This window comes from Deltaproteobacteria bacterium, from assembly GCA_026129095.1.
Lineage (GTDB): Bacteria > JAGRBM01 > JAGRBM01 > JAGRBM01 > JAHCIT01 > JAHCIT01.
The window spans coordinates 115,344-171,704 of sequence record JAHCIT010000002.1; the positions used below are offsets into that span (position 1 = coordinate 115,344).

59 protein-coding genes (2 of these 59 running past the window's edge) are annotated in these 56,361 nt (G+C 61.9%); 17 read left to right on the forward strand and 42 right to left on the reverse strand.

The annotated features are described in order from the left end of the window. The 3 genes from KIT79_02950 to KIT79_02960 all read left to right on the forward strand — a co-directional run. On the forward strand, positions 1-355 hold the final stretch of the coding sequence (locus KIT79_02950) for a 4Fe-4S dicluster domain-containing protein (protein ID MCW5828252.1). It extends 1,916 nt beyond the left edge of the window; the window shows 355 of its 2,271 coding nt (coding positions 1,917-2,271); its start codon lies off the left edge, out of view; its stop codon occupies positions 353-355. A gap of 95 nt (positions 356-450) precedes the next feature. Next, positions 451-1,803 (forward strand): acetyl-CoA carboxylase biotin carboxylase subunit, encoded by a 1,353-nt coding sequence (locus KIT79_02955; protein ID MCW5828253.1) that lies wholly within the window; start codon positions 451-453, stop codon positions 1,801-1,803. Positions 1,804-1,815: 12 nt separating this feature from the next. Then, the gene (locus KIT79_02960; GenBank protein MCW5828254.1) at positions 1,816-2,592 is read left to right on the forward strand and encodes an enoyl-CoA hydratase/isomerase family protein; all 777 of its coding nucleotides are present in this window, start codon (positions 1,816-1,818) and stop codon (positions 2,590-2,592) included. Here the strand turns inward: KIT79_02960 and meaB are convergent, their stop codons facing one another. Next, positions 2,593-3,537: a methylmalonyl Co-A mutase-associated GTPase MeaB gene (gene meaB / locus KIT79_02965; protein ID MCW5828255.1), complete on the reverse strand. Its 945-nt coding sequence runs from the start codon at positions 3,535-3,537 to the stop codon at positions 2,593-2,595. It abuts the gene before it with no gap. Positions 3,538-3,677: 140 nt separating this feature from the next. Between meaB and KIT79_02970 the strand changes: the two genes are divergently transcribed. Both KIT79_02970 and KIT79_02975 read left to right on the forward strand, forming a co-directional pair. After that, positions 3,678-6,209: a helicase gene (locus KIT79_02970; protein MCW5828256.1), complete on the forward strand. Its 2,532-nt coding sequence runs from the start codon at positions 3,678-3,680 to the stop codon at positions 6,207-6,209. Positions 6,210-6,223: 14 nt separating this feature from the next. Continuing rightward, positions 6,224-6,535: a DUF503 domain-containing protein gene (locus KIT79_02975; GenBank protein MCW5828257.1), complete on the forward strand. Its 312-nt coding sequence runs from the start codon at positions 6,224-6,226 to the stop codon at positions 6,533-6,535. A 2-nt stretch (positions 6,536-6,537) separates the two neighbouring features. Here the strand turns inward: KIT79_02975 and KIT79_02980 are convergent, their stop codons facing one another. The 8 genes from KIT79_02980 to KIT79_03015 form a co-directional block, all read right to left on the reverse strand. Then, positions 6,538-7,107: an isochorismatase family protein gene (locus KIT79_02980; GenBank protein ID MCW5828258.1), complete on the reverse strand. Its 570-nt coding sequence runs from the start codon at positions 7,105-7,107 to the stop codon at positions 6,538-6,540. 29 nt (positions 7,108-7,136) lie between these two features. Beyond that, entirely contained in the window at positions 7,137-7,466 is a 330-nt protein-coding gene (locus tag KIT79_02985) for a DUF971 domain-containing protein (GenBank protein MCW5828259.1), read from the reverse strand. Between the two features lie 84 nt (positions 7,467-7,550). Then, positions 7,551-9,029, reverse strand: coding sequence for a replicative DNA helicase (dnaB, locus tag KIT79_02990; protein MCW5828260.1), 1,479 nt, complete (start codon positions 9,027-9,029; stop codon positions 7,551-7,553). 272 nt (positions 9,030-9,301) lie between these two features. Further along, positions 9,302-9,763 (reverse strand): 50S ribosomal protein L9, encoded by a 462-nt coding sequence (gene rplI / locus KIT79_02995; protein ID MCW5828261.1) that lies wholly within the window; start codon positions 9,761-9,763, stop codon positions 9,302-9,304. 122 nt (positions 9,764-9,885) lie between these two features. After that, positions 9,886-10,794: a DUF2232 domain-containing protein gene (locus KIT79_03000; GenBank protein MCW5828262.1), complete on the reverse strand. Its 909-nt coding sequence runs from the start codon at positions 10,792-10,794 to the stop codon at positions 9,886-9,888. 79 nt (positions 10,795-10,873) lie between these two features. Continuing rightward, positions 10,874-11,263, reverse strand: a complete 390-nt coding sequence (gene rpsR / locus KIT79_03005; GenBank protein MCW5828263.1) for a 30S ribosomal protein S18 — start codon at positions 11,261-11,263, stop codon at positions 10,874-10,876. 68 nt (positions 11,264-11,331) lie between these two features. Beyond that, entirely contained in the window at positions 11,332-11,808 is a 477-nt protein-coding gene (gene rpsF, locus KIT79_03010) for a 30S ribosomal protein S6 (GenBank protein MCW5828264.1), read from the reverse strand. A gap of 195 nt (positions 11,809-12,003) precedes the next feature. Further along, positions 12,004-12,402 carry a hypothetical protein gene (locus tag KIT79_03015; protein ID MCW5828265.1) on the reverse strand — a complete coding sequence of 133 codons (399 nt, stop codon included), beginning with the start codon at positions 12,400-12,402 and terminating at the stop codon, positions 12,004-12,006. A 113-nt stretch (positions 12,403-12,515) separates the two neighbouring features. On the opposite strand from KIT79_03015, the gene KIT79_03020 reads away from it, so the two are divergent. After that, a complete protein-coding gene (locus tag KIT79_03020) occupies positions 12,516-13,601 on the forward strand; it encodes an Mrp/NBP35 family ATP-binding protein (protein MCW5828266.1) in 1,086 nt (361 codons plus the stop codon). On the opposite strand, the gene uvrC is transcribed toward KIT79_03020, so the two are convergent. The 6 genes from uvrC to KIT79_03050 all read right to left on the reverse strand — a co-directional run bounded on the left by uvrC (position 13,598) and on the right by KIT79_03050 (position 19,295). Continuing rightward, positions 13,598-15,568, reverse strand: a complete 1,971-nt coding sequence (uvrC, locus tag KIT79_03025; protein ID MCW5828267.1) for an excinuclease ABC subunit UvrC — start codon at positions 15,566-15,568, stop codon at positions 13,598-13,600. The two genes, KIT79_03020 and uvrC, sit on opposite strands and share 4 nt — an antisense overlap. Positions 15,569-15,589: 21 nt before the next feature. Next, positions 15,590-16,336, reverse strand: a complete 747-nt coding sequence (locus KIT79_03030; GenBank protein ID MCW5828268.1) for a hypothetical protein — start codon at positions 16,334-16,336, stop codon at positions 15,590-15,592. 15 nt (positions 16,337-16,351) lie between these two features. Beyond that, positions 16,352-16,765, reverse strand: a complete 414-nt coding sequence (locus KIT79_03035; GenBank protein ID MCW5828269.1) for a secondary thiamine-phosphate synthase enzyme YjbQ — start codon at positions 16,763-16,765, stop codon at positions 16,352-16,354. A 2-nt stretch (positions 16,766-16,767) separates the two neighbouring features. After that, entirely contained in the window at positions 16,768-17,883 is a 1,116-nt protein-coding gene (locus tag KIT79_03040) for a GGDEF domain-containing protein (protein MCW5828270.1), read from the reverse strand. Positions 17,884-17,913: 30 nt separating this feature from the next. Then, positions 17,914-18,258 (reverse strand): DUF3467 domain-containing protein, encoded by a 345-nt coding sequence (locus KIT79_03045; protein MCW5828271.1) that lies wholly within the window; start codon positions 18,256-18,258, stop codon positions 17,914-17,916. An 86-nt stretch (positions 18,259-18,344) separates the two neighbouring features. Then, positions 18,345-19,295 carry a cation transporter gene (locus tag KIT79_03050; protein MCW5828272.1) on the reverse strand — a complete coding sequence of 317 codons (951 nt, stop codon included), beginning with the start codon at positions 19,293-19,295 and terminating at the stop codon, positions 18,345-18,347. Between the two features lie 136 nt (positions 19,296-19,431). Between KIT79_03050 and KIT79_03055 the strand changes: the two genes are divergently transcribed. Beyond that, complete coding sequence (locus tag KIT79_03055; GenBank protein ID MCW5828273.1) at positions 19,432-20,181, forward strand: YebC/PmpR family DNA-binding transcriptional regulator; 750 nt, start codon at positions 19,432-19,434, stop codon at positions 20,179-20,181. Between the two features lie 18 nt (positions 20,182-20,199). On the opposite strand, the gene leuD is transcribed toward KIT79_03055, so the two are convergent. Beyond that, entirely contained in the window at positions 20,200-20,808 is a 609-nt protein-coding gene (gene leuD / locus KIT79_03060) for a 3-isopropylmalate dehydratase small subunit (GenBank protein MCW5828274.1), read from the reverse strand. Between the two features lie 46 nt (positions 20,809-20,854). Beyond that, positions 20,855-22,264, reverse strand: a complete 1,410-nt coding sequence (gene leuC, locus KIT79_03065; GenBank protein MCW5828275.1) for a 3-isopropylmalate dehydratase large subunit — start codon at positions 22,262-22,264, stop codon at positions 20,855-20,857. 100 nt (positions 22,265-22,364) lie between these two features. Between leuC and KIT79_03070 the strand changes: the two genes are divergently transcribed. Continuing rightward, complete coding sequence (locus KIT79_03070) at positions 22,365-23,294, forward strand: LysR family transcriptional regulator (protein MCW5828276.1); 930 nt, start codon at positions 22,365-22,367, stop codon at positions 23,292-23,294. Positions 23,295-23,315: 21 nt separating this feature from the next. Next, positions 23,316-23,882: a TlpA family protein disulfide reductase gene (locus tag KIT79_03075; GenBank protein ID MCW5828277.1), complete on the forward strand. Its 567-nt coding sequence runs from the start codon at positions 23,316-23,318 to the stop codon at positions 23,880-23,882. A 7-nt stretch (positions 23,883-23,889) separates the two neighbouring features. On the opposite strand, the gene KIT79_03080 is transcribed toward KIT79_03075, so the two are convergent. Continuing rightward, positions 23,890-24,471 carry a 3'-5' exonuclease gene (locus KIT79_03080; protein ID MCW5828278.1) on the reverse strand — a complete coding sequence of 194 codons (582 nt, stop codon included), beginning with the start codon at positions 24,469-24,471 and terminating at the stop codon, positions 23,890-23,892. Between the two features lie 104 nt (positions 24,472-24,575). Between KIT79_03080 and KIT79_03085 the strand changes: the two genes are divergently transcribed. Next, positions 24,576-25,676, forward strand: a complete 1,101-nt coding sequence (locus KIT79_03085; GenBank protein ID MCW5828279.1) for an alpha/beta hydrolase — start codon at positions 24,576-24,578, stop codon at positions 25,674-25,676. 2 nt (positions 25,677-25,678) lie between these two features. Here KIT79_03085 and KIT79_03090 read toward each other — a convergent pair whose 3' ends face one another. From KIT79_03090 to KIT79_03100, 3 genes are all read right to left on the reverse strand, one after another. Further along, the gene (locus tag KIT79_03090) at positions 25,679-26,401 is read right to left on the reverse strand and encodes a hypothetical protein (protein MCW5828280.1); all 723 of its coding nucleotides are present in this window, start codon (positions 26,399-26,401) and stop codon (positions 25,679-25,681) included. Then, positions 26,398-28,614, reverse strand: a complete 2,217-nt coding sequence (locus KIT79_03095) for a hypothetical protein (GenBank protein ID MCW5828281.1) — start codon at positions 28,612-28,614, stop codon at positions 26,398-26,400. Before KIT79_03095 ends, KIT79_03090 begins: the two co-directional genes overlap by 4 nt. Positions 28,615-28,812: 198 nt before the next feature. After that, positions 28,813-29,475, reverse strand: coding sequence for a bifunctional precorrin-2 dehydrogenase/sirohydrochlorin ferrochelatase (locus tag KIT79_03100; GenBank protein ID MCW5828282.1), 663 nt, complete (start codon positions 29,473-29,475; stop codon positions 28,813-28,815). Between the two features lie 321 nt (positions 29,476-29,796). Here KIT79_03100 and KIT79_03105 point away from each other — a divergent pair, with 321 nt between their 5' ends. Next, on the forward strand, positions 29,797-30,015 hold the full coding sequence (locus KIT79_03105; GenBank protein MCW5828283.1) for a hypothetical protein: 219 nt from the start codon (positions 29,797-29,799) through the stop codon (positions 30,013-30,015). A gap of 83 nt (positions 30,016-30,098) precedes the next feature. Here the strand turns inward: KIT79_03105 and KIT79_03110 are convergent, their stop codons facing one another. Further along, a complete protein-coding gene (locus tag KIT79_03110) occupies positions 30,099-30,992 on the reverse strand; it encodes an acyltransferase family protein (GenBank protein MCW5828284.1) in 894 nt (297 codons plus the stop codon). Between the two features lie 265 nt (positions 30,993-31,257). On the opposite strand from KIT79_03110, the gene KIT79_03115 reads away from it, so the two are divergent. From KIT79_03115 to KIT79_03125, 3 genes are read left to right on the forward strand one after another with little or no spacing between them, the layout of a single operon-like run. After that, on the forward strand, positions 31,258-32,256 hold the full coding sequence (locus tag KIT79_03115) for a glutathione S-transferase family protein (protein ID MCW5828285.1): 999 nt from the start codon (positions 31,258-31,260) through the stop codon (positions 32,254-32,256). A 3-nt stretch (positions 32,257-32,259) separates the two neighbouring features. Next, entirely contained in the window at positions 32,260-32,949 is a 690-nt protein-coding gene (locus KIT79_03120; GenBank protein MCW5828286.1) for a glutathione S-transferase family protein, read from the forward strand. A gap of 42 nt (positions 32,950-32,991) precedes the next feature. Beyond that, entirely contained in the window at positions 32,992-33,606 is a 615-nt protein-coding gene (locus KIT79_03125) for a hypothetical protein (protein ID MCW5828287.1), read from the forward strand. A gap of 3 nt (positions 33,607-33,609) precedes the next feature. Here the strand turns inward: KIT79_03125 and KIT79_03130 are convergent, their stop codons facing one another. Beyond that, on the reverse strand, positions 33,610-34,029 hold the full coding sequence (locus KIT79_03130) for a hypothetical protein (protein ID MCW5828288.1): 420 nt from the start codon (positions 34,027-34,029) through the stop codon (positions 33,610-33,612). 116 nt (positions 34,030-34,145) lie between these two features. On the opposite strand from KIT79_03130, the gene KIT79_03135 reads away from it, so the two are divergent. Further along, entirely contained in the window at positions 34,146-35,039 is an 894-nt protein-coding gene (locus tag KIT79_03135) for a nitronate monooxygenase (GenBank protein MCW5828289.1), read from the forward strand. On the opposite strand, the gene KIT79_03140 is transcribed toward KIT79_03135, so the two are convergent. The 7 genes from KIT79_03140 to rlmB form a co-directional block, all read right to left on the reverse strand. Further along, positions 35,032-36,015, reverse strand: a complete 984-nt coding sequence (locus tag KIT79_03140) for an NAD-dependent epimerase/dehydratase family protein (protein MCW5828290.1) — start codon at positions 36,013-36,015, stop codon at positions 35,032-35,034. The genes KIT79_03135 and KIT79_03140 overlap by 8 nt on opposite strands. Then, on the reverse strand, positions 36,012-36,836 hold the full coding sequence (locus KIT79_03145; GenBank protein MCW5828291.1) for a CPBP family intramembrane metalloprotease: 825 nt from the start codon (positions 36,834-36,836) through the stop codon (positions 36,012-36,014). The genes KIT79_03140 and KIT79_03145 overlap by 4 nt, the downstream gene beginning before the upstream one ends. A gap of 4 nt (positions 36,837-36,840) precedes the next feature. Then, positions 36,841-37,446 carry a hypothetical protein gene (locus tag KIT79_03150; GenBank protein MCW5828292.1) on the reverse strand — a complete coding sequence of 202 codons (606 nt, stop codon included), beginning with the start codon at positions 37,444-37,446 and terminating at the stop codon, positions 36,841-36,843. Beyond that, complete coding sequence (locus KIT79_03155) at positions 37,443-38,978, reverse strand: GMC family oxidoreductase (protein ID MCW5828293.1); 1,536 nt, start codon at positions 38,976-38,978, stop codon at positions 37,443-37,445. Before KIT79_03155 ends, KIT79_03150 begins: the two co-directional genes overlap by 4 nt. A gap of 2 nt (positions 38,979-38,980) precedes the next feature. After that, positions 38,981-39,715: a hypothetical protein gene (locus KIT79_03160; GenBank protein ID MCW5828294.1), complete on the reverse strand. Its 735-nt coding sequence runs from the start codon at positions 39,713-39,715 to the stop codon at positions 38,981-38,983. Between the two features lie 64 nt (positions 39,716-39,779). Next, complete coding sequence (locus KIT79_03165; protein ID MCW5828295.1) at positions 39,780-42,164, reverse strand: YfhO family protein; 2,385 nt, start codon at positions 42,162-42,164, stop codon at positions 39,780-39,782. A gap of 6 nt (positions 42,165-42,170) precedes the next feature. Further along, positions 42,171-42,989 (reverse strand): 23S rRNA (guanosine(2251)-2'-O)-methyltransferase RlmB, encoded by an 819-nt coding sequence (rlmB, locus tag KIT79_03170; protein ID MCW5828296.1) that lies wholly within the window; start codon positions 42,987-42,989, stop codon positions 42,171-42,173. 203 nt (positions 42,990-43,192) lie between these two features. Between rlmB and KIT79_03175 the strand changes: the two genes are divergently transcribed. Together KIT79_03175 and KIT79_03180 are read left to right on the forward strand one after the other, a co-directional pair. Continuing rightward, positions 43,193-45,796 (forward strand): transglycosylase SLT domain-containing protein, encoded by a 2,604-nt coding sequence (locus KIT79_03175; protein ID MCW5828297.1) that lies wholly within the window; start codon positions 43,193-43,195, stop codon positions 45,794-45,796. A gap of 89 nt (positions 45,797-45,885) precedes the next feature. Further along, on the forward strand, positions 45,886-46,290 hold the full coding sequence (locus tag KIT79_03180) for a hypothetical protein (GenBank protein MCW5828298.1): 405 nt from the start codon (positions 45,886-45,888) through the stop codon (positions 46,288-46,290). Between the two features lie 10 nt (positions 46,291-46,300). Here KIT79_03180 and KIT79_03185 read toward each other — a convergent pair whose 3' ends face one another. The 12 genes from KIT79_03185 to prfA form a co-directional block, all read right to left on the reverse strand. Beyond that, on the reverse strand, positions 46,301-47,152 hold the full coding sequence (locus KIT79_03185; protein MCW5828299.1) for a chemotaxis protein CheX: 852 nt from the start codon (positions 47,150-47,152) through the stop codon (positions 46,301-46,303). 37 nt (positions 47,153-47,189) lie between these two features. Continuing rightward, positions 47,190-47,552, reverse strand: coding sequence for a response regulator (locus KIT79_03190; GenBank protein ID MCW5828300.1), 363 nt, complete (start codon positions 47,550-47,552; stop codon positions 47,190-47,192). Positions 47,553-47,721: 169 nt separating this feature from the next. Further along, positions 47,722-48,195, reverse strand: a complete 474-nt coding sequence (locus tag KIT79_03195) for a hypothetical protein (protein ID MCW5828301.1) — start codon at positions 48,193-48,195, stop codon at positions 47,722-47,724. Positions 48,196-48,231: 36 nt separating this feature from the next. Next, the gene (hisA, locus tag KIT79_03200; GenBank protein ID MCW5828302.1) at positions 48,232-48,945 is read right to left on the reverse strand and encodes a 1-(5-phosphoribosyl)-5-[(5-phosphoribosylamino)methylideneamino]imidazole-4-carboxamide isomerase; all 714 of its coding nucleotides are present in this window, start codon (positions 48,943-48,945) and stop codon (positions 48,232-48,234) included. A 37-nt stretch (positions 48,946-48,982) separates the two neighbouring features. Continuing rightward, entirely contained in the window at positions 48,983-49,609 is a 627-nt protein-coding gene (gene hisH, locus KIT79_03205) for an imidazole glycerol phosphate synthase subunit HisH (GenBank protein MCW5828303.1), read from the reverse strand. Between the two features lie 40 nt (positions 49,610-49,649). Next, complete coding sequence (gene hisB, locus KIT79_03210) at positions 49,650-50,297, reverse strand: imidazoleglycerol-phosphate dehydratase HisB (GenBank protein MCW5828304.1); 648 nt, start codon at positions 50,295-50,297, stop codon at positions 49,650-49,652. Between the two features lie 21 nt (positions 50,298-50,318). Beyond that, entirely contained in the window at positions 50,319-51,407 is a 1,089-nt protein-coding gene (hisC, locus tag KIT79_03215; protein MCW5828305.1) for a histidinol-phosphate transaminase, read from the reverse strand. Next, positions 51,404-52,888: a histidinol dehydrogenase gene (gene hisD, locus KIT79_03220; protein ID MCW5828306.1), complete on the reverse strand. Its 1,485-nt coding sequence runs from the start codon at positions 52,886-52,888 to the stop codon at positions 51,404-51,406. Before hisD ends, hisC begins: the two co-directional genes overlap by 4 nt. Further along, on the reverse strand, positions 52,885-53,520 hold the full coding sequence (locus KIT79_03225) for an ATP phosphoribosyltransferase (GenBank protein MCW5828307.1): 636 nt from the start codon (positions 53,518-53,520) through the stop codon (positions 52,885-52,887). Before KIT79_03225 ends, hisD begins: the two co-directional genes overlap by 4 nt. Then, positions 53,517-54,809, reverse strand: a complete 1,293-nt coding sequence (murA, locus tag KIT79_03230; GenBank protein ID MCW5828308.1) for a UDP-N-acetylglucosamine 1-carboxyvinyltransferase — start codon at positions 54,807-54,809, stop codon at positions 53,517-53,519. Before murA ends, KIT79_03225 begins: the two co-directional genes overlap by 4 nt. Next, a complete protein-coding gene (prmC, locus tag KIT79_03235; GenBank protein MCW5828309.1) occupies positions 54,802-55,704 on the reverse strand; it encodes a peptide chain release factor N(5)-glutamine methyltransferase in 903 nt (300 codons plus the stop codon). Before prmC ends, murA begins: the two co-directional genes overlap by 8 nt. Next, positions 55,701-56,361, reverse strand: the 3' portion of a protein-coding gene (prfA, locus tag KIT79_03240; GenBank protein MCW5828310.1) for a peptide chain release factor 1. It continues 437 nt past the right edge of the window; 661 of the gene's 1,098 nt are visible here — the last part of the coding sequence; its start codon lies off the right edge, out of view — the gene reads right to left on this strand; its stop codon occupies positions 55,701-55,703. Before prfA ends, prmC begins: the two co-directional genes overlap by 4 nt.

The window sequence follows — 56,361 nt, forward strand, 5'->3', positions numbered from 1 at the left end:
CGAGGAAAAAATCACCTACCACGACTCCTGCTACCTGGGCCGCCACAACGATAACTACGACCACCCCCGTTCGGTGCTGGAGGCTTCCGGTGCGGAGCTGGTGGAGATGAAGCGGTCGGGAGAGCGCGGCTTCTGCTGCGGCGCCGGCGGGGCGAACATGTGGTACGAGGTGAAGGAAGAAGAGAAGATCAACCGCATCCGCGTGAATGAAGCGGCTGAAACCGGCGCCCAAACCGCGGCGACCGCCTGCCCGTTCTGCATGGTCATGTTCCAGGACGGCATCAAGACCACCGACCGGGAAGAAAACTTCAAGCTGAAGGATATCTCGGAGATCCTGCTCGACGCCTGCAGCTGAGGGGATAGGCCCGTCTTGCCTTCCATTGGTCCCTGTGACTACACAGGAGGCATACTGAATGAACAATCATTCAGTTTCGGAAGGGGCGACGACCGATGATCCGCAAGCTGCTGGTGGCCAACCGGGGTGAAATCGCATGCCGCGTGATCCGAACGGCAAAAAAGCTCGGGATCAAGACCGTCGCAGTCCATTCGGAAGCCGACGCCAAGGCACCCCATGTGGAGATGGCTGACGAAAGCGTGCTGATCGGACCGCCCCCTCCGCCACAAAGCTACCTGAACACAGCCGCAATCCTGGAGGCCGCAAGGAGGACCGGTGCCGATGGTGTGCACCCAGGGTATGGTTTCCTCTCGGAAAACGGCGACTTTGTCCACGCCGTTCGTGGCGCCGGTCTTGTCTTCGTTGGTCCCGAAGCCGATGCCATGCACCAGATGGGAGACAAGGGCGTCGCCCGCCGGATCGTGCAGGCGGCAGGAGTGCCCACCGTGCCGGGTTCGGCCGGAATCGTCCAGACCGCTGACGATGCAAAGCTGGAAGCCGACCGGATCGGCTATCCCGTCCTGCTCAAGGCAGCGGCAGGGGGCGGCGGCATCGGCATGACGCTGGTGAAGTCAGGAGATGAAATCGTCAAGGCGTTTGAAAGCTCTTCTTCCCGCGCCCAGAAGGCATTTGGCGATGGCAGCCTCTATATCGAGAAATTCATCGAAAATCCCCACCATATCGAGGTGCAGGTTTTCGGCGATACGCATGGCAGCGTGATCCACCTCTTTGAGCGTGAATGCTCGGTCCAGCGCCGTCACCAGAAGATCATCGAGGAAACACCCGCCCCGCTGCTCATAGGCCGGAACGACGTGCTCGGGAAAATCTTTGACGCGGCGGTACTGGCGGCGAAGGCGGTCAACTACACGAATGCCGGAACCATCGAGTTCATCGCTGACGAGAAGGGCAACTTCTACTTCATTGAAATGAATACCCGACTCCAGGTCGAACACCCTGTTACCGAGGCCGTGACCGGGCTTGATCTCGTGGAGTGGCAGCTCCGCGTGGCTGTCGGAGAAAGACTCCCCCTCGCGCAGAGCGAGGTGAAACGTTCCGGCGCGGCGGTCGAATGCCGCATCTGTGCCGAAAACCCCGCGAAAAACTTTTTCCCGGCCCCCGGCAAGATCGATGAGCTGGTCTGGGGCGATGGCATGCGCGTGGATACCGGTGTCCGGGCAGGATCGGAGATCACGCCCTTCTACGATCCGATGGTCGCGAAGGTCATTGGCCACGGAGCGACACGGAGCGAGGCGATAGACCGGCTGTCCGCCGCCCTGGACAAAACGGTGATCAAACCGCTTCAGACGAACCTGAACCTCCACCGGCATGTGCTGAGGGAGGATCGGTTCCGCGCCGGGAAATACGACACCAACTATCTCGCCACCCTGGACCTGAAACAGCTCGCCTGAGAGGGATTTTTCATGCCGAACTTTACGTCGCTCCTGTATGAAGTGGACGGGCACATCTGCACGATCACGCTGAACCGCCCCGAAAAGAAGAACGCCCTGTCCCAAGCCCTTACGAACGAGATCATCTTTGCGCTGGAAACGGCCCGGGACGATTCCAGTGTCCGGGTGATCGTCCTGACCGGTTCGGGCGGCGTGTTCTGTTCAGGCGCGGATTTGGGAGGCATGGCCGATTCCCAGAAGTCTGACATCCCGCATCGCGGGTCGTTTCCCGAACTGCTGATTGCCCAGCGGACCTGCGGAAAGCCGATCATCGCCAAGGTCCGCAAATACGCCCTGGCGGGCGGGCTGGGGCTCATGATGGGCTGCCAGTTCGCACTGGCCGAGGACACCGCACAGTTCAGCACCCCGGAAATTGACCGTGGCATCTGGCCCATGATGATCATGGCCAATATCTTCCGGCATGTGCCGCGCCGCAAGGGACTCGAAATGTGTCTTTTTGGTGAACGGATAGACGCCAAACAGGCCGAGAACTGGGGTGTTATCAACAAGGCCGTGCCGGCGGACCAGCTTGATGCTGAAGTGGCGTCCTGGGCCCAGAGGCTGGCCGAGAAATCGCCCATCGCCATGAAGTTGGGGCTCAACGCCTTCTACAAGCAGGAGGCGATGGAGTTTGATGCGGCGGTAAAATATCTCTCAGGTGAACTTGCCAAGGTGATCAACACGGAGGACGCCCGCGAAGGAATCGCCGCGTTCCTCCAGAAGCGCAAGCCGAACTTCAAGGGGAAATAGCTACCGGTCCGGAAAAAGTACTTTTGCAAGCGCCGGGGAATCGGCCAGAACCTTCAGGGCCGCCTCATAGGGATTCAGCGCTCCGGCGCGCACCTCGGACGCAAGCTGGCCGAGTACCCCTCCAGCGCCCGTGGCGGCTTTCAGCCGGTTTTCCATTTCATCCCGGACAATTTCCACGAACTGGGCGAGCCGCTGCTCGGCACGCTTCTGCTCGCGGGCGGGCGTGTCGCGGGTCTTCTCCAGATGCTGCCCGAATGCACCGGCGATCTCATCCACACCCTGGTCGAGCGACGCCGCCGCGAGCAGCACCGGAACCGTCCAGTCGGGATTGTCAGACAGATGGACCATCAGTTCCAGTTCCACCTTGATCCGCTCGGCCCCGTCGCGGTCGCACTTGTTCACCACGAAGATGTCCGCGATCTCCATCAGCCCGGCCTTCATCGTCTGGATGGTGTCGCCAGCCTCGGGCACCAGAACCACGACCGTCGTGTCGGCCAGCTCCATGATATCCAGCTCCGTCTGGCCGACGCCGACGGTTTCAATCACTATCAGGCCGTAACCGGCCGCGTCGAAAACCCGCACAACGTCGCGGGTGGCCCGTGACAGCCCGCCATGCGCGCCACGGGTACCGAAACTCCGGATGAAAACACCTTCGTCCAGCGAATGGCTCTGCATCCGCACCCGGTCGCCCAGAATGGCCCCGCCCGTGAACGGGCTTGACGGGTCGATGGCGATAACGGCCACCTTTTCACCGTGGCGGCGAAAACGCGCAACCAGCCGGTCGGTAAGCGTGCTTTTGCCAGCACCGGGCGGACCGGTAATACCCAGCACTTTCGCCCCGCGGCTGCGGCGATAGATCTCCGCCAGCAGCTCGCCGGAACCCTCCGACCGGTTTTCCACCAGCGAGATCAGCCGGGCCAACGCCCGCCGGTCTCCAGCCAGCATGGGATCGAGAAGCGGATGGGCCACGAGCACTCTTTCAGCCCCGGCAGCCGTCAGGGTGCCGCATGGCGAGCCTGAACCCTAGCATACGCCACGTCCGGTCAACCTTGCCGGACCCGTTTCTCCGTGCATACTCGCCCGTAGTGTCCCCAGTTCCCGATCCACCCTGGACTCCTTCCGCACAAAAGTCGCTCCGCGCCGAGATCGCGGCCAGCGGCGGCAATGAAGTCTATTTTCTTGCCCGCATGGATGAAGCCGGCCGTATTTTCTGGGCAGAGCCGATGGCCAGAGGCGGCCCCGATTCAGTGCCGGCGCCCCAGCTCCGTCCGCAATCGGGCGAAGCCGTCGTGCACAATCATCCTGGCGGGAACCTCCAGCCATCGGAACCTGACCTTGAAATTGCATCCCAGCTGGGCGCACGGGGGGTCGGGTTTTTTATTATCGATAGCGAAGTCACCCGTATCTACCGGGTTGTGGAGCCGTTCCAGGAGGCAGACGCCCCGCCACCTGATATTGAGGCATTGCGCGGCACTTTTTCCCCGGGTGGCGGACTGGCCAGGGCATTCAGCGGTTTTGAGCCCCGCGAGGAACAGGGACGCATGGCCGAGATGCTGACGAATACCTTTGAATTGAAAGGTATCGCCGTCGTTGAGGCCGGAACCGGTGTCGGCAAGTCACTCGCCTATCTGGTCCCGGCCCTCGACTGGGCGCGCCGCCATGGGAAGCGTGTCGCCATCTCCACAGCCACGCATACGCTTCAGCAGCAGCTCGTGGAGAACGACATCCCCCTGCTGGAAAAGGCGACCGGAGCACCCGTGCGGGCGGCGACGCTGATGGGGCGGTCAAACTACGTCTGCAAGCGCAAGGCTGCAGAACTGTCCCGGCAGGAAACGCTGGAACTGGATGATGAGGCGTCCGATGCCGTCCGGGAACTGGCGCGATGGGCGTCGGCAACTCCTACCGGCGAACGGCGGGACTTCGGCTCCAGCGTCAGCGAAACGGTCTGGGAAAAAGTCGCCTCCATGACGGACCAGACGCTGCGGACGAAATGCCCTTTCTACAACGAATGCTTTTACTATCAGGCCCGGCGGAAGGCCGCTTCATCCGAGCTCCTCATTGTCAACCATCATCTCCTGCTTTCAGACCTGGCGCTCAAGACCGAGCTGGACCAGTTTTCTGATGCGGCCGTCCTCCCGCCGTTTGAGGCCGTCGTGATCGACGAGGCCCATCACCTGCCTGATACCGGAACGACGGCGGCCTCAACGACGCTTTCCGCCACGCGGATGGCCAAGGTCTGCCAGAGACTCGTCTCCTCGAAAGACCCGTTGAAAGGGCTGCTCGCGCAGTTTGAAACCCGGATAAACCGGTCCAGTGAACCCGGCGAACCGAGGGTGGCCTTGCTCAAGGCGGCCGGCGAAGTCCGCGGCCAAGTCATCCGCGTCCGCGATACCGGGCGCAAGGTGTTCGACCAGTGGTTCGACACATTCGACGGCATGCTTCCCTCCGGAGAACGCGGCGGACGGTACCGCAAGCTCCGGATCACCCGGCGTGAGCGCAGCCTCCCCAGCTACGGGGAATCGGTCGAAACCCCCGCACGGGAGCTGATGACCGAGCTGGTGCGGCTTGCCGGACTGCTGGAAGCCCTCACCCGGAGCGTGAAAGGCGACAGTCCTCTTGGCAAAGAGACGGAGGCAAATCTTGTCGAAATGCGTTCGCTGCAGGGAAGGCTGGAACTGGCCGCCGAAGACCTGGCCATACTGCTTACTGACGACGACGAATACTGCACCTGGGTAGATCTCGATGCCGACAACCACCGGGTGACACTGCATCGTGCACCAGTCGATCCTGGTCCCTTTCTGGACAAGGCCATATTCAGCCAGCCATCCGTCGAAGCAGTCGCACTGACCAGTGCTACCCTCGCCGTGGCCGGGAAATTCGCCAATTTTGAACGGCAGTCTGGGCTCATCCGGAGCAGGCAACCTGAACGACGGACCGAACTGCTGCTCACCAGTCCGTTCGATTTCGCCCGTCAGGCAATGCTGGCGACACCGGGCGACATTCCCGATCCCAAGTCGGACCTGTTCGCACTGAAACTCGCCAACTGGCTGCGGGAGCTTCTTCTCGCTTCCCGGGGTCATGCCTTTGTGCTGTTCACGTCCTACCAGCTCCTGGAGCGGACATTCCGGGAACTGGAACCGGTGCTTTCGGCGGCAGGCCTGACGGCCCTCCGGCAGGAAGCCGGCCGCAAGGGCCGGCTGGCCGATCAGTTCCGAAACTCGGCAAAACCGGTCCTTTTTGCGACGGCAAGCTTCTGGGAAGGCGTGGATATTCCCGGCGACCAGCTCCGGCACGTCATCATCACCCGGCTGCCGTTTACCGTGCCGTCGGAGCCAATTCAGGTCGCCCGCGCCGAACGGATCAGGAAGGAGGGCCGCTCGGACTTTGACGAAATGTCGGTCCCTCAGGCGGTGATCCGGTTCCGGCAGGGGTTTGGTCGCCTGATCCGCTCAAAAACCGACAGGGGCGTGGTGACGGTCCTGGACTCACGGATAGTCACCAAGCGTTTCGGAAGGGTTTTTACCGATTCGCTCCCGCCCGTCCGCCGGTCCAGCGGAAAATGGGAACAGGTGATTTCCGACGTCAGGGATTTTTTCAGGACGTTCCCGGACGAGTGACTATACTCTGCCGGATGGCCGTACAGGTTGGCATACTGACCGTCTGGCTCCGGCTGCACGGCGCCGGTTCACTCAAGGACAAGCGCAAGGTCGTGCGGTCCATCCTTGACCAGACACGGCGGGCGTTCCGCTGTTCGGCGTCAGAAACCGATCTCCACGACCATCATACACAGGCGGAGCTGACTTTCGCCGTGGTCGGCGGCGACGCGCTTGCCTTGCGGGCATTGCTCGACCGGATGCTCGAATATGTGGAGGCCCGCTGCATCCGGCATGGAGCGGAACTGACCGACCAGGCCTCCGACGTCGACCGGTGGCAGAACGCCTAGCGTCATTTCACCAGTTTCGAGACTGCCCTGAACTCGTCCGTGCCGGCCCTGCCAAGGAGCTGGAACACGGCGCTTTCGGCCGTCGTCACAACGGCTCCAGCCCGGTCGCACTGGCGCAGCCCCGTCTTCCAGTTGAGCTTGCGCCGGGAGAGACACGCATCGGCAATGACATGGACCAGATAACCCTTTTCCAGCAGTTTCAGGGCGGTCTGATAGACACAAATATGGGTCTCCATGCCTGCAAGAAGGACGGTGGGCCTCCTCAATCCTTCCAGCACATGCATGAATTCGGCATTGTCCGGGCAGGCAAACTCGGTCTTTTCAATTGCCTTGAGTGTAGGGAAGGCCTCTACCACTTCCGGAATGGTGCGGCCGAGCCCCTTGGGATACTGCTCGGTTGCCACCACTGGAATGGAAAGCACCCGGGCCGCCTCCAGCAGGATACGCACATTCTGGAGTGCCCGTTCCCGATGGGCGGTATCCATGACAGCAAACAGACGCTCCTGATAGTCAACCACCGACAGCACCGTCCGGGAGCGGTCCAGTTGCAGAGACTCAATAACACTGGGCATCGGGAAGCATTACCTCTCTCGACGGGGAATCAGTGATGATGCGGAATGCATTCGGCGCACTGGCAGTCCCGGCGGAGCGCATCCATCGTGTAAATGGCGTCGTACCCGTCCGACCAGCTCACCATCATCCGTCCGTCGGCTACCTTCACCTTGAGTGGCCACGGTTTGGCCTGACCAGCTCCGGCCAGCGGTGACTTCTGGCTCGGACGGTCAAAGGGCGGCGGCTGAAGCACCCGCAGCTGGTCATAGGTAAAGATCGAATGGTGCCCGTCGTCCCAGTGAACATCGAGCGCGTAGTTGCCAAGCCCCTGACAGGTCCTGATCTTGAACGGGTTTGAAATCTGCACCAGCTCGGCCATGGGCGCGCTCCAGTTGAGACGGCTTTACCCGCTCTCCGGCGGGGGAGAATACCCGTCGGAACCGGCGGGACAAGTCTGCGACCCTTATTCCTCGGCCGGTACCGAATCATCAGGGAAATCGCCCTTGGCGCGGTTGGTGAACTTCGTGATCTCCTTGAGGTAGGTCAGGTTCACGTCATCCGTGGGGCCGTGCCGGTTCTTGGCGACGATGATCTTGGCAAGGCCAAGCCACTTCTTCTCCTTGGCAACTTCATACGGCACAAACATTTCGGGGCGATGGATCAGCAGCACGACATCCGCATCCTGCTCGATGGCACCTGATTCGCGCAGGTCCGAAAGCTGGGGTTTCTGATCGTTTCGCTCGGTGGATTTCCGGTTCAGCTGCGAGAGCGCCACCACCGGCCACTGGAGTTCCTTGGCCAGCATCTTCAGGTCGCGGGAAATCTGGCCGACGATGTCATTGCGGCTGGCGTTCCGCGAGGTTCCCGGCGGACCATCCATGAGCTGCAGGTAATCTATCACCACCATGCCAATCTTGTGGTACCTGCCAGACTTCTCGACCTCGCGCTTGATCCGGCGGGCGCGGGCGCGGATGTCGAGCGTCGACACCCGGCCGTTGTCGTCCACCCAGACCGGAGACTGGGAAATCACATCGGCGGACGAAACCAGGCGCCGGTATTCGGTTTCATGCAGCCCTCCCCGGCGCGTCAGGTTCTTGGTTGACATCCCGGTCGAGGACGACAGCATCCGGAGCATCAGTTCGTTGGAACTCATTTCGAGCGAAAAGACGACGACAGGATGCGGCTTTATCTGCTGGTAATCCGGCCGTTCGGGGTCCAGCCCCCTGGAGGCCGCATGGGCGACCGCGTTCATCACGAATGACGTCTTGCCCGATCCGGGCCGTCCGGCAACGACAACAAAGGCTCCGGGCTGTAGGTTCGACAGGATTTCATCCAGATCGCTGAAACCCGTGGCGACTCCGGACTCTTCGTTCCGGTCCCAGCGGGCCGTGATCTCCTCGAAGAGGCCCTTGAACAGGCCTCCCACGTGCGGGACGTTTTCCTTGGTGCGCTGCTGGCGGATATGGAGGATGTTCTCCTCCGCCTCGTCAAGGAGCTGTCCGGCATCCGAGTCGGGCTGATAGGCGCGCTCCCGGATCTCGCCACTCACCTGGGCCACTGTTCGCTTGATCGAGTTATCCCGGATCAGGCTGGCGTGATAGCGGATATCGACGATCGTAACGGCCCGCTCGGCCATCGACTGGAGATGCAGCCGCCCGCCCACCTGCTGCAGGACGCCGAGCGCTTCGAGCCGGGTGGCGAGCGATACAAGGTCGATCGGGGACTTGTCCCTTTCGAGCTGCCGCATCGCCTCGAATATCTGCCGGTTGAAGGTTGAGTAGAAATCGCCGGGTTCCAGGAAATCGATCTGGTCGAGCGCGGCATTGTCGAGCAGCACCGCACCCAGCACCGCTTCCTCGGCCTCGGGATTCGCCGGGGCCTGCAACGGAGCACCCGCCTCCCGAGCACCCTGACGATTGGTAACCAGTCTCAGTTCGTCCATGACAATTCCTGCTGATCCCTGTTTGAACGGGTATCCGTCTGCTGCCCGCTGACGAGAGCCCTGCTTATACTCCAACTGTCCGGATGCGGTTGCAGACAAGGTTGTGGATGGGGTGTGAGCAAGCAGATTTTTTCACGGAATAACTCCCGGAAAACCCCACCTGCCATCAGGTTACACCAGGCATATGTCAGGGCGTGACATACGTATAACGCACATAAACGCGAAAAGGCGGCCTTATGGCCGCCTCTCCATCCGTAAATCCGGTTTCCGGCTCAGGCGTCCGGAGTTTCTTCCGGCGCCACCGTGACGAGAATTTCGACCGAAAGTTCGTGGTGGACCCTCACTGGCACCCGGAAATCGCCGAGCTGCTTGATCGGCGAGGCGACCTTGATGTCGCGGCGGTCAATGACGGCAAAGCCCTTCTTGTGAACCGCTTCGGCAATATCGGCAGCGCCGACCGAACCGAACAGCTTGCCGCCCTCGCCGGCCTTGGCGCGGATTTCGACATGCAAATCCTTGAGTTGCTTGGCGAGCAGTTCCGCCGAGGCCCGGACCTTGCGAGCCTTGTCCTCCGCGACCTTCAGTTCGTGCTTCATCTGGGCGACCTTGCCTTCGTCGGCCACCACGGCGAGACCCCGCGGTATGAGGAAGTTACGGGCATAACCCGGCCGTACATCCACGACCTTGCCGATCTGGCCCAACGTTTCGATGTTGTCTTTCAGAATCACTCGCATGAGTACTGCTCTCCACCCTAAAACCGCCCGGCTCCGCAGACAGCGGCCACCAAACGGAAGGCGGACCTTGTAGCTGCCGCCGGGTCCGGCGTCAAATCTATTGTAATATCAACTGGTTATTCTCACTCTTGGCCGGTCTTGGAACGGCCACCGGACAGCCTTTTCCGGTAGTCGGCCCACAGGTCCGTTACCCCCACTCCCAGGACCACCGGAAAGAGGGTTACCAGGACCAGCCATGACAGCCAGCCGGGAATTCGGACCGACCGGAAGAAAACGGCCACGACCACCATCCCCTGCGCGACATATAACACTGCAAATCCATAGAGAAACCCCAGTGCGACGTAATACTCCTGCCAGTAGCCGTCCAGCAGCCCCAGCACGCCGGTAACGGCGGCCAGCAGCAGTGCCGGAACCATCAGCCAATCCGGCCACCGAAAGGCGCGGAGCGTTTCCTCTGACCAGACGCCGCTGTACCGGGCGAACTGGGCCATGTAGGTAACCTGCCATGCGGCACATCCGGACATGAACAGTCCCGGCATGAGCAGCGTCCGGACATGAAGCTGGTCCCCCTGCTGAAGGCGGAACTCCCGCGCCTGGTCTTCGGTGAGAGTTCCCTGGAGCATCTGGAACCGGATTGCTTCCTCGATGGCGGACTCCAGTATCTGCCGGAGTGCCGGGTAGAATTCATCGCCCGCTTTCAGCGCAAAGGCCGCGACCAGTACACCAGCCGGCAAAATCGTAATGGCGAGTGTCCTGCATGCGAACGGGACGAGAAGCCGGCCTGTCCGGGCCTGTTCCCCCGCCATGACGCCGAAGAGGAATACGGTTCCGGCGGCCATCATGCCGCCAATTTCTCTCAGATCACCCGGAAACAGAAGGCCACCGGCCAGCCCGCTGGCGACGGCCGCTATCGACAGGAACAGGTAGCCGGCCTCACGGGGACGGCGCTGCACGCCCAGCGCACCAATCACCGGCAGCGCCACCAGCGCGATCATGTGCAGGATGAACAGCAGGAATCCGGCCGCGAACATCAAAGCCGCCTCCAAACACAAAACCGGCGGCTTTCACAATGGAAAACCGCCGGTCGCAGCGGACAAACCCGGCCAGCCGTCAGCGCCGGTTGGCCTCACCCACGGGGAGCAGTGCCATGTTCCGGCCCCGCTCGATAGCCACCTTGAGCTGCCGCTGATGCTTCGAGCAGGTGCCCGAAATGCGGCGCGGGACGATCTTTCCACGCTCACCCACGTAGTTACGCGTCGCGCGAATGTCCTTCCAGTCGATGTACCGGGTCTTGTCCACGCAGAACCGGCACACCTTCCGGCGGCCGAACCCGCGGCGGCCGCCCTTCTTTCCACCCCGTTCTCCACGGTCCCCTCGGTCTCCTCGGTCTCCTCGGTCTCCACGATCGCCGCGATCCCCACCACGATCCCCACGGGGAGCCCTCTCACCACGCGGAGCGCGTCCTTCACCATCACCCTGTTTCATCTCTTCTTCAGACATGGATCAAAACCTCATTCAGACAAAGTCCCCTTGAGTCCGGGGAGCAGATAGTTATTGTCAGACCCGGGCTATTCGGCGGCTGATACCTCGTCACCGCCATCGCTATCGGCACGTTCGGCACGTTCGTTGCGTTCGTTGCGTTCGCCACGGTCCTCCCGGTCGCCCTCATCGAACGCCTCGCGCCCGGCTGCGCGCTCCTTTTCGGCTTCAGCACGCGCCTTGGCCCTGCGCTCCAGTTCGGCGAAATCGGGCCGTTCTTCGGGCCGGATGATGATGTGCCGCCAGGCGTCGTCGGTGATCTTGAACGTGCGGTCCAGCTCGGTCACGCAGGCCGGCTCGGCTTCGAAATAGAAGACCGTGTAGTGGCCGCGCCAGTTCTTGTTGATCCGGAAGGTCAGGCGGCGGCTGCCCCAGTCCTCCGAGTGAACAATGGAACTGCCGAACTTCTTGAGGACTGATTCGATCCGCTCGCGCAAGGGAGCCCTCGCCGCCTCGTTCTGGTCGGGCGGCGAAATGAGCATGCACTCATAGATATGCTTCGCCATTCGTCTGTGTCTCCTTTCGGTCACCGTCCGGAAAAGTCTGGGCCGGACGGCGTCCCCCGGGATCGCGCCTGGGCCGCCAAATGGCGGGCGGCCACTGAAAGGCCCCGGGGGCAAGGCGGCCGGTCCATAGTTGTTCCAGCCACAAAGCGCAAGGCTGGTAAAGCAACGCTGGCGAAACCTGTTAATCCGCTGTGATTACTGGCGTTTTTCCGTTCGGCGCCCGATCTTGTAGCTGACGAGCCGGCAGCCGGGACGACCGCCCTCCATCAGATCCGGGCTGGCATAGCCGATCGTCGAATAGCGAAGCATGATGAGCCGGGCATCTTCGAGGATATCGCAGTTCTTTTCCGTAAGTTCCGGCCAGGCGGGATCGCTCGACAGGACGAATTCTGCCGTGCAGCGGTCGCCGATCAGGGCTTTTGACACCCGGCGGACCTGTCCAACCGTGCGGTTCGCCTCGCTGGTAATACGCATTTCCTTTTTCACGGCCCGGCAGGCATCGCCCTCCAGCGTCACTCTCCGCACGTATCCGGTCCGGCTGCACCCATGCACCAGTGTCATTACCGCTAACAGCAGTGGCAGTCTCCGTCCCATGACCGGGAGACAGGATACCCCTTTGCCGCCCCGGAGGGAACCGGCCATCAGGGTTGACTGACGCGCCTCCGGTGGCCAATTGAGATGCGGCCTTAAGGCCCGGAAGGAACACCATGCCCGCCGTTACCCAGGAAGCCGTCCTCAATTCGCTCAAGTCCATTATCGACCCGGATCTGGGACGGGATATCGTCTCCCTGGGTTTCGTGAAGAATATCCGGATTGATGGCAGCAATGTCGCCTTCACCATTGAGCTCACGACGCCGGCCTGTCCGGTCAAGGAAAAGTTCCGCGCGGATGCCGAGGCAGCGGTAAGAGCGATAGGCGGCATATCGAAAGTGGACGTGGAAATGACCTCGAACGTCCGTTCGTCCACATCAGCCGCCCAGCAGAATCCGGCCCCGCAGATCCGGAACATCATTGCCGTCGCGTCAGGGAAAGGCGGCGTGGGGAAATCGAGTGTGGCCGTGAACCTGGCCCTTGCCCTTTCCCAGCAGGGAGCGCGAGCGGGGCTCATGGATGCCGACTTCTATGGACCCTCCATCCCGCAGATGCTGGATGTCGGCAAGCAGGATCTGCGGCAGGTGGGCGACAAGATACTTCCCGCCCGCAAGTACGGCATCGAGATCCTTTCATTCGGATTCTTTATCGACCAGCGCGAACCGGTCATCTGGCGCGGGCCGATGCTGGACGGCGCCATCCGGCAGTTCTTCACCGACGTCCAGTGGAGCGAACTGGACTATCTCGTCGTTGACATGCCGCCGGGCACGGGCGACGTGCAGCTCTCGCTCTGCCAGCGTGTGCCGGTGACCGGAGCCGTCATGGTAACCACGCCGCAAACGGTATCCCTGAATGACGTCTACAAGGGCGTTGCCATGTTCCAGAAGGTAAACGTGCCTGTGCTCGGTGTGGTCGAGAACATGAGCTACTTCGAATGCCCGAGTTGCCATACCCACACGGAGATTTTCGACTCTGGGGGCGGGCAGAAACTCGCCGACGAAACCGGCACCCCGCTGCTCGCCCGCCTGCCAATCCTGCTGCCGATCCGGAAGGGTGGTGACAAGGGAGTGCCCGCCGTGGCCGATCCGGTTAACACGGCCGAAATCCGCGCCTTCGGAGAGCTGGCCCAGAAAGTCGCCGCACGCATCTCCACGCTCCAGGCGACCCAGGCACCGCCCAATATCCAGATCGAGATGGGCTAACGGGCTGACTGCTCTCCCGGGTGGAAATATTCATAGACGGCCCTGGCCAGGGTGGCCGGGACACCTTCAACTGCCTTCAGGTCTTCAACCGAGGCCTTCCTGATGCCGTCAATGGAGCCAAAAGCCTTAAGCAGTCTCAGCCGCCGCGAAGGGCCGACGCCGGGTATCCGGTCCAGCTCGGAACGGAACCGGAGTTTTTCACGCAGTTTGCGCTGATACTGGATTGCAAAGCGGTGCGATTCGTCCCGCAAATGAACGAGCAGCCGGTATTCGCCGGAATGGGGATCAAGCGGTCGCGGTTCCGCGTCCCCCGGCCGGAACACCCTTTCATCCGAACGATCGATGGAACGGTCAGGAGACTGGCCCGATGACAGTCTTCCTCTCTCCAGTACGCGAGACTTGGCAAGTGCCGCGAGATCCGGAGCATCCGGCCGCGAACTGATGCCAAGCGCCCCGGCCGCACGCACCAGTTCTGCGAGCTGCCCCTTGCCGCCATCGACGATCATGAGGTCGGGAAGCCTCCACTCGTCATCGGGATTTGCACCGGCACCCGGCACCCTGGCAAGACGGCGTGCCAGCACCTCGCGCATGGCACCATAGTCATCGCCGCCCTCCGCCGTGCGGATCTGGTATTTACGGTAAAGACGGCGCACGGGTTTTCCCATGTGGAACACGACCCGGCTCGCCGCCGTCGAATCGCCACCCAAATGTGAAATGTCGTAACACTCTATCCATTCGGGCAAACGGCTGAGGGCCAGAAGCTGGCGGAGCCGTTCGAGCATCTCGCGGATCTTTTCGTCCTCGGCACGGCGTCGCTCCAGCGCCTCACGGGCATTGCGGTTCGCCAGTTCGACCAGTTTCGCCCTTTCCCCCCGCTGGGGCACGATTACCTCAACCGGACCGCCGCGCTGCCGGGCAGCCACGCGGGAGATGGCATCCGCGCCTTCGACCTCGAAAGGGAGGAGTATTTCCTCCGGCGCGTAGCTTTCCGAACCGTAGTAGCGGGCCAGAAACTGCTCCAGCACCTCCTCCGGTGCAAAACCGTGCATCTCCACCGGAAGCGACCGCGTCTCCATGAGCGAACCGCCCCGCACAAACGCCATCTGGATCATGCCGCTGGGACCATCCCGGTAAAATCCGGCAACGTCCCTGTCCACCAGATCCATCGACACGACCGGGTGCTTTTCTATCGTCTCCTCGATGGAACGGATCTGGTCCCGGAGTTTCGCTGCCTTCTCGTAATCTGTCGCCTCGGCCGCCCGGTCCATCTCGGCACGCAGACCATCCAGCACGGTACGTCCCCGCCCCGAAAGAACCAGATTCACCGACTTAACCCGCCGGGCGTAGTCTTCCGGACTGATCAGCTCCACACAGGGAGCCGTGCAGCGGCCGATGTCATGCTCAATGCATGGCCGGGTGCGCCGTTCCAGTTCCGAATCGCTGCATGTCCTGAGCCCGAATGACCGCTGGAGAACGTCGAGTGCCTCGCGGGCCACTGCCGCCGATCCATAGGGCCCGAAATACTTCGCCCCGTCCCGAACCGGACGCCGCATCGGCACGGCACGAGGCCAGGGATGCTGCATATCCATCCGGATCACCAGATGGCTCTTATCGTCCTTGAGTTCGATGTTGTACCGGGGCCTGTGCTTCTTGATCAGCGTGTTTTCGAGAAAGATCGCCTCGTCCTCGGTCCGGGTTACAACGGTATCGATCCTGCGTATCTTCGGAACCAGAAACCGGACCTGGAATCGTCCGTCGTCCGACCGCTGGAAATAGGTCCGGACCCGATTCCGGAGCACCTTCGCCTTGCCGATATACAGGATCACTCCATGCTCATCACGAAACAGGTATACGCCGGGCTCCTTCGGCAGCTTGGATGCCTCGGCGAGCAGCCGGTCGCGCGCATCGGCAGAAGCATCCGGAACGGATGTGTGCGTTTCCGTCTGATCTCGATCCGAAGGGCTCACAGGGCCATCATAGCCGGGAAATCAGGCCCGGATAACGGCAAGCACATCGCCTTCTGTGCTCTCCGCAGCTCCTGACTCAACAAGCCGCCGGGCCAGCATACGGCCCGATTCTCCCGAGGCGATTACGGCGATATCCCGTGCCGGAGAGAACCGCCCAACCAGGGTGACAAACCCTTCCAGGTCCGCCTGCACGAGCACCGCTGTTTGCTTCTCGCCGATGACAAGCAGGGGATAGCGACCGATCTGCTCTTCAAGCCCCAGCAAGGTAAGCTCCTGTTCCCTCTGGAGATCAAGGACGGAGGACAGCGCCGGCCGGGCCCTCCACCATTGACGGAGGAAGCTTGCCGTTGCGGCCGAGGCAAGTCCGGCGAGCCCGTGCGGGATATAGCGGTCGAACAGCTCATCCCAGCCCATGAACAGGAGCGGCAGCGGAAAGAGCACCAGCGCGGCAATCCAGACCTGTGCGACATTCCACAGCAGCTGGAACTGCGATTCCCTCAGATCACCAGCCATTTCGGCCGTCTGCGCCAGCTGGATCCTGGTTGCCTGGAAATCCGCCTTCCACGCAGAGAGATCCGCCTCCGTCACAAGAGCGTCCAGCTCGCGCTCCAGTGCACCAACGGAAGTCGCCTCAAGTGCCCATGTGTTCCCCTTGGCAGAGATTCCCTCTCCCCGGATCCGGCGGATCAGCGTCAGGTTGCTGCCCAGTTCCACCGACCGGGCCTCGACTGCAACAGATTCATCCGCCAGTTCAATCGCTATCCGCACGCTCCGGGTTTCCCCTCACTCGCCCATGACCTTGACGATCACACGCTTTTTGCGCTGTCCATCAAACTCGGCGTAGTAAATCTGCTGCCAGGGTCCGAAATCGAGGTGGCCTTTGGTGATGGGGCATATCACCTGGTGATGGACAATCATGCTCTTGAGGTGTGCGTCAGCGTTATCCTCGCCTGTCTGGTGGTGATGGTAGTTAGGGCGGGCCGGGGCGAGCTGTTCGAGCCACGCGTCGATATCACGGATCAGGCCCGACTCGGCGTCGTTCACATACACACCGGCCGTGATGTGCATCGCTGACACCAGTACCATCCCCTCCTGGATGCCGCTTTTCGTGACGGCGGCCTGGACTTCATCGGTAATCAGCACATAGTCCCGCCGCTTTTTTGTCGTAAACCAGAGATATTCGGTATGAAATTTCATGATCAGTAACGCTCATTTTCCTCGCCGGGTTCCCGTTGCCCTGTCACCACACGGTTACGACCGGCATCCTTGGCAGCGTACATCGCCTTGTCAGCGACTTTCAGGAAAACGTCCTTGTTCTGTTCCGGGGTATACCGTTTCCGCACATGGTCGTGAAAGCTGGCCACGCCCATCGAGCAGGTGATGATGTTCGCGATCCTGAGCGGCGGGCCATAAGGTCCCTCGGATGCCAGAAACACGTTCTTCTCAATGGTTTCCCGGAGACGCTCGCAGGCGGCCACCACATCTGCCAGTTCCTGCTGCGCGAAGATCATGACAAATTCATCACCGCCGTACCGCGCCAGTACAGCCCCCGGCATGGCCAGGGTGTGCCGCATGAGGTAGCCGATCTCCTTCAGGACCATTGATCCGGCCATATGGCCATGCGTGTCGTTCACCTCCTTGAAATGGTCCAGATCCATGAATACCAGGCAGAGGGGCTGGCCCGTACTGGTGGCATCGATGATGTCGCGGGTCAGCTGGCCATGGAAAAACCGGTCATTGTAAAGACCCGTCAACGGATCCCGGTGCGCCATGTCGCGGAGTTTTTCAGCATCCAGGGCATTCATGAGCACCGATGCCATGTAGTCCGCAAAGATTGCGATGAGCTTCAGTTCCCGTTCGGTAAATGGCGCTTCTCCGGGCCGCTTCCGGAGAATCAGCGCACCACAGACGGATTTTTCTATCGCCACCGGCACACCGATCACGGCAGCCTGTGTCGCCTCATCAACACCAAGGAAGGGAACTGTCTCGAGATAAATCTTGCCGGGGATACCGGTATACGCGGGCTCGGACGATCCCGGCAGCGTAAGGTAGGCGCCGACACCAATGGATGCGATCACCACGAGATCGTTTTCACGCCGGTCCGACTGCTTGGTGATCGGATTATCCAGATAGAGGGCCGCACTCACGCAAGGAACGAATGCCACCGCCCGTGACAGGACATCCTCCAGCACCGAATCGACTGGCACTTCAGGCGGGATATCCATGGTCCGGCGGCTCCGGTCCAGAAACACCCGGAGCTTGATCCGCGGGAGCGCCCCGACCGTATAGCCGTCAGCTCTCCGAGTGATCGGCATCGCCCGCTCCCTCAGCCTTCAGAAAGAGCCTCAGTTCACCGTGCCGTCGGCCTTGACCATCGGAATCGGTGTCGTATTGAGTACATCGGCTTCAATCTTTCCGAAACGGGATTCGTAACGGGACACAGATTCGCCGAGAGCCTTCAGGAACCGCTTGGCCTGCCGTGGATTGACAATCACCCGGCTCCGGACCGTTGCCGAATTGATTCCCTCTGCGCCGGGCGCCTGCGGTTGCATGAAGCAGAAATCGAACACAAATTCGTTCTCGGCTGCGTTCACGAGTGTCAGGTTGGCATAAACGCCATTGATCAGTTCATTCGGACAGTGAATCTGCAGGCGGATTCCATCACCCTGCTTCGCCGGTGAATCAGTCATCTGGTTACCTTCCTTGGCTTCCCTCAATAGAGCCCTACCAACCTAACGAACCCCTGCACCGCCGGGCAAATAGACGCGGTCCAGGCCTATTGCCCCTCTGGTTCCACATGGACCGTCACGTCACGCACGCCGTGACAACGATCCCGAATGGAGTCCGTCACCTGATGGCTGAGTACGTGCGCCTCGGCAATCGTGAGGGCAGGAGATACCTGGATACTGAGGTCCACAAATATCTTTCCGGGGATTCCACGTGAACGGATATCGCTGCAACCGAGGATGCCCGGTACAGCAGCAGCAGCTTCATGCACCTTCTCCGGATCCAGCAGGGCCCGGTCTGCAAGATAGTCAGCATTGGTCTTGATGATCCGGATCCCCACCCAGAATATCCAGCCGGCCACAAAGAGGCCCACGGCCGGATCGGCCCATGTGATTCCGGCATAGCCAAGACCTATCGACCCGATCACCCCCAGGGTTACGGCAAGGTCACTCGCCGTGTGGGCGGAGTCCGACAGGAGAAACGGGCTCTGCAGTTCCCGGCCCCGGAGCCGCTCATACCACGCCACGAACAGGTTGACGGCGAAGGTGCCGGCCATGACCGCTATCACCGCCCCGGAGGGATCGGGCGGCTTGAGATCGCCAGTCAGGCGCCCGTAGACTTCGTAAGTGACAGAAGCGGCCGTTGCGAGAAGAAACAGCCCCACACCGGCGGATGCGACCACTTCCAGCTTCTCATGCCCGTAGGGATGCTCCTCATCCGGCGGGCGGGAGGCCAGATAGATGCTTACAAGTCCGATGATGTTGGAGAGTCCATCGGCCAGCGAGTGCAGTCCGTCCGCATAGACGGCCACGAGACCAGTCCAGTAGCCATACGCAATCTTCAGCCCTGAAACGAGGAGATTGAGTGCCAGCGTCATCCACAGCACATAAGCGACCTGCCGACGAACCCCCGCCGGACGGTCATTCGGAACCTCGCTGGGTTTCACGGAAAGCACGATAGGTATCCACCGGTAATGTCCCGGCAGGATAGAACCGGTCAAGCCCCGCGAGCCCCCGTCTTGACGCTCCGACCATGGACGCTATAAGAGGCGGGCTTGCCTTCGGGGATGCCGCACGGCAGCTCCCGGGGGCGCCCGCTGAATATACAGAAAAAGCCCGTTATATCGGGAGGTTGCCATGTCCGGTCACAATAAATGGAGCAAGATCAAGCACAAGAAAGGCGCCGCTGACGCCAAAAAGGGCAAGATCTACACAAAGCTCATCAAGGAACTCACCATCGCCGCCAAGCTCGGCGGAGGCGATCCTGATGGAAATCCGCGCCTCCGGACCGCCATCGCGGCTGCTCGTGCCGAGAACATGCCGAACGACAACGTCGACCGCGCCATCAAGAAGGGCACTGGCGAACTGGAGGGGGTCTCCTACGAGGAGTTCACCCTGGAAGGCTATGGTCCGAACGGGGTTGGCATCATGCTCGACATCCTGACCGACAACCGCAACCGCGCAGTGGCCGAAGTCCGCTCAACTCTCACGAAGAACGGCGGCAACATGGGTGCCGATGGATCAGTCTCCTGGAATTTCGAGAAAAAGGGCATGTTCATCATCGAGAAGGGCGGCCTCACCGAAGACAAGATCATGGAGGCCGCCATTGATGCCGGCCTGGAAGACATTTCCGACGACGGGGACTCTTTCACGCTGACCTGTCCGCCGGAAGCATTCGCCGACGTGAAAGACGCGCTCGACAAGCTGAACGTCAAATACATCAGCGCCGAGGTGGCTCGCGTGGGCAAGACCACCGTCGATCTCAAGGGTGGAGACGTTGGCAAGATGGTTAAGCTCCTCGAAAAGATCGAGGATATCGACGACGTCCAGAAGGTCCACCACAATGCGGACATGGACGAAGCAGAGCTGGAAAAGCTGGCGAGCTAACGTCCCCTTACTGCACGGTTACGCGAACCTGTTCACATAAGGCAGCTTCGCGGCTGTCTTGGCGGTCTCCTCTGTGCCTTCCAGCAGGAACCCGATGGGATCCCACTCGCCCCGCACCAGCGATTCGCGGGCGCCCGGCTTGATCTGGAGCGGGAACTTCTCCGCGCCGGCATGAACCTCGCCAGCCTCGAGATCAATCGTAATCCCGACACCAGGATCATTCCCGATCATCCGGCCCAGCTTCTCGATATGAGCAATATCCAGGGAAACACAAGGCATCCCGAGCGTCGTGGCATTTCCAAAGAATATCTCCGCGAAATTCGCCGCGATCACGGCCCGGAACCCGTGCTTGCGGATCGCTTGGGGAGCGTGTTCACGGGACGACCCGCATCCGAAGTTCCGGCCGGAAATGAGCACCGTCGCCCCTTCAAACCGGGCATCATTCAGCGGGTGGTCCTTCTTCCGGCCATCTTCATGATGGCGAACATCATAGAAAAGATACTGCCCGAGTCCGTCAAAGGTGACGCACTTCATGAACCGGGCCGGGATGATCCGGTCGGTATCGATGTCGTCTCCCGGCACATAAACGCCGCGCCCTGTGATTTTTGTGACCTTCTCCAGTGACATGATTTCGTGGTCCTCTTTCGTCTGCTGTTTTCCGGTCCGGCTTCGCTCAGATGCCGAACACCTCGCGCGCATCGGTGATCTGGCCCCGGATGGCGGCGGCTGCCACCATCACCGGACTCATCAGAACCGTACGGCCCGTGGGACTTCCCTGGCGACCCTTGAAGTTCCGGTTCGATGAAGACGCGCACAGTTCACGCCCGGACAGCTTGTCCGGATTCATGGCAAGACACATCGAGCAGCCGGGCTCGCGCCACTCGAAACCCGCTTCCTCAAACACCTTCGGCAACCCCTCGGCCTGTGCCGCCCGGTTCACTTCCATGGAGCCCGGCACGGCGAGCGCCCGGACACCGGGAGATACTTTCCGGCCCCTGATCAGTCTGGCCACCTCGCGAAAGTCACTGATACGGGCATTCGTGCAGCTCCCGATAAAGGCCACATTCACCTTGACGCCTTCGATCGGCTGGCCGCCCTCAAGCTGCATGTATTCCAGCGCCTCGCGGACCGAGGCCTTTTCCGCTTCGGAACCCGCCGCCTCGACGCTGGGCACTGTCTCCTTGACCGAAATTGCCTGTCCGGGATTGATGCCCCAGGTAACCGTAGGAGCAATATCAGCCGCGTTAAAGTCAACGACGTCGTCATAGGATGCGTCGCGGTCAGAGGCGAGCGACTTCCACCAGGCTACCGCCGCATCCCATGCCGCTCCGGCTGGCGCATATTTACGGCCCTTCAGGTAGTCGAACGTCTTCTGGTCGGGGTTCACGTAGCCCACCCGCGCACCGCCCTCGATCGACATGTTGCAGATCGTCATGCGCTCTTCCATCGACAGGCCATCAATGGTGGAACCGCCGTACTCGTAGGCGTAGCCAGTACCGCCGTTCACGCCCAGCTTGCGGATGATGTGGAGAATGATGTCCTTGGCATATACGCCTGGACCCAGTTTCCCGTTCACGTTGATCCGGCGGACTTTCAGCGGAGCCAAACTCAGCGTCTGTGTCGCCAGGACATCGCGGACCTGCGTCGTCCCGATGCCGAAGGCGATGGCGCCGAACGCCCCGTGCGTGGAAGTGTGCGAATCGCCGCAGGCAATGGTCATGCCCGGCTGGGTCAGCCCCAGTTCCGGGCCAATGACATGGACAATCCCCTGCTGTCCGGATGTATCGTCAAAGAATGGAATCCCGAAGTCGTCGCATGCCTGCTTCAACGCGACGATCATTCCTTCGGCCAGCGAGTCCTTGTACGGGCGGGAACGGGTATCGGTCGGAATGATGTGATCCACGGTAGCGAAGGTGCGGTCCGGCATCGCCACCTTCAGCTTGAGATCGCGCATCATCCCGAATGCCTGCGGACTTGTGACCTCATGGATCAGATGAAGTCCGATGAACAGTTGCACCTGACCGCCCGGCAGCTCGCGGACGGCGTGCGCCTCCCACACTTTCTGAAACAGGTTTCTGCCCATAACGGTCTGCTCCCTGCGCATTGCGCCTCTGGATTATGCTCATCCCTGTCATTTAATTAAAATGAAAGTTTCTCTCCATTATGTTAAGAATACCTTATATATGGACCCATCCCTCATACCGGCACTTCACGACGTTCTGGCTGTGGCCCGGCTCCGATCGGCCGGAGCGGCGGCCCGGCAGCAGCACAAGACGCCGTCTGCCATCAGCCAGCAGATACGGCGCGTGGAAACACACTTCGGCATCAGGCTCTTTGAGCGCGAAGGCCGGGGACTGAAACTTTCGCCCGCCGGGGAAAGCGCCCTGGCATCACTCACCCGGCTATTCGACGAAGCGGATGCCGCTTTCGGCGTTCTCTCCTCACTGGCCGGCACTCCAACAGTGACCGTCCGGATCGCCATCAGCGATTACCTGGGAAATGCCCTTCTCGTACCGGTTCTCCGGCACATGAACCTGGCCCGGAGCCCCCTGCGGTTCGAAATCACCACCGCGCATTCCCCCGAAGCCCTGAACCGGGTTTCGGCGGGCGAGGCGGATATCGCCATTGTAACGACAACTGCCGAACGGCCGGGACTTTCTTCCACGCTGCTGTTCAGCCAGCCGTTTTACTGGATTCTTTCCAGGACTGGCGGAACAGATATCGCCGCCAGACTCAGGACAGAACCCCTGCTCCGACTGGCACGTGGCAGCGTGGGCAGAACCGTTCTCGATCACCTGCTTGAATCGGAACGAATCGCACCGGTATCGACTGTCGACGTACCGAGTGTTTCCCTGCTTATTTCCTATGCAAGTGCAGGGGTCGGCCTTGGCATTGCTCCGGCGGTCGCCCTGTTCGAAACAGACTCCCGGAAGCTGAGCCTGATCAGGGCGGATACCCCTCCGTTACCGGTCCGGCTTGTTATTCGGGACCGGTACCAGCCAGTACGTGCGGTAGCGGACATGCTGGACTGTCTCCTTGATGAAGGGCGACGGGCATCCCGAACGGTAGGGAAGCTGGAAAAACCTTTCACGACAGGTGGCAGGAAGAAATAGCGGGGATTCCGGACGGACAAAATGCCAGAAGACACCCAGCAGGATTCACCCGAGCCGCAACGCAGGCGCCTGAGATCTGTCGTGGAGACGGCGCTATGGGTAGCGGCCATTGTCGCGGTCTACCTGTGGAGCCAGGGAAATATCGCACCCGCCGTCCAGGCCGGCGAGGAAGCACCGGACTTCTCGCTTGTCTCGACAGAGGGCCGCCCATACCGCCTTTCAGACTACCGGGGCCGGGTTGTCGTGCTGAACTTCTGGGCGACCTGGTGCGGCCCTTGCCGTCAGGAACTGCCCACCCTGAGCAGCATGCACGTGGCAATGGAAAAGGACGGTATCATCGTGATGGCCGTCGCCCTGGATTCGGCGGCGGATGATGTCCGGCAGATGGCCGGCGAACTCAAGTTGCACATGCCGGTGCTTTTCAATGACGGCGAAACCGGCAAGAAGTTCGGCATCCGGGGGTTTCCGACCACGTTCATCATCGGTACGGATGGCCGGGTGAGCAAGGTTTTCACGGGCTATACGACCGAGTGGTCACTCAAGCGGGCAGTAAAAGCAGCTCTCGAAGCGCGGACCGGGAAGGCCTGATCCCCTTTTATTGCGGCGCTTCGCCTTTCCGGATCCGCTCTGCCTCGGCAAGCATGTTCCTGAAAACATCGGCCTGCTCGCGGGCATCGTCCAGCGCGTTATGCGTATGCGGCTGCTGGCTCTGGATGCGCTTGGGAAGACGGCTCTTCTTGGTGTCGTCCCAGGTGGCTTCCTTTTGCGTGCTCCGGATGCCGAACCAGAACGCCTTGGCGTCCAGCGCCGTGTATCCAAAGGGACATCGCCCCAGGTATTTGAGAAAATAGTAGTTCACGAACTGCCAGTCGAAAGGCGCGTTAAATGCCACCAGCAGCAGATCGTCATCCACGCTCCGGCGCCGGGCCAGAAGCCACTTTTCAAATGCCTCCATGGCGGCTGCGGGTTCCGTTCCCTCCTTCTCGAAATGCGAGAAGGGAACTCCCACAACTTTCATCGAGTCGGGATTCTGGAGCGGGCTTGCCGGCTTGAGCTCGATGTAGAACTCGTCGCCCGATTCTATCTCCACCGCACCGATGGAAAGGAGCGAGTAGTCCGGCGTGAAGGTGCCGGCGGCTTCGATATCCACGGAAATATAACGGTAGGCTTTAGGCATGCCCGGCGGGTACTACCACAGAATACAATTCATTGCGCCGATGGCTTTTCATGTCGCACCAATAAGGATACGATTGTTCCTATACCGAGTCCTGGAGGACGGCCATGTCCGAAGCACTTGAACCATCCCGCCCCGCCTCAATGATTATCCGGGGCATCGACCAGCTCATGCATGTGGCAGCCCTCCAGACAATCGGCCGGATGGGCCGAAGGCTTCCACCGGAAGAGAAAGTCCGGCTCATCCGCAACGTCCCGTATGTCAACGACGGCAAGCGGTCACATCTGCTCGACGTCTGGCTTCCGGCCCCCTACCCGGGCCTCAGCCCGATGGTGATCTACATCCACGGCGGCGGTTTCGCGGTAGGTTCCAAGGATACGCACCGGATCGCAGGCCGCCAGTTCGCCCGGCGGGGCTGCGTCACGTTCATGCTGAACTACCGGCTGGCCCCCAAGCACCCCTATCCCTCCAGCCTGGAGGACGTCTGCCGGGGCGTGATCTGGGCATGGGAACATGCCCATCACTATGGTGCTGATCCGTCGCGGGTCATCATTGCCGGTGAATCGGCGGGCGGGAATCTCACCACCATGATGGCACTCATCAACAGCTTCAGGCGCCATGAGCCATTCGCCCGCGAGGTGTTCGACCGGAACATCCCGGTCAAAGGCGTCATCCCCTGGTGCGGATGGTACTATCTCAGCGACCATCAGGTGTATGCCGAGCATCGTGTCGTCCGGTATTTCCTGCCGCTGCTGAAATACCTCTCCAGCATCTATGCCGGTCTTCCTCCGGAAGCCGAATCGATCCGGATGGATCCCCTCACGCACCCGCTGGAAATCCTCGCCAGCAAGCGGGAACCGGACCGGCCGCTTCCGCCGTTCTTCATCCCGATCGGAACGAACGATCCGCTTTTCTTCGACTCCAAGCGGCTCCGCGACCTGCTGGTTGACCGGGATATTCCGGTCAAATGGAAGGTCTATCCGGGCGAACACCACGGGTTCCATGTGATGCCATTCATGCCGCGGTTCCGCGAATGCTGGCACGATGTCAGCGAGTTTCTGGATGAACTGGGCGTCCGCGACAGCATCAAGCCCAATGCAGTCGCCGGTGCCACGGCAGCAGCCAGCCGAAAGCAGGGCAGCAAACACAGCCGGTCGCGCCGGAAAAGCCGGGGTGGACTGCTGGGCGATTTCGTCTCACCGACCTGACGCTATCCCCTGAAGCGCAGTTCCACGCCGAACGAGAACCGGTAGCCCGAGAGATCCAGGCCGCGGCCGCCGAAATTGTCGATCCAGTCGTATCTGGCGGCCCCAAACAGGTAGATATGCTCGAATCCGTCTGCCCGCAGGGACCGGCGGGCGCGCTGGTCAAGATCGATTACGTCAACAAACAGTCCGGCACCGGCCCATGCGCCGAACTTCACGCCCGTGATGGAGCCGGTGTTTACGTGGCCAAAGTCATCGTGAAACACCGTCATCGCCGGGCCGCCTTCGGCAAAGGGAACCAGAAACTGGTCCCGCCAGAACTGGCCCCGGAGCCGGAGCCCCGCCTGCATGGGGAACAGGAACAGGCGCTCCTTGTTCAGGGTGCGAACCGTGGGATTCGATCCCGGCGCTCCAACCGGGATGCCATCGGGCTGACGGGTCGCCCAGGTGTTTGCAGACTGGAGGGCGAAACCGGCGGCAAACGTGCCGTCCACCCTGGGAAGAAGATTCACGCCGAACTGGAGAAATCCGCCGTGGGTGTTGTCGCCAAAAAACTTCCGGAAGTTGTCTTCACGCACACGAAGCAGCGTGTAGCCGGTCCCAAACCAGTACAACGCCTTTGACTCGGCCTGCGATTCGCCAAACACCTGAGCCGTGGCGGACGAAGGCCACGCAACAATCACCATGGCAAAGACCAATGCGCCCATGAAGCCGAAACCGCGCATCATGAGCCGGGCCTTTTCCGCCACCGCCAGCCGGTTGCAAGCAAAATCATCGCCAGAAACAGCGGGCGCGTGTAGTCAGCGGATCCGCTGGCCACCGGTCCAGATGACCCCATCGAACAGCCGTTTTCACCCAGAATGTCGAAAAGGCCGATGCCAGCGTCGGGCATCCCCTCCCCCTGGCTAGCGGTCTCGGAAATGTTGCGTGCGCGATCCAGCGAGTACACGTCGAATGTGTACGTTACGAGGTTGGTCAGCCCGCCAACCTGGAAACTCGAAGCACCGGCCGCCACTTCGATAAACCGGGATTCCGGGATAAACTGGTTCGGGCGCTCCGCAATAACCGTCTCGCTGCCTCCATCCCGGGTGGTCACCCGCCGCTCGGGATCTTCCGGTTCCGGATAACCCGCCGCGAAGCTCTCGATCGTCGTCCCATCATCCCGTTCCTCCAGCGTCTTGCGGAACACGACCCGGTACTCGCCCACACCGGACGATACTCCCGTTTCATTGTCACGCGGATCCACGCCGGGCGTGATACTGACAATCAGCACCCGGTCTGCACCGCCAACCGATCTGACTGCCGGCGGTCCCGGCCGGAGGGAATCAACCGGCAGCCGGACCAGACGGCGTCCGTAGTTCCCCAGCGAATCACGGGCCTCGGCCAGAACCTGCACGATTTCATTGGCCCCCGGCGGAATAATCCCCTTTGTAATGAGTTCATTTGTCGTGACATTGAATGCCGGACTGAGTCCGTTGGTGGCGCTGCTGGCAGCAAGAGTTTCAAACAGGAGCGTATCATCAATCCGGCCCTTGGCGCGCACATTGGACGTGCTCTCGTCGGAAGCGAGCGTAATCCGGGTAGTCAGCACCGCGAGTCCTTCGGGATCCTCCGTGTTTCCGGACAGGGCTGCCGGTACGGCGGAGCCGGACTCGAAATAGGGATTGCTGGTAAAAACCGATACCAGGCTGGCGCCGCCTCCGGCGCTATAGTTCGGCACGAACAGGTAACCCGCATCAAACCCCAGCTGGAGCGGAATCCCCGCCGACGCGATGGCCGTGGGCACTGACGCGGCGCCAGCAATGGCGTACTCGATATTGTTCCCGGTGGCCGGTGTCTCCGGCGTATCAATACGAAGCGAGCAGTCGGGTGGAGCCGTGGCATCACTGGAATCGATCGCCAGCAGCCGGATCATCTGCACACCAGATGCTCCACCCCGTGCATTCAGCACCGCCAGATAGGGATCTCCCGACGTGGCCGGATCAATGAAGGCATGAGCCGCCACATTGGATGTGGTCGAACCGGTCAGGGGAATGCTGTTCTGGTTGATACCGTTGACAGCGCAAAGGGGATTGATAACCACGGGCGAACCTGAATCCCAAATGGAGTCCGTCGTATCCAGCGCGAGAACACGGTGATTCTCGTCGTCCACATAAAGCAGCACGTCATCTTCGGACGGATGCGGAATGACCGCCCGGCCACGGCCGAGCGAGCCGATCACCAGACCGGTCCGGTTTACCGTGGTACCGTTGTCGGAGAGCCGCGTGACGACTCCGTTCTCGCATCCGACGTAAGTGAAATCTCCCTGCCGTGTCATCGACAAAGGAACCTGGAGATTTGCCGGCGTGGCCGTATTTCCGCATACCCGCACGTCACCGCTGCCGGTAACCGAACCTTGAGTAAAGGAAATCCGGACCGGAATGCTCAGGCTGACATCGATCTTCGATACCGTCCCTTCGTAGTTGAGCACCCATAAACGGTTGCCTTCCACCAGCATGGAGATGGGCCTGGGCGTGGATGTGCTGCCGAACCGCCCGGAAGGGCCGCCACTGATGGTGGAGTGGGACTTCGGCTTCCCGTTGTCTGTGTCCAGCTCCAGAACCGTGATGGTCTGGTTGCCGTGATTGGCGACATAGGCCCGGTTGCCGCTGATGGTAATGGCGACCGGATCATTGACGTTACCGATGGACTCGGAAGTGGTGGAATCTTTCCATTCGAACGTATCGAAAACGTACAACGCGCCGGGAGTGCCACGAAATGCCGCCAGCAGCCACCGTGCACCGGGTATCTGGGCAAGCGCGAATGGCTGGACAAGGCCGGCGGGGCCCGACAGGAATATTTTCTCTTTATCCGGAGCGGCACCTGCCACCCCGGCGGCAATCAGGACCGTCGCAATGGCAACCTGGACAGCAGGACTGAACCGTATGAATAGTGGTGGCAAGCGCATCAAACCTAGCGGCATCCGGAAAGGTTTCAAATAGCACCGGACGGCTTTAACCGCTTTTCATCCAGAGTTCACGGCCAGTTCAGTGCGAACCGGCCATCAAGGGGAGGTTCTCTGGTTATTCCGAGTTCCCTTCGTTTTCCTCCTCCAAACGGTTCCCCCGCTCCCCAAGGGGAGCGGGGGAACCTCTTTGGGCTAGCAGAGTCCCTTCAGGAGCCTGTCAACCGGAGCCGATGGCCCCAGCGCTGACCTGAGAATCCTTGCCGCCCCAGTCCGGCGGCGGCCAATCACTTCCTTTTCCAGACGCCGCGATACCAATGCCCGGAACGCAGCCGCGTTCTGCTCCTGCGCCAAACCCCGCCCGAGTTGCCACCGGCGGACCCGTTCAAGGAGCCTTACATACCGTTCAAATCCCTCGGGAAGAAGCTGCTCTATCTCCACACGGATGCGCCGGGCGAGTGCCGGCGAGGCGCCCCCGGTCGAGAAGGCGATCTGGACCGGTCCGCGGACGACCGATGACGGGACGTGAAATGCGCTCGTTTCCGGATGCGTGGCGCTTTGTGCGGGGATGTTCCGCCGGGTTGCGGATTCCAGGATGACAGCATTCACGGCCAGATCGTCCGTGCAGGCGAAGGCAAGCCTGGTTCCGGCGAGATCAGCCGGACGGAAGCGCCTCTTGCGCCAGACGATCTTTCCACTCGTGGCCAGGGCCCGGAGCGGAACCGAAGCTTCCGGAGCGACCAGCCGGACGTTAGCACCAGCCCTGACCAGCAGCCTCACCTTGCGGAGCGCTACCGGACCGCCGCCAGCGACCATTACCGGCCAGCCGTCAATCTGGAGAAAAACAGGATATAACAAGCACTGTTCCCGTCCGGGTGTATTTGCAGTTCTTCCGGAACCGCCCAGCGGTACCGTCCCGCCTCTAACGGTCAATCTCCGTTGACACCTATTAAATAGTTCCCGGTTCACAACCAACGGGGCTTCCGTCACACAGGAAGCCTAAATCATGGAAAACAGGTAATAAAACCCATGTGACGAACCACACACGGATGCGCTTCCGTGTTGGCACAGCGGGTGCAACCTGCAATTGAAGCTTCACATCGCCCGGCAACGCAGCGTGACCGAGATTACAGGATGCCGGGAAATGGCTGAAGACTTACCGAACGGGAGATTGCCATCATGTCTACTGCAACGCTGGCGCTCAACGAACCACTCCGGCTGGCCGCCATGGCCGTGCTTACCGGACGCGACAACCAGCATACACACCGCGTCATACGCGAGGCACGCCCCGCCGTGGAGAATCTCCGGACGAGGGATCCCGCAACCTATCAACTGGTCAAGAAAGCAATCATCGAGATGATCAAGCGGGGCGTGAAGCCGAAACGGCCCCGCTCCTGAACGGATACCGGTTCCTTCCTCGTTCCTCTTCTCTCGCCCCCGCCGGCCGTATCCCGTCAAGACGGGTGCGGCCGGCGGCCTTTTCAGGCCGCGAGCACGTTCTGCACGGTTTCGGCGGCAGCAGCGAGGAACCGGTCGGCCCGGCGTGTGATGAGCCGCCGGAACTTTTTCTGCCGGATTTCACGGATACGCAGGCCATAGGCGATCAGTTTTTCTGTCTCGCCTTTGACCTCGGCATGGAGCCTGCGGACGATCTCCGGGTCATCGGCTGCCTCGGGACCGTAACCCAGGTAAATCGGCCAGCCGATGTGATAGGTGAGCTGTCTGGGTATCGGCAGCCCCCCGATACCGGCATATAACGGCATCACGTATTTTTCGTTGCCGTACCGCTTGGTGATATAGCGGCCAAGCGGCGTCTTCAGCATCTGTTCGTGGTCGGCAATCTGCCAGAACAGGTCATCAATACCGATGCAGGCAACCGGGATGATGGGTTTGCCGGCACGGAGCGCTACCTTGATAAATCCGTAGTGGCCGTCCCAGCGAAGCTGGTACTTTTCCTTCGTGCTGCGGATCGTCTCCTTTGCGCCGCCCGGATAGACCAGCACGAGCTTGTCCTTCTGGAGCATCCGGATCGCCTGCTGAGGCTCGCCTTCCAGAACCCCCATCATGGCTGCGCCAAACCGGTAACCCGGCGTCTGGAAAATCACGCGGTCAGCCAGCGCACGCACGAAACGGTGCTTCTGCTCCCAGATCGCCTTGACCAGAAACGGTGCGTCCATCCCGAACGGGCCGTGGTTTCCCACCATCAGGGCGCCGGTATGCTCCGGCAGGTTGTCAGCCCCTTCGAGCTTCACCCGCAGATAGCGCGCCATGGGCTCCAGATTCCTGAGCGACCGGCGGAAATCGTCCATGTCGATCTTCTCGACGAAACCGTGCTGCTTGCCGTAGAGCTGGGGAAATACCTGTTCGAGCCTCATGATGCCTCCTTCGGTCCGAAGTGAAGCTCCTGGCGCTGGATGGGAATTGCGCGTAGGGCTTTGAGTTGTCCAAGAGACGCTGCCAACTGCCGGTCCCGTCCCCCTTGCCGGGAGTCCGGGCCAAATGGCGGCTAACACCACGTCCGGGCGTATTGTGCCCATTCCGGAAGGTCGTTGCAACGATTTTCGACCAAAACAGGCTGTTTGAATGCAGGTGACAGCTATATGCTTAACTAGCCCCCGGCGGAAGGAGCCAAAAGAGATCATGGCAGAGAGCTACAGGATTTTCGGCGTCGAGATGTCGCCCTATTCGGTCAAGGTGAGATCCTACTTCCGGTACAAGGGGATTCCGCACGAATGGGTCGTCCGGGGCATAAAGGAGATGCCCGAATTCCAGAAATACGCGAAACTGCCGCTGGTTCCGCTGGTCGTCTCCGGCACCGGAGAGGCCATGCAGGATTCAACACCGATCATCGAGACATTCGAGAAGAAATACCCAGACCCGTCCATCACGCCGTCCGACCCCACTCTCGCATTCCTGTCGGCGCTTATCGAGGAATATGCCGACGAATGGGGCAACAAGCCGATGTTCCATTACCGCTGGACCTACGAAGCAGACCAGAAATCCGGGGCGGAGCGGATCTTTCTTGAAAACATGCCCGGTGCAGCGGGAGCGGCCCTCGACCAGGGGCGGCAGATGATCATGCAGCGGATGGTTCCACGGCTGAAGTTCGTGGGCTCCAACCCGGTCACGCTGCCGATGATCGAGGACTCTTTCAAGCGGACCTGCCGGATACTCGAACGGCATCTTTCCGGGCGCGACTTCCTGATGGGCGGACGGCCGGTGATGGCGGACTTCGGTCTCTATGCACAGATCTATGAATGCTCCACCGATCCCACGCCGGGAGTGTGGATGAAGGCAAACGCTCCCCAGACCCTTGCCTGGATCCAGCGCATGCTCAGCCCCAGGGCGACGGGAGAACTGGAAACGCCAAAAGCGCTGGAACCCACACTGGAGCCCCTGCTCCGGGAAGAAATCGGAGCACTGTTCCTGCCCTGGTCAGCGGCCAATGCGAAGGCCGTCGCAGCAGGCAGCAAGGAGTTTTCGATGGAGCTGGCCGGAAAGCCCTGGGTTCAGGAGCCCCAGAAATACGCCGCCAAATCGCTCGGCGTCATCCGGCAAAAGTACCAGATGACCGCCGGAAAGGATCTGCTCGACCCCCTGCTTGAACGGACAGGATGCCTCCCGTGGCTGAAGGGCTGATCGATGCCGGATGTCACCTACTACGGACACTGGATATGCCCGTTCGCCAAGCGGGTGAAGTTCGTGCTGGCGAACCGGGGAATAGAGCACGATGAGATCATCGTCCCGCCGCAGGCGGTCCGTCCAAAGGGAATGACCCTGCCGCCGGAGTTTCTGCAGTGGAGCCCCAGGCGCGAAATCCCCATGATCCGGTACAAGGGCCATTACCTGACGGACTCCATTCCGATCATGGAGTTTCTGGAACGCGAGATCGCGGAAAACCCCATGCTGCCCGCCGACCCAGTGGCGCGTGCGGCCGTGATGGAACGCGTACGGTGGCTCGATCTTAATCTCATGCTGTCGGCGGTGCGTGTCTATTACGGAATTACTCCGGAAGGGATCGCCACCGGATCGAGGGATCTGGCCGCCGCCTTCGCGCAGATGGAAACGTGGCTCACCGGACAGAAATGGCTCTGCGGCAGCGAGCCCACACTGGCGGAAGCCATCGCCATCCCCATTTACGTCCGTCTGAATGGCCTGCGCCGGCTGGGGTTCAGCTGGGACGGTCCTGGCCCCGAACTGGCACGTCACATACGGCAGTGCGAAATGCTTCGGGGCTGGACTGCCGTTGCGTGGACGGGGGAGCAAGAAGATGAATTCACCGGCAGATTCCTCAAATACCGGGAGATCAAGAACCGCCCTCCGGCTGTATAGCCCCTCGCCCGGCCGAACCCCATCAATCATACTCCCGGTGCAATGGACGATTCCCTGGCGAAACATCAGAAGACCGAGGGTGTGATCGAACTCCGTCTACATGACGTGAACCAGCTCTTCAATTCGATGGATCCGTCGCCGTTCACCGACAAGGATCTCGACGACAAAGCCGAGGCGTTCATTGTCGAATGGGCCGAGGATTTCCCCTCCGACATGCCCCTGCGCCTGCTTGTCCATATTGAACGGCCGGTGACAGATCTCTCCGCGCCGGGACAGACTGCCGAGGCGATCCACCGGTATTTCAGCTACCGGGTGGAACGGAACCGCCGCAAGCTGCGCCAGTTCCTGAAGCAGGGCCGGCTGAGCCTGCTCGTGGGGCTGTCATTTCTCGTGGGGTGCCTGCTCGCCTCTGACCTGATCCAGCACACCTGGCATGGCACGGCGGCGACCATTTTCGCCGAGAGCCTCACCATCGGCGGCTGGGTGGCCATGTGGCGGCCACTGGAGATTTTCCTTTACGACTGGTGGCCCATCCGCCGGACCGGAAAGGTGTACCAGAAACTGAGCGAGATGGACGTGCAGATACAGATTCACACCGATCTCGAAATCCCCAGCCCCGCCGTCGTGGCCCAGGTAACGGCAGCCCGGAGCGGCTGACAATCAGCCCGGCGGGGGGCCTGTCCGGCGGCTGTCCTTCCAGTTCATCCAGAGAATGAACCCGGCCACGGAAGCAACAAGCAGTGCCACTACCGGTGCGGGCAGGTCGGCACTGGAATCATAGAAGCGCGACTGGCGATAGTGGACCATCCAGTAATCCCACCGGAACAGGATGACGGCAATGTTCAGCGAACCCAGAACAACTGTCTCGATCCGGATAATTTCGTGAAGCCGCTCCGGCTGGCGGCGATGAGCGGTAATACCACTCATGAACACCCCATACGCGGCAATTCCCACCACAACCGCCGTCAGCCAGTCACCGGACATGAAGCAAAGCGGAAAAATCCATATTACCGCGCCAAGCGTGCCACCAAGCGCTCCAATGATCTGGCTCCGTCCAGGAGGTGGGTAAGCCTTCGTCATGGGTTTCAGTTTATCACAGTTCCACTCCGGACACTGGCCAGTTAGCGGCACCGTGCTACTGTCCCGGCGGCCCGGAGCCTCGAAGACACATGGAAGGCCCGGGACCGGAGGCTCCAATGAAAGTTGAAACCGAAATCACACGAATGCTTGGAATGCAGGTTCCGATCATTGGTGCGCCGATGTTTCTTGTTTCGCGTGTGGAGCTGGTCGCCGCCGTGACCAACGCCGGCGGGCTTGGAGCCTTCCCGAGCCTCAACTACCGGACGCACGAGGAGTTCCGGCAGGCCCTTTCCGAGATCAAGGCAAAGGTCGGCAACAAGCCGTTCGGCGTGAACCTGATCGTGAAGGGGATGGGGCCACTGGAAAATCCGCGGCTGTTCCAGGACATGGACGCCTGTATCGAGGAAAAAGTCGCGCTCATCATCACAAGCCTCGGCAACCCGGCCCAGGTCGTGGAAAAGGCCCGGAAGGTGGGAACGCGGGTCTTTTGCGATGTGATCAATCTCAAGCACGCCATGAAGGTAAAGGACGCGGGAGCTGACGCACTGATTGCGGTCACCGCCGGTGCCGGCGGCCACGCGGGGGCGATTTCGCCACTGGTGCTGGTGCCCTACCTCAGGGAGAAAACCGGTCTTCCCGTCGTCGCTGCGGGTGGTATTGCGACCGGCGCGCAGATCGCCGCCGCACTGGCCCTCGGAGCCGGAGCGGCTTACGTCGGAACGCGCTTCATTGCCACTCCCGAATCCGATGCCCCACAGGAGTTCAAGGAGATGATCATCGCCTGCGGTCCGGATGACATTATCTATTCCAACAAGGTCAGCGGCGTCTGGGGAAACTTTCTCAAGCCCTCATACGACGCGAACTTCGGCAAGGGAAACGCCTGGAAAGATGTCTGGTCCGCAGGGCAGAACGTGGGCCTCATCGACGACATCAGCCCGGCAGGCGAGGTTGTAAGCCGAATGATGCGCGAATACGCCGCTGCAGTAAAACAGGTTCCGCTTCCTACCTGACAGTTCGCCACCACTGGACCGTGCGGTCGAGGGCCTCGTTCAGCCCGGTTTCCGGCTGGTAACCGAAGTGGCGCCCGGCCTTGGCGGAAACGAACCACAGATCCCGCTGCGGAACGCTTGTCCGGTACCGGGTCAGTGGCGGGGCCTCCTTGCGGCCGAGACGGGACCAGACCGCCTCGAAACCGTCGCTGAGCCGGTCGGCGAACCATCCCGGTACCGACGCCGTGGGCACCGGAGCACCCACGCGCAAGGCGATCCGCGCCATGAGATCACGCCAGCGGACCGGTTCCGCATCGCCTAGGATATAGGTTTCCCCTGCCGCGCGTTCCGACAGCGCCGCCTGGACCATCCCGCGTGCGAGGTTCCCCGCATAGGCCGTGGTAATAAGCGCATCGCCGCGGTTGATATGGACATAGAGCCCGGACTTCAGGGCCTTCACCAGCGGAAGAAATGATGTGCGGTCCCGCTCGCCAAAGGGAAAGACGCCGGGCCGTATCACGGTCACCGGCTGGCCATTCCGCACAGCTTCCCTGCAAATATCTTCCGCTAGTATCTTCGATCGCCGGTAGGGATTCCCACCCGGCTCGCGGGGCGTCGTCTCGTCGGCCATGCGCCATCCGGTGTAGGGATGCACCGCGAGCGAACTCATCATGACCGTTCGCTGGGAGCCTGTCACACGGGCGGCGTCGAGCACATTCCTCGTCCCGCCCACATTCACCCGCTCAAAGAGATTCCATTCACCCCAGTCGCTCACCAGCGCAGCCAGGTGAAAAACCAGATCCATCCCTTCGCAGGCATCGAGGACATCATCCGGCCTCGTCAGGTCGCCCGGATGCCATTCGACCGGGAGACCCGCGAGGTTCTCCCTTACCGCCTGCGGCAGGTCGAACACCCGGACGTCGATTCCCGCATCCAGCAGGGCCCGGACCAGATGACTCCCGATGAAGCCGGCCCCGCCGGTGACTACCGCTTTCATTTTTTCTTTCTGGATCGTGCGGTCTTCTGCTTCACCGCTTTTTCCGGTTTCGGGGGCGGTGGCTGACGTTCACCGGCGGTCACGCCGAAAGGATTGCGGCCGCTCTCACGAGCAGCGAAATAGTCGGTCAGTATTCCCAGTTCCCAGTGCAGGAGCATCGGGTAAATCCAGGACCGCGTCGTCCGGGCAAGCCATGAAAAGGCAATGCCGCCCGGAATGGCCCCAAAAGTCTCGGCAGCCGGTTTTCCCAGATGCGCAACCGTCGAAAGCGCCGTCTGGAACCAGACAGCGGCGTCCTTGCCGTACGCCTCTTCCATCGGGGCCTCAAGAAAACCCCGGAAAAAGCTTTCCCATGCCGTGTAGTAGAGGCCCTCGGATATCTCCCACAACACGAAATCGCCCGCATCGGCCGCCGCCGAAGGCGGCAGGGGGTACTCTTCCTGGATGGCGGCATCCTTCGCGCCTGCCCGTGCGATCGCATACACAAGAGGCATGCCGATTGCCGTCAGCGGCAAACCGATCCACCAGCGTCCGAACCCGCTCCGCACCGCAGATGGCCATTGCCGGTTCACTGCCACATTGAGCAGTTGCGGCACCACAAAAAGCAGCGTGTAGGCGGCGAGGTTCTGGTAAAGCTCCGGAGCGAGACGGCGGACCCTTTCATCCGTCAGCAGCGGATCGATGTGCCGGGCGAGATATTTCCGGTAAAACCATCGCTGGCCCGGGTACAGGTAGATCGTGAGGAGTACTGTCCCGGCGGCCATGTTCCGGCGGGCGCGGGCCTCGGCACGGGCGCGGCGGCTCGGAAAGAGTTTCAGCACGGGATCACCCCGCCCTCGCCACCGGCAGATCGAGCGGTTCCACCGAACCCGAATTTGCCAGGATCACCTGCTGTGGCCAGCGGGACATGACCTCGGTTCTGATGCGCGGCCAGGTTTCCGCATAGAACCGGCGCGTGGCTTCCAGTTCCAGGGGAGCACGCGACTGGATCTCGCCGGCAATGCGCCGCTCCACCATCCCCCTGATACCGGGAAGCGGGAGCTTCACATCCAGTTCCAGCCGCGACACCCGGGCGCTGGAATGGGGACCGCGCGGAACGATCTCAAACCGGCTTCGATAGACAAAACGGTCCCCCAGCGGATCGGTAACGATGTCATAGCCGCCCGCATGGGCACTCCGGTCATACCACATGGTCTGCGTCGAGCGGCCCACCTCGCGGCCAATCAGCCTGGCGAGCCACGATGGAATAGCGACTTCTGACCGGTACAGGAACACGCGGTGAAACGCATGGCCATTGTCGGTCCATGACACAATCTGGCGTCCGCCATGCCCGTGGGCCCGGTCGATCGCCCGCTCATGCTCCTCACAGGCGAAGCCGTATTCCTGCTCCTCGCGCGGCAGCGGAAATTCGTGATCGAACTCGAAGATCATGCCGCCCTCCGGAGCTTGCCCCACTCGGTCAGGATGAAATCGGCCTGGCGCGTGACCAGCATCATGATCGTTTCCTGGGGGTTCAGGCCCACCGGGGTTGGCACTATGGAACCATCGGCAATGAACAGGTTTTTCACGTCCCAGGTCTCGCCCGTGGGACCGACAACGCCCCACCGCGGGTCGGCTGCCATCCGGCAGGTGCTCATCGCATGAACGGTAAGCAGTTCCACATCCTCGGGCCTGATGCCGGTCTGGTAGATGCGGTTGATGTCGTCGGCGCTGTCAATCCAGGGCAGGCCGTGGATGGGCAGGTATACCCGCCTCGCCCCTGAGGCGAACAGCATCTCCGAGCAAAGGGCCATTCCTCTCAGAACGCGGCCGAACCCGGCAGGATCAATCTGGTAGGTCATGAGCGCTGATCCCATCGGTCCTGGCCTGACACGCCCTGTGGTGGTGTCTTCCACCAGCACGCCGGAAATCACCATGCGGTTGATGTTCTCAAGGAACTCCAGCATGGCATCCCCCACGAACGGCATGCTCATGGCGAGAAGCGCGGGGGGAACAAAGACCGCGGCGAAGATCAGCCCCTCGTCCAGAAACTCATGGACCTGCACCGCCTGATGAACACCCTTCCATCCATAGATATCGCGGTCCATGACAGCCACGACCTTGGCATTCGGATGACAGGTAAAGTTGAGGCCGACCTGCCCGGACGAGTTGCAGATGCCCTGCCGCTGGAGGATGACCGGTGTCTGCGTTGCTCCGGCCGCCAGCACCGTCGTCCGGGCCCGGACATTGACCGGAAAGCGCGGGCGGCCCGTGACTGGATCAATGGCAACGGCCCGGAACCCCACCGCCGTTCCCTTTTCGATCCAGATGCTGCTTACCTTCGTGTCGGCGAGAATGGTCGCACCCCGGCTCATGGCCCTCGGGAGATAGCTCACCGTCATCGCCTGCTTGCCGCCCGATGGGCAGCCGAAGGCGCAGTTGTTGGTGCCGGTACAGTGAAGCTGGTTCCGCGTATTCCACTGGGTCCGGTAGCCGAGGCGGTCCGCACCCTTCTTCAGCGCCATATCGTGCGCGCTGATGGTGTCCGGATCCTGCCGGGCCACGTTGATGCTCTTTTCGACCCGCTCGAAATATCCTGCCGTATCCGCCGCACTGAAACCCCGGAGGCCCAATTCCAGATGCCAGCGGCGGAGAACACGTTCCGGAGTCCGCCAGCACATGCCCCCATTGATTACGGTGGACCCGCCCACGCACCGGCCTTCGGCAAAGATGACGTTGGGCTTGCCGACGATGACCGACGTGCCTGCATCGCGGTAGAACTTGCGCACCATTTCCGGTGCATTGGCACTGATCTCGGCCGTTGGGTGGTAGCTGCCCTCTTCCAGCACTACTACCTTGAGCCCGCCCTCGGCCAGTTCGGCGGCCATGACGGCACCGCCAGCACCGGAACCGCAGATGGCGACATCCGCCTCGATTTCGAGCGGTCCGTGCACGTGCCGGGATTCGAGCAGCCGTCCGGGCATGACTAGTTCCCCGTTCCCATCTGTGCCGCAGCTTCCTGCGCGGCCAGATTCGCCGCGGCCCGTTCAGCCGCACGGCGGGCGGCGGCTATCTCGATCTCCGAAGCCCGTGTCCATGCCGCCCGGAAATCGACAAGCGTGCTGTCGGCTTTCAGATGCTCGTCATACTGCCCCCGGATCGTCACGCCTTCGGGACCGCCCGGAAGCGCCGCAATCTCCCTCAGATCGGGAACCCGCAGCCCCCACCGGCTCACCCGCTCGGCCACTTTCTGGTCCACCCAGTCCTGCGGAAAATAGTCGAGATGGCGGGTGATCTCAGGGTGCGAGTAGAACCCGAGCAGGATCAGCGACCGGAGCCCCTTTACCGCCTCGCGGATCAGGAAAACCGGGCTCTCGCCCAGAGACTTCAGGTGCCGCTCGCCCGCTTCCGGGGACATGAGCGTCAGAGGCCGGACGCAGGTAAGGAATCCCGACCAGCTGATCAGGCGCAAGCCCACTGGAAAAACCAGCGCCACATGGCGGGGGAGAAAGGCGATGAACTGATCTACAAAGCCGGCCAGTTCCGTCTCTGCATCGAACTGGAAACGGATTTTCTTGGGCATCAGGGCGCGAACCAGGGCACGCACGATCGTCTGGCTGCCTCTGCCCAGATGGCGGCACTGATAACCGGCCGGAACCAGCCGCCCGGCCACGCTTTCGGCCCTCTGGCTCGTCTGCGCTGTCTCTTCAGCCGCTTTCACGCCCACCGGGCACCCCCGTCAGTCGGTGAAACCCTAAGAGAATACAGCCAACTGGTCAAGTGGTTTAACCAGTTAGCCGATAAGCGATCTCAACCCTCCGGTGAATCGCAAGTCCGAACAGCCACGAAACCCACAGGCACCAAGCTATGGCGCCCATCCAGAATCCAAGTGCAACCGCGTCTGGCTCATAGGAAAACACGATTTCGTGCCTTCCTTCCGGAACCTGGACAGCCGGGAAAAGCCCCCAGGCCAGCCGCACCGGCACCGGCTTGCCACCCAGATAGGCTTTCCACCCCTTCGAATGTGCCCGCCGGTAGACCACCCACCGCGGAGCGGGATCGTCCTTCTCGATCACGACACGCTCGTGCCGCCAGTCCGTCACCCGGCAGTTCTGCGCGGCGGCTGGCGGGCCACCTTCAAACTGATTACCGGACGTGCCCGTTTCCCCACCCACAAACAGGGCGACCGTTTCCGGCGAGAAATCCGCCGACCGGGCCCGCTCGACCAGCGACCCGAAATCCGCAACGGTTTCCGACCTTGCGGGGCAGATCACCGGCTGCGCCGGCCACGGAGCGCGATAAACCTGCAGGCCACTCAATGTTGCCTTGCCCAGGGGAGTCCACCCTGTTTCACTCATTCGCCCCAGCGCACGCGACGTCATGAAACCCACGCCAAGCAGGCGGTACAGGTCGAATTCCGGAAGGGCCTGCTTCAGCCGGTAAAGTCCCAGGTGGTATGAGTTTTCCGACGGCCCATCGGGAGTAACATAACCCAGCGCCCCCGCAATGGCGCTCTCCATCGTCTCCCACGCAAGATACATCCGGACGAGAAACTCCTTGCGAAGCTCGCGCCGGTATCCGCCTTCAGGGGCACTTCCGGCCATCACATAGGTATCGACAGATGCCCGGTCCGTCACATGCGCGACCGGTCCCTGCCGGTGAGGACCCAGTCCGAACAGGTGGACCACCGGAGGAGCGTCCCTCAGCAGCCGTGCGTCCATCGTCATCATGGGGCCCCGGCTGGCTGACACCGTATCGGCCAGGACAAGCGCCACCAGAAGGCCCATCAGCCGCTCGCCCCCCAGGACCGGCCGCAGCCACAACACCAGTGCTGTCAGCAGGCACACGGCCAGAGCACCCTGCGAAGTACTGGAAACGTGGAAACGTCCGGGAAAAAAGTGTTTCTGGTCCCCCAGCGCAACCAGCCAGTCTCCCAGTGACGTGAGCCATAATCCTGCGGGGATCATCGCTCCCGCCAGCAGGCAGATGATCGTCCCGCCGCGGCGGCCTGCCGCAAGCCCTTCAGTGGCAATTGCCCACGCGGCAGCCAGTGCAAATGATGGAACGATCAGCAGGCGCTCCGGGTACCGGAACAACCGCCACCCTGGCAGGTAATCATACAGCCACCGGTAAAAGGGCAAATGCTGTCCCATGGCCACCAGAAACCCGGCTGCCGCCAGGCCGGTCCAGAACCACAGATCCCGGCGGCGTGTCCCTGTAATCAGGGCCCCCATCACAAACGGAATCGTTGCGAAGCCCATGTAGGCGGAGTCGGTATAGAACCCGCCCGCAAAGGGCCCGTCCGGGCGTTCGGCCCAGAAGGTCAGGTCACCGATGGAGCGGCCAAACAGGTTGGGAGCAAAAAGTTCCAGAAGCCTCAGGGGATGAAAACTCCAGGCGATCGCCTGCGGCAGGCCCTGCATTCTTGACCGTGCGGATTCAGCGGCAAAATCGAGCATCGGCAGAAGGACCGGCAGGTACAGAACGAACGGGAACAGGGCGAGGGCCGCCAGTGTGCCCGCGGCCCGCAACGGCTTGCCCCGCCATCTCCAGAGCACCACTGGACCCGACGCCGCCAATGCGAGAACCAGCGTCTGCGGATCGCCGCCGTAGAGCATGAGAGAGCATGCCGCCACCGCCAGCGGCAGTCCGAACCGGCCGCCACCGAGATGCGTGTTCAGCGCCCAGGCAAACCCCGGCAGCCACGCATGGGCATACAGCATCTGGTGAGCGGTGGTCTCCATGGAGACATATCCGCACGTCACGTAGACAATCGCTCCGCCCACGGCGGCCAGCCCCGGCAACTTCAGCGACCGCAGGAATCCGTACATCAGTATCTGGGCGAGCAGATAGTGGGCGGCGACAATCAGCGTCGTCATCATACGGTAGTCATAGTCCAGCGCAAGCAGCCAGTGGGGCGGATAGAGCACGCCGCTCACCGGATCCGCCAGATAGGGAATCCCCATGTAGAGGTACGGATTCCACAGCGGCAGCTCACCGGCCTGGAGCCGGTGATGGAGGATCGCCCGGATCGGGAGATAGTTGTGAAAATTATCCCGTGAAAAAAGTATCCGGTACGGTTTGTACAGGTCCAGGCAGTGGAGCAGATGGGACAGCAGGATGACCAGAATGTCCCGGATCAGGGCAGCTCTTGCGCGAATCCAGTCCACAGGGAATCAGCGGTTTCCCTTCTCCACGGCAAGTGCATAGAGCAGCACGCCGGCCGCAACGCTGACATTCAGGGAGGCCACCTTGCCGGTCAGCGGAATACGGACACGGGCATCACACTGCTTCAGGTTCAGCGGGCGGATTCCCTTTTCCTCCGAACCCAGCACCAGCGCCAGCGGCCGGTCCAGATCAAGCCGTTCGGGATCAATCCCCTCGTTCGCGTCAGCCCCGACGATCCAGTAGCCCATCTCCTTCAGGTGGGTGAGCATCCGGGCGAGGTTGCCAATCCGCGCCACCGGAAGATGGGCGGTGGCGCCGGCAGCCGCCCGCTCGGCAGCAGGTGTCACCGGTGCCTGCCGGTCCTTGGGTATCAGCAGGCCCCCGGCACCAAACGCCTCGGCCGAGCGGATCACGGCGCCCAGATTCTGGGGATCCTGCACCGAATCGAGGACAACCAGAAGACCCCTGTTCCGGGCAACCTCCTGGATGAGTTGCTCGGGATCGGCATAGGCGAACGGATCCAGAACGGCCACTGCACCCTGATGCCTCTGGCCCGCCGAAAGCCGGTCCAGGCCGTCACGATCCACGAATGAAGTCTTTACCCGGCGCTCGCGGGCCTGATCCACGAGCTGGCGGTATTCTCCACCCTGGGATCCGGCAAGCACATACAGGTGCCGGACCGGTGAAGCGGCGCGAAGCGCCTCCTCGACAGCCCGGCGGCCACAGACAATGCGTGCGTCGCCAACCCCGGTATCAGACGCGCTCGCAGGACGCTCATCCCTGCGAAAACCGCGACGGGGCAAATCTCGCCGTGAAGGGTTCTTCATTATGCGGATTGAGTAGCCCGTCTACCGGACAAAGACGAGCGTCCGGCCACCATGGCGGGACCCTCCCGCAATATTTACAGCGGTGAAATCTCCGGAGCGGCATCCTTGAAACACCGCATTGGTTCCCGGACGCCAGACCGGTCAGAATGGACACCGGGTGAGAGAGCCGGGCTGATCGTTGCTGCCTTGGAATGAAGAGACGAATGAACCGGAACGGTTTCGCCGTTTGGATCCTGGCACTGGCGTTTAGTGGCGCCGGGGCTGCCTGTACCTGGGGATCCCGCGAATCTTCCACGCACGAAACGCCTTCCACGGCTTCCGAGGCGTTCGAGCAGATCCGGCACGCCGTTATCGCCGGCAAATATGGTCTTGCCGAGCAGCTTCTCGATGCCAACTCTTCCCGTTTTGACGATCCCACGACACGCGACCGGATCCATTTCATGCGTGGCTGGATTGCGCTTTCACAGCGGAACTACCCGGAAGCCCGGCGCTGGTTTGAACGTATCCGGGATACCAACACGACTCTTCAGCCGATCGCCCTGTATTTCCGGGCCCAGAGCCATTCTCTGGCCGAAGATCATGAGCATGCGGCCGAACTCTACGAACGGCTGATCGACAGCTTCCCCGGCAGCCGGCGGGCGATCGAGGCCAGATTCAATCTTGCCAACGTCTATTTCCGCAAGGGCCGCTTCGAGGACGCCATCCAGCTCTATGAGATCATGCAGCGGAATCCCAACCTGCAGGGTGAGCTGTACCTGGCAAACCGCCCGCAGGTTCTGCTGAATCAGGCTGATTCACTCGCGGCCCTAGGCCGCGGACTCGAAGCCCTTTCCCGTTACGAGACGCTTTACTATGACTTCCCCCTGACGCCCGAGGCTGACCAGTCATCCGGCCGGATCGTCAGTATCCGGAACGAGCTGGGCGAGCCGCCGTTTTCAGCAAATCCTTCCCGGACACTTGCTCGGGCCCGCCAGCTTGCCGACAACAACCGCTCCCGGCAGGCCGTCCAGGAACTGGAAGCCGTACTGCCTGCGCTCAGGGAGCGCGGCGAGCGAAGCTGGTTCGACGGACTGCTGGCACTTGGCCGTGCGCTGGAACGGGACCGGCGTTTTCCCGAAGCCCGGAATGCCTACCGGCAGGCCCTCGCCATACCGGGACAGAACACGGCGCCGGTACGCCTGCGTATGGCACACGCAACGGTGAGGACCAGTGAAATGCAGGGGATCGAAATGTTCCTCGGCATCGCACGGGATTTCACCGACCCTGCCGTGGCTGGCGAGGCCCTGTATCACGCAGCCCGTTTCCACCATGTCGCCCCGCGGATTGCGGAGGCGAAGTCCCTATACGAGCAGATCAACGCCCGGTTTCCCAAATCGGACTGGGCCCATGCAGCCCGGTTCCAGCTCGGGTGGCTGGACTATCTGGCCGGTGACTACCCCTCCGCGATCGCCTGGTTCGAAAAGACAAACGAGGGCCGCACCAGCGGCGAAGAGTACGAACGCGCCTTTTACTGGCAGGCACGCGCACTCGAAAAGACCGGCCGCACGGACGAGGCGGACGCAATCTATTCCCGCCTGTGGAACGGACAGAACTGGCACTACTATGGCGCGCTGGCCCGGGGACGACTGGACCGTCTCCCGGCAGACCGCATCTTCGCGCAGATGCTTCCCGAAGACGGACAGCCGCTGCCGCTTGCTCCGGCTCCGCTCCGTCAGGAGCCGGAACTGGCGCAGCTTGCGCTGGCATTCAGCGGCCTCCGGCGTGAATCGGTCCTGACGGCGATGGAACTGCTCGTCCTGGGACTTACCAGCGAAGCCGGAGACGAGCTGGACTTCGTCGCCCAGGGTAATCCTCCGGGCGAGCAGGTGAGCCGCCTCCTGCCGCTGCTCGAAGAAGCCGGGGACTACCGGCGCCTTCGCACCTGGGGATGGAACTCCCTCGGCAAGCCCTCGGTGCCCGAGATCGCCAATGTCCGGAGCTGGCGCGCCCTCTACCCGCGGGCTTACCTGGAGCCAGTCAACGCGATGGCCCAGAAGAACGCCTTGGATGCGCGGTTCATACTGGCCATCATCCGGGAGGAGTCGGCTTATGATCCGATGGCCGCTTCTCCTGCCAACGCCCACGGCCTGATGCAGCTCATTCCCGAGACAGCGAACCAGGTGGCGAAGTCCCTGAAACTGGGCAAGGTTGACCTGAACGGACTCAGGACTCCGGATCAGAACATCCTGCTCGGAAGCACCTATCTGCGCCAGCTCATCCGCGAATTCGACGGGAATGTCGTATATGCCGTCGCCAGCTACAACGGAGGCCCGCACAATCTCCGGCGCTGGCATGAGCGGTTCGGCAACCTGGAAGCCGACGAATTCACCGAGGAGATACCGTTCCGGGAAACCCGGAACTACGTGAAAAAGATCTTCAAGAGCTGGTCGAACTACCGGCTATTGTACGGTCCCGATGGCGAGCGGCTGTATGCCCTCGCCATTGAGCAGATGCTGTCGCCGGCACCACAGGCGCGTCCTGCTTCCGCCAATGTTTCTCTCCGCATGGCAACCAGCATCTTCACTCCGAACCGGAGCGATGCCAGCCGGGAACTCGACCTACCTGTCAATGCTGGAGTTCCGGACTATTTGCAGCTGGCCAGCGAACCGGTATGGCAGCCATCCGGGCCGCCGGCTGCGGCAGCCGATCCGGCCAGAGAATACCCGGCCGTCATCGAGGATGAGCCCGGCCCTGCCGGCCTGGACCCTGTCCGGCTCTCCGACATTCCCGATGAACGGCCCTCATCTGTTCGCCCGGATTCGCCCTGACTGTCCCTTTCCCGTTCACACATAACCACCTATCCTTGGATGGCAGGAGCGGGAACTGTCCCGCAGGCTCGCCATGAGGGTTGATGGTCATGATGAACTTACAGCAGCAGTTTGAAACCGCCGTGCCGCAGGAGCCGGATGCACTGACGGGCGATTATGCCGTTCATCTGGTCGCCCGCTTCCTGCCGCGGCCAATCCGCTTTCTCGGCCATACGAAGGTGTTCGAACGGACCCCTGACGGCATCCGGGGATACAACGCCTTTCTGGGGAAACTGATCAAGGCTGGCCATTTCCGTGTGGAAAAGGGAATGTCTGCCGACGGGACCGAAGTCACGAAGATCATCTATGACACGCGCAAGAACCCGCCTATCATGCGCCCGCTGGTGGATGAAGTGCGCGAAACGAGGCCCGGCCAGTTTCTCGGGAGAGGGATGTACCGGCTCGGCAGCGCCGCCCGGAACATCTTCTGGTTCACAGTGACCAGGGAAAACTAGGGCCCCGCAGCTAAAGCACCAGTGCGAGCAGGACCTGGTGGCCGTCCGGCGTCGCCAGGTTGTATTTGAGGGCGCGTCCCGTGCCCAGCGAAATCGGTCCGGATATCACATCTGGCGGCAGTATTTCGGAGCGCACGCCCATCTGGGCGAGGCGGGCCACCACGTTGCCTGTGACAATGTTGCAGAACTCCTGGACCGAATCCTGAAGCGCCACCGGATCATTCGGGTCGAACATGCTGCCGAGCAGCTTGAGGCCGATCGTGGCAGTTACGGCTTCAGGAAGGCCGAGTATGTATGACGTCCTGATCCCGCCCTCGAACCGGATCAGGGACGCCTTTCCGGGCGGCATGACCGAACCGGTGATCCACTCGTTCCCCATCACCTTGGTTTCGACGCCGCCCATGCGGAGCAGCATCTTCTGCGTCATGTCCACAAATACCCGCACGGTATCGGTAACCTGGAGTTCGCTCGGGACCGGGATGCCGCCCGCCGTGTCGTAGACCTTCTGGTCTTCCTTGAACGCCGCGAGCGCCTTGTCCACGACGTCACGCGCCGCAAAGCCCTTCAGAACGACTGCATCGCCGAGATAGATATGGTCATTCTGCTGCATCAGCAGAAGCTCATCCACCTGCTTCGCCGTCAGGAGGTTCAGATCAACGGCGGCCTGGCCGAACTTGAGATCCTTCTGCTGCTGCAGCCGGTTGATCTGGGCCGACTGCTCCCTGGTGAGGTAGCCCTTCTTCACGGCGTAGTCGCCGAGCTTCAGGTTCTGCGCCTGCTGATACTCCACCGCCTCGACAAGCTGCGGAGCGCTGATGATCTTCTGCTCCAGCAGGAACTGTCCGAAAAACTTCACTCCCACGGCGATTCCACCCTTTCCGGTATCCGGTAAAAAAACCTTACAGCGACGTCAGCGTCTGCTTTATCTTCTCGGGCTCGAACGGCTTGGCAATCACGTCCTTGGCGCCCACCTTGAGCGCTTCGACCACCTTGTCGCCCACGCCGCCCAGTGACGAGATCATCACGACCTTGGCGTTCTGGTCCAGTTGCAGGATGGCCCGGGTCGCCTGGAGTCCGTCCATCAGCGGCATGACGATATCCATGCACACGATGTCCGGGGTCAGGGACTTGTACATCTTCACCGCCTCGGCGCCGTTTTTGGCATGCCCGACTATTTCAAAGCCGTTCAGGCCGACAATGATGCTTTCAAGCTGTTTCGCGGTGGTGACGGAATCGTCCACCAGCAGAACCCGTTTTGCCATGGGGTCTTTCCACCTTCTCCACAAGCAGTTGTGGCCGGCTGAGTTATTCCGGTCCGTTTTGCTTTACGGGGCGGATGGTAGAACGCAGGACGGCGCGGGCGCAATTGCCCGCGCTGAAAAACCTGCCGCAGTGCGTGAAAACGGCCAGAACAAGGGGAAATGCCGGTTCCTACTCCACGGCACCGGCCATCAGTTCCAGAATATCCTTCCCCTGAACCGTGATGGTGACATTGATAGTACCATCGGGCGTTTCGCTTAGAACACGCGCCTCGTTGATGCGAAGGTCGCCGGGAACCAGCCGGGCAGCAGCAGCGGGCCTGAGGCCGCACTCGGCCGCCGTCTTTTTCAGGAGCCTGTCCGCAGCATTGATCCGGGCCGCCCGCTCCCCAGCCAGCCGGGCCGTGGTCCCTGAACTGCCCTCGGGCGGCTTCCCCTTGCCAGCCATGTCGTAATACCGGCGGGGGTCGATGCCGGGACAGCTGAACTGGGAAAGGGTTTCCGCCCTCTGAAATCCTCCGGGGCCGGTGTCGGCTGCCTGCCGATCAGTTCCACGCTGCCGCTCCTCGTAACTCCGCCGCCGGTTGCAGGCCGGAACAACCAAAACGACTGCCATCAGAACCGTCAGCACCATCGTGGATTTCATCTGGGAAATTTCTCCTTCAGCCGAACCTGGGGTTCATCAACCGGCCACGTCGATAGCATCCTCAAGGGTAAACTTCGACTCATAGAGAGCCCGGCCGACAATCACTCCCTCGACCCCGGCAATCTCCGACAGTGCCCGGATATCGTCCAGCCGGGCAACTCCGCCCGACGCGATCACCCGTCCGGTATCTGCCGCCAGCCGGGAGGTTTGCTCGAGGTTCGGTCCCTCCAGCATGCCATCGCGGGAAATGTCCGTATAGATCACATGCGTCGCCCCGGCTTCCAGTGCCTTCCGGGCCAGATCCAGGGCGGAAACTCCCGTCAATTCGGTCCAGCCCTGCACGGCCGCCATTCCGTCCCGGGCGTCAATGCCGGCGGCCACCTTGCCGGGGAAGTTCCGGATGATTTCGAACGCCTTGTCCGGTTCACGCACCAGCAGCGAACCCAGCACGATGCGGCTGACTCCAGCATCGATGTAGCCCGCCGCCAATTCCGGCGTACGGATACCACCGCCCAGTTGCACCGGCACATGACAGTCCTGCACAAGCCGCGCAACGAGATCCCGGTTGACCGGAAGCCCGTCGCGGGCGCCGTCCAGATCAACGACGTGAATCCACTCGGCTCCCCGGCGGACCCACTCCCTCGCCTGCGCGACCGGATCCGGGTTGTAAACCGTTTCCCGTGCGTAATCGCCCTGAGAAAGGCGGACGCACTGTCCTCCGCGAATGTCGATGGCTGGATAGACAATCATGGCCGGGCGCAGCGTATCCTATCGGTTTCCGGTCCGCTCACAGGGCAAGGAAATTTTCCAGCAGCCGGATACCGGCCGACTGGCTTTTTTCCGGGTGAAACTGGGTGGCGTGAACATTGTCCTTTGAAACGGCAGAAATGAAATTCGTCCCGTAGTCGGTCGTCGCCGCTACCCAGTTCCGGTTATCCGGCGTCAGCTGCGCGAAGTACGAGTGAACGAAATAGAAATACTCTTCCTGCGGAATCCGGCTGAATAGTCCGGCTTCACGCTCCTTGCGGATCGAGTTCCACCCCATGTGCGGCACCTTGAGCTGCGTGAAGCCGGGATCGGGAAACCGGATCACCCGGCCCGGAATGATTCCCAGCCCTTCCTTGCCGCCATGCTCCTCGCTGTGTTCGAACAGGATCTGGAGGCCAAGGCACAGGCCGAGATACGGCGTGCCACCCTCGATTTTTTCCCGGACTGCTTCCAAGAGGCCGCGGGAGGCGAGCGTCGTCATGCAGTCGGCGAAAGCCCCCTGCCCCGGAAGCACGACCCGGTCGGCGGCCAGCACCTCGGCCCGGTCCTTCACGACCCTGACCTCGCCTCCGGCCACTTCCAGAGCCTTGGCGACACTGCCGAGATTTCCCCGGCCGTAGTCAATTACCGAAACCTTCTTAGCCATTTGGGGGATCCGGACTCCTCTGGCGGCGGCCAGATCAATTTCAAAGAACGCCCTTCGTGGAGGCGGGCTTGCCGCCGGACGCAGCCGGGCTCACCGCCACACGGAGTGCGCGGGCGAATGACTTGAACAGCGCCTCGACAATGTGATGGCGGTTCTCGCCATAGCGGACCGTCAGGTGCAGCGTCACCAGTGCGTGATTGGCGAACGACTGGAAGAAATGCGATACCATCTCCACGTCGAAATTCCCGATCTTTCCCGACGGAACATCTCCGTTGAAAACCACATGCGGACGGCCCGACAGGTCAATGACCGTCTCGCAGCAGGCCTCATCCAGCGGCGCGGCGAAAAAACCGAACCGCTGGATCCCCGCCTTGTCACCGGCCGCCTCCCTGAACGCCTGTCCGAGACAGATGGCCACATCCTCGACGGTGTGGTGGGCGTCCACCTCCACGTCGCCGGACGCCCGGACTTCCAGGTCCATTGCGCCGTGAACGGCAAGCTGCGCCAGCATGTGGGACAGGAACGGCACCGGCGTATCGATCTCGTAGCGGCCCGTCCCGTCGAGATTGAGGCGTAGCAGTATGTCGGTTTCGCGGGTTGTCCGCTTCACCATTCCCGTGCGCCCGGCGGGCTTCGTCCGTACGGATGCCCTGCCGGCGGTTTTCCTGGTTTTTTTCGCTTTACCCATGTTCGTACATCCAGTGCGGTGTCAGTCCACCAGCGTTTCGAGCGCCTTTACCAGCTCCCGGTTTTCCGCCGGTGTACCAACGGTGATTCTCAGGCAGCCATCCAGCCGTCCGGGGCGGCTCAGGTTCCGGACCAGAATACCTTTCCGCCGCAGCGTATCCCACAGCCAGATCGCATCACCGCCCCGCACCCGGACGAGCAGGAAGTTCGCCTCGCTCGGGTACGCCTTCAGCGTCTCGAACCGGCGGAGCCGGTCAAACAGCCAGTCCCGCTGTCCGATCACCCGGTTCACGTTCCTGTCCATTTCGGCCGCATTACGGAGCGCCACCTCGGCCACCTTCAGGTTCAATCCCCCGATATTATAAGGGAGCCGGACCCGCTCCAGCCGGCTAGCAACAGCCTCGCTGCAGAGCGCCATCCCGAAACGGGCGGTCGCAAACCCGACCTTCGAGAGCGTCTTCATCACGACCAGATTCGGATATCGCGGGAGCCGGTCCACCCAGCTTGAATCGGCAAAATCCCCGTAGGCCTCGTCCACAACCACGATTGCGCCAGAGTCCTCCAGCAGCCATTTCACCACATCCGGGTCGAAGCAGTTGCCGGTCGGATTGTTCGGCATGGCCAGGAACACGAGGTTCACGGGTGTCCTGACCACGGCACGGCCCACGTCCTTCAGGTCAAGATCAAATTCGTCGTCCGTCTCGACAGACACCACCTCGTAACCGCGGCTCTTGCCGATGATCCCGAACATGGAGAATGCCGGATTGGGCACCAGCAGCCTCGGCCGGGAGCGGGCAGGACCGGCAAAAACATCCAGCAGCATCCCGATCAGTTCGTCGGAGCCGTTCCCGAGCACCACCTGCGTGTCCCTGGGCGCCCGGTACCGCTTCAGGATCAGCTTCTTCAGCGCCGCAGGATCGGATTCGGGATACCGGTTCGGCTGGATTTTCCTGAATTCCGCCGCCAGCTGGGCGCGGAACGCGAGCGAGGGCGCATAGGGCAGTTCGTTCGCGTCGAGACGGATTTTCGCCTGGACAGCCTGAACGTGATAGCCCTTCATCTCCTCCACTTCCGGGCGGACGAGATCACGAAACCGAGGCGGGAGCTTCACTTCCGTTTCCCCCCACCCGGCTTGTTGCGCGGCTTGAGCAGGTGCACCTTGGCCAGTTTTCCCGCAGCCGGTTTCCCTGCCCTGGCAGGGCTGTCAACAGCGCGGAGCTGCGGCTTCTTGCCGCGCCCGCCGGGAAGCTGGACGACCTTGCCCCCCGGACCGGCAGGAGGCCTGCTGTCCGGCTTTGGCCCGGTACGTGGCAGACGGATCTCCACCGACCGGGCATGCTCGAAAAGTCCTTCAGCACGGGCGAGTGCCACGATCGATGGCCCCAGCACGTTCAGCGCTTTCTCGGACGTATAAACGACGCTCGTCCGCTTCAGGAAAACACCCACGCCAAGGGGGCCGGAAAACCGGGCAGCGCCGCCCGTGGGGAGCACGTGGTTGGAACCCGCGAGGTAATCTCCCATCGCTTCCGGAGTCGTACGGCCGAGAAAAATCGCCCCGGCGTTCCGGATGTGACGGGCGAGACCCTCCGGCCGGCGGACCATCAGTTCCACGTGCTCAGGCGCAATCCCGTTGGCAACCTCGACCGCCTCGGCAAGCGAACCGGTCAGGATGATCATCCCCCGGTCCGGCACCGACTGTTCGAGGATGTTCCGCCGCGGCGATACCTCGACGGCCCGCATGATCTCGTGCTGAACGAGGCGTGCGAGCTGCGGCGAATCGGTCAGCAGTATCGCTGCCGCTGTTTCATCGTGCTCGGCCTGCGAGAGCATGTCCGCCGCGATCTCGGCCGGACCGGCCGAACTGTCGGCGATGACCACGATTTCCGACGGCCCTGCCACTGACTCGATTCCGATGCGGCCATAAAGCTGGCGCTTGGCCTCCGCGACATAGGCGTTTCCGGGGCCGACAACCACGGGACAGGCGGGGACCGTTTCGGTCCCGAATGCGAGCGCCGCAACAGCCTGCGCGCCGCCAAAACGGAACAGCCTGTCGACACCGGCAATGGCACAGGCGGCGAGAATTACCGGACTCGATTCCAGTGACGCGCCCGGCGAGGTGGCGATCACCTCCCCGACACCGGCCACCCTGGCGGGAATCACGTTCATCAGTACCGTGGAGGGGTAGGCTGCCTTGCCGCCGGGGATATACACCCCGGCGCGGTCTACCGGCTCCACGCGCATTTCAAGACGGCTTCCAAACCGGTCACGCACGGTGTAACCACCGCTCACCTGCTTTGCGTGGTACCACTCGATCCGCTCGCGGGCGAGCTTCAGCGCCTTCACCACCGCCGGATCCACGATCGAAAGTGCTTTCGCAAAATCGGCCCTGGGAACCTCGGCGGCCGCATCGGAGGGGACCCCGTCAAGGCGGGCGGCATGCTCGCGCAGGGCGACGTCGCCGCGCCGGGACACATCTTCGATGATCTTGCGGACAGCCTCGGCCACTTCCGGCAAGGCGCCGGCGGTCCTGGGCCGGAGACGCTCCAGCCGCTCCCGGTAGGAGCCCGTGCCGCTGTCGAAGATCCCGATCATGCGGCAGAAAGCTCCCCAATGCGGCCCGTGAGGTCACGGATTTCCCGCGGTTTCAGCTTGAGTGCTGCCGGATTGCACACCAGCCGGCAGGTTGACTCCAGCATCACGACATCCTCGACGAGTCCGTTCGCCCTGAGCGTCCCGCCCGTCGAGACGAGATCGGCAATCCGGTCGGCGAGCCCCACCAGCGGGGCCAGCTCCACCGAACCGTACAGCTTCACAATCTCGGCCCGGCGCCCGAGCCGGTTCAGATAGTCCGTCGTCAGGTTCACGTATTTCGTCGCCACCCGGATCGGCTCGTCCGGGTGCAGCTCTGAAAACGGCGCGTCGCCCCTGCGGCGCGCCAGCGACAGCCGGCACCTGCCGATGCCGAGGTCGTGCAGCTCGAAAAGCCGGGAACCGCCCTCCAGCAGCACGTCCTTGCCCACAATACCCAGTTCGGCAGCGCCCGATTCGACATATGTGGGCACATCCTGCGACCGGACCACCAGCAGGCTCAGGCCTGCCTTCGGAAAGTTGTGGATGAGCGAGCGGCTGTCCCGGCGGACCTGCTCAGCAGACACGCCCAGCGGCGCGAGCAGTTCCATGCTCTCGTCGAATACCCTTCCCTTGGCGACAGCAACCGTAATCATGCGTCTCCTGGTGCTTTCCCCGGCCAGCGGCCAGCGAACCGCTCGATCATCGCTCCCAGCGTGGCCAGTTTCTTCTCAAGCCCTTCATAGCCCCGGTCCAGATGGTAAATCCGGTCTACCACCGATTCTCCATCGGCCACGAGCGCCGCCAGCACCAGTCCCGCCGATGCCCTCAGATCGGTCGCCATGACCGGAGCGCTGGTGAGCCGCGGCACCCCCTGCACAATGGCGACGTTGCCCTTGATCCGGATATCCGCGCCCATGCGAACCAGTTCCTGTACATGCATGAACCGGTTTTCAAAAACATTCTCCGAGATCACCGATGTCCCGCTGGCCACTGTCATCAGGGCCATGTACTGCGCCTGCATGTCGGTCGCAAAGCCGGGGTAAGGCTGCGTTTCGACATCGGCTGCCCTCAGCGACCGGGGACCGTCCGGCGCACGGACACGGATGGTGCTCTCGCCGTTCTCGACCTGGACGCCGGTGGCTGCCAGCTTGGCGACCACCGCCGAGGAGTGGGCGGCAATGGCATTTTCCAGCATCACGTCTCCGCCTGTGATGGCCGCCGCAATCAGCAGCGTGCCGGTTTCGATCCGGTCGGGCATCACCGTGCGCGCAAACGGCTTCAGCGATTTGGTTCCCGTCACAACGATCCGCTCGGTTCCGGCGCCTTCGATGCCAGCACCCATCGAGGCCAGCACTTCGGCCAGTTCGACTACCTCCGGCTCCTGTGCACAGTTGGCCAGCACGGTCGTCCCTTCGGCGCAGGCAGCGGCCATCAGGGCATTCTCCGTCCCGGTCACGGTCTGGATGTCGAACGTGAACCTGCAGCCCTTGAGCCGTCCCGCCTCGGCGTAGACATATCCGTGCTCGACCCGGAGTGTGGCCCCCAGTGCCTCCAGCACTTTCAGGTGCTGGTCAATCGGGCGGGCGCCAATGGCACATCCGCCAGGAAGCGAAACCTTCGCCTTTCCGAACCGGGCAACCAGTGGCCCCAGCACCAGCACCGATGCGCGCATGGTTTTCACGAGGTCGTACGGAGCCTCGAAGTTCCGGACGCCGGACGTATCAACCGTCACGGCGCCGCCGGACCGGGTAACACGTGCGCCCATGTTTTCCAGAAGCCGCCCCATCGTGTGGATATCGGCAAGCTGCGGCACGCCCTTCAGGACACTTTGCCCGTCTGAAAGCAGGGAGCAGGCCATGAGCGGGAGCGCGCTGTTTTTCGCGCCAGACACCCGCACCGTCCCCTTGAGACGCGCACCGCCGCGTATGAGGAACTTATCCACCGGCAGCCTCCTGCTCCGGGTTTCCGCCGGGCCACAGGCAGCGGATCATCCGGTCCGCGCCGGAGAGGTCAGGCAGGATCTCGACGCTGCCATATCCAGCCGGGAAGGCCAGTTCGCGCACCTGCTCTCCCTGGTCCTCCCCGATTTCCATGACCAGCAGGCCCCCCGGCACCAGAAGCGATCTGGCTCCGAGAAAAATCCGCCGGATAATACCAAGGCCGTCCCGCCCACCGAACAGCGCCAGATGAGGCTCGTAGTTTGCCACCTGAGGAGGCAAGTCCACCCCCTCGGCGATGTAAGGCGGGTTGGAAACGATGGCGTCGAACCGGAAACCGGCGACAACCGGAAATAGGTCAGCCTTCAGAAAGCGTACGCGGGCAGACACCCCGGCGGCCGCCGCATTGGCCGCCGCAATTTCCAGCGCGGCCGGAGAGGTATCGGTGGCCGTGACGCGCACATCCGGCCGCTCGGCAGCCACCGTCACGGCTATGGCGCCGCTCCCGGTGCCGATATCAAGAACATCCGCATTCCGTGAAAGCCTGCTCAGCAGGGCCTCCACGACTGTTTCAGTTTCCGGGCGGGGAATCAGCACGTCCGGTGTTACCCGGAACTCCCGTCCGAAAAACTCCCGCCGTCCCAGAATGTAGGCGACCGGCTCGCGCCGTTCCCGGCGCGAAACCAGGTCTTCGAAACAGGCCGCAACGGCCGGCAGCATTTTCTCGTCCCGCCGGGCAGCCAGTTGCGCCCGGGTCCAGCCCACTACCGACCCTAACAGCAGTTCGGCATCGAGCCGCGCCGAGACAATCCCGGCGGTGGCAAAGCGGGCGGCAGCCCCGGCCACCAGTGTCCGTGCCGTGGGGAGCATGGCAGCGTCTCTTGCCGCGCCCGTGTTCATGGCCGCCCCCCCGCCGTTTCAGCCGGTTCGTCCAGATCCCGGGCCAGCAGTTCCGCCTGGTAGTTCGATGTCAGCGGACCGATCAGCGGATCGAGATCGCCATCCATGATGGCCGTGAGCTGGTACAGTGTAAGTCCGATCCGGTGATCGGTGCAGCGTTCCTGCGGAAAGTTGTAGGTCCGAATCTTCTCGCTCCGTGCAGCCGATCCGATGAGGCTCCTGCGCTCGGAGGCAATCCGGTCGTCCTGCTCCTGCTGGGCGCGTGCGAGCAGCCGCGAGCGCAGGATCTTCAGCGCTTTTGCCTTGTTCTTGATCTGGCTTTTTTCGTCCTGGCAAATGACGACCGTGTTCGTCGGCAGGTGCGTCACGCGCACTGCCGAATCGGTCGTGTTCACGCTCTGGCCGCCGTGGCCGCCGGCACGGAACACATCGATCCTGAGTTCGTCATCCTTCAGCACGACATCCACATCCTCAGCCTCGGGCAGCACCGCCACGGTGGCCGTGGAGGTGTGGATGCGCCCCTGCGTCTCGGTGGCCGGAACCCGCTGCACACGGTGCACACCCGATTCGAACTTGAGACGCGAAAAAACGTCTTTCCCGCTCACCTGGGCGATCACTTCCTTGTAGCCGCCCGCGGAGTTCTCGGAGGCAGACAGC

Bases quoted from the DNA above. Each gene is read 5' to 3' on its own strand.
- rpsR (MCW5828263.1), bottom strand. From the start codon at position 11,263: ATGTCTGAAGAAGAGATGAAACAGGGTGATGGTGAAGGACGCGCTCCG.
- KIT79_03135 (MCW5828289.1), top strand. From the start codon at position 34,146: ATGAAAGTTGAAACCGAAATCACACGAATGCTTGGAATGCAGGTTCCG.
- KIT79_03090 (MCW5828280.1), bottom strand. From the start codon at position 26,401: ATGATGCGCGGTTTCGGCTTCATGGGCGCATTGGTCTTTGCCATGGTG.
- hisA (MCW5828302.1), bottom strand. From the start codon at position 48,945: ATGATTGTCTATCCAGCCATCGACATTCGCGGAGGACAGTGCGTCCGC.
- KIT79_03040 (MCW5828270.1), bottom strand. From the start codon at position 17,883: ATGCCGATCACTCGGAGAGCTGACGGCTATACGGTCGGGGCGCTCCCG.
- KIT79_03015 (MCW5828265.1), bottom strand. From the start codon at position 12,402: ATGGGACGGAGACTGCCACTGCTGTTAGCGGTAATGACACTGGTGCAT.
- KIT79_03115 (MCW5828285.1), top strand. From the start codon at position 31,258: ATGGCAGAGAGCTACAGGATTTTCGGCGTCGAGATGTCGCCCTATTCG.
- KIT79_03180 (MCW5828298.1), top strand. From the start codon at position 45,886: ATGATGAACTTACAGCAGCAGTTTGAAACCGCCGTGCCGCAGGAGCCG.
- prmC (MCW5828309.1), bottom strand. From the start codon at position 55,704: ATGAACACGGGCGCGGCAAGAGACGCTGCCATGCTCCCCACGGCACGG.
- leuC (MCW5828275.1), bottom strand. From the start codon at position 22,264: ATGGGCAGAAACCTGTTTCAGAAAGTGTGGGAGGCGCACGCCGTCCGC.
- KIT79_03000 (MCW5828262.1), bottom strand. From the start codon at position 10,794: ATGTTCGCGGCCGGATTCCTGCTGTTCATCCTGCACATGATCGCGCTG.
- KIT79_03110 (MCW5828284.1), bottom strand. From the start codon at position 30,992: ATGAGGCTCGAACAGGTATTTCCCCAGCTCTACGGCAAGCAGCACGGT.
- hisD (MCW5828306.1), bottom strand. From the start codon at position 52,888: ATGATCGGGATCTTCGACAGCGGCACGGGCTCCTACCGGGAGCGGCTG.
- KIT79_03020 (MCW5828266.1), top strand. From the start codon at position 12,516: ATGCCCGCCGTTACCCAGGAAGCCGTCCTCAATTCGCTCAAGTCCATT.
- rlmB (MCW5828296.1), bottom strand. From the start codon at position 42,989: ATGAAGAACCCTTCACGGCGAGATTTGCCCCGTCGCGGTTTTCGCAGG.
- KIT79_02955 (MCW5828253.1), top strand. From the start codon at position 451: ATGATCCGCAAGCTGCTGGTGGCCAACCGGGGTGAAATCGCATGCCGC.
- rpsF (MCW5828264.1), bottom strand. From the start codon at position 11,808: ATGGCGAAGCATATCTATGAGTGCATGCTCATTTCGCCGCCCGACCAG.
- KIT79_03035 (MCW5828269.1), bottom strand. From the start codon at position 16,765: ATGAAATTTCATACCGAATATCTCTGGTTTACGACAAAAAAGCGGCGG.
- KIT79_03175 (MCW5828297.1), top strand. From the start codon at position 43,193: ATGAACCGGAACGGTTTCGCCGTTTGGATCCTGGCACTGGCGTTTAGT.
- hisH (MCW5828303.1), bottom strand. From the start codon at position 49,609: ATGGCTAAGAAGGTTTCGGTAATTGACTACGGCCGGGGAAATCTCGGC.
- hisB (MCW5828304.1), bottom strand. From the start codon at position 50,297: ATGGGTAAAGCGAAAAAAACCAGGAAAACCGCCGGCAGGGCATCCGTA.
- KIT79_03150 (MCW5828292.1), bottom strand. From the start codon at position 37,446: ATGATCTTCGAGTTCGATCACGAATTTCCGCTGCCGCGCGAGGAGCAG.
- KIT79_03070 (MCW5828276.1), top strand. From the start codon at position 22,365: ATGGACCCATCCCTCATACCGGCACTTCACGACGTTCTGGCTGTGGCC.
- KIT79_03195 (MCW5828301.1), bottom strand. From the start codon at position 48,195: ATGAAATCCACGATGGTGCTGACGGTTCTGATGGCAGTCGTTTTGGTT.
- KIT79_03075 (MCW5828277.1), top strand. From the start codon at position 23,316: ATGCCAGAAGACACCCAGCAGGATTCACCCGAGCCGCAACGCAGGCGC.
- leuD (MCW5828274.1), bottom strand. From the start codon at position 20,808: ATGTCACTGGAGAAGGTCACAAAAATCACAGGGCGCGGCGTTTATGTG.
- KIT79_02975 (MCW5828257.1), top strand. From the start codon at position 6,224: ATGGCCGTACAGGTTGGCATACTGACCGTCTGGCTCCGGCTGCACGGC.
- KIT79_03055 (MCW5828273.1), top strand. From the start codon at position 19,432: ATGTCCGGTCACAATAAATGGAGCAAGATCAAGCACAAGAAAGGCGCC.
- KIT79_02960 (MCW5828254.1), top strand. From the start codon at position 1,816: ATGCCGAACTTTACGTCGCTCCTGTATGAAGTGGACGGGCACATCTGC.
- KIT79_03225 (MCW5828307.1), bottom strand. From the start codon at position 53,520: ATGATTACGGTTGCTGTCGCCAAGGGAAGGGTATTCGACGAGAGCATG.
- KIT79_03105 (MCW5828283.1), top strand. From the start codon at position 29,797: ATGTCTACTGCAACGCTGGCGCTCAACGAACCACTCCGGCTGGCCGCC.
- KIT79_02980 (MCW5828258.1), bottom strand. From the start codon at position 7,107: ATGCCCAGTGTTATTGAGTCTCTGCAACTGGACCGCTCCCGGACGGTG.
- KIT79_03045 (MCW5828271.1), bottom strand. From the start codon at position 18,258: ATGACTGATTCACCGGCGAAGCAGGGTGATGGAATCCGCCTGCAGATT.
- KIT79_03140 (MCW5828290.1), bottom strand. From the start codon at position 36,015: ATGAAAGCGGTAGTCACCGGCGGGGCCGGCTTCATCGGGAGTCATCTG.
- KIT79_02985 (MCW5828259.1), bottom strand. From the start codon at position 7,466: ATGGCCGAGCTGGTGCAGATTTCAAACCCGTTCAAGATCAGGACCTGT.
- meaB (MCW5828255.1), bottom strand. From the start codon at position 3,537: ATGCTGGCTGGAGACCGGCGGGCGTTGGCCCGGCTGATCTCGCTGGTG.
- KIT79_03085 (MCW5828279.1), top strand. From the start codon at position 24,576: ATGTCCGAAGCACTTGAACCATCCCGCCCCGCCTCAATGATTATCCGG.
- KIT79_03080 (MCW5828278.1), bottom strand. From the start codon at position 24,471: ATGCCTAAAGCCTACCGTTATATTTCCGTGGATATCGAAGCCGCCGGC.
- KIT79_03155 (MCW5828293.1), bottom strand. From the start codon at position 38,978: ATGCCCGGACGGCTGCTCGAATCCCGGCACGTGCACGGACCGCTCGAA.
- KIT79_03130 (MCW5828288.1), bottom strand. From the start codon at position 34,029: ATGACGAAGGCTTACCCACCTCCTGGACGGAGCCAGATCATTGGAGCG.
- KIT79_03120 (MCW5828286.1), top strand. From the start codon at position 32,260: ATGCCGGATGTCACCTACTACGGACACTGGATATGCCCGTTCGCCAAG.
- KIT79_03190 (MCW5828300.1), bottom strand. From the start codon at position 47,552: ATGGCAAAACGGGTTCTGCTGGTGGACGATTCCGTCACCACCGCGAAA.
- KIT79_03125 (MCW5828287.1), top strand. From the start codon at position 32,992: ATGGACGATTCCCTGGCGAAACATCAGAAGACCGAGGGTGTGATCGAA.
- rplI (MCW5828261.1), bottom strand. From the start codon at position 9,763: ATGCGAGTGATTCTGAAAGACAACATCGAAACGTTGGGCCAGATCGGC.
- dnaB (MCW5828260.1), bottom strand. From the start codon at position 9,029: ATGGACGAACTGAGACTGGTTACCAATCGTCAGGGTGCTCGGGAGGCG.